The 47,819-nt window shown below is 56.2% G+C and carries 39 protein-coding genes; 19 read left to right on the top strand and 20 right to left on the bottom strand.

The window, feature by feature from the left end; genetic code table 11:
• On the bottom strand, window positions 1-1,139 hold a 1,139-nt coding region (locus AAC076_RS14980; RefSeq protein ID WP_339847195.1), incomplete at its 3' end, for an NAD(P)/FAD-dependent oxidoreductase.
• Window positions 1,140-1,221: 82 nt separating this feature from the next.
• On the opposite strand from AAC076_RS14980, the gene AAC076_RS14975 reads away from it, so the two are divergent.
• Complete coding sequence (locus AAC076_RS14975; protein ID WP_339847193.1) at window positions 1,222-1,866, top strand: TetR/AcrR family transcriptional regulator; 645 nt, start codon at window positions 1,222-1,224, stop codon at window positions 1,864-1,866.
• Between the two features lie 15 nt (window positions 1,867-1,881).
• On the opposite strand, the gene AAC076_RS14970 is transcribed toward AAC076_RS14975, so the two are convergent.
• The 5 genes from AAC076_RS14970 to acnB form a co-directional block, all read right to left on the bottom strand.
• Entirely contained in the window at window positions 1,882-2,562 is a 681-nt protein-coding gene (locus tag AAC076_RS14970) for a hypothetical protein (RefSeq protein WP_339847190.1), read from the bottom strand.
• A gap of 191 nt (window positions 2,563-2,753) precedes the next feature.
• The gene (rimO, locus tag AAC076_RS14965; RefSeq protein ID WP_339847188.1) at window positions 2,754-4,085 is read right to left on the bottom strand and encodes a 30S ribosomal protein S12 methylthiotransferase RimO; all 1,332 of its coding nucleotides are present in this window, start codon (window positions 4,083-4,085) and stop codon (window positions 2,754-2,756) included.
• A gap of 128 nt (window positions 4,086-4,213) precedes the next feature.
• Window positions 4,214-6,718 carry an EAL domain-containing protein gene (locus AAC076_RS14960; protein WP_339847204.1) on the bottom strand — a complete coding sequence of 835 codons (2,505 nt, stop codon included), beginning with the start codon at window positions 6,716-6,718 and terminating at the stop codon, window positions 4,214-4,216.
• Window positions 6,719-7,084: 366 nt separating this feature from the next.
• Window positions 7,085-7,303, bottom strand: coding sequence for a YgdI/YgdR family lipoprotein (locus AAC076_RS14955; protein WP_339847186.1), 219 nt, complete (start codon window positions 7,301-7,303; stop codon window positions 7,085-7,087).
• Between the two features lie 117 nt (window positions 7,304-7,420).
• Window positions 7,421-10,030, bottom strand: a complete 2,610-nt coding sequence (gene acnB, locus AAC076_RS14950) for a bifunctional aconitate hydratase 2/2-methylisocitrate dehydratase (protein WP_339847183.1) — start codon at window positions 10,028-10,030, stop codon at window positions 7,421-7,423.
• A 325-nt stretch (window positions 10,031-10,355) separates the two neighbouring features.
• Between acnB and AAC076_RS14945 the strand changes: the two genes are divergently transcribed.
• Window positions 10,356-10,802 carry a DUF1289 domain-containing protein gene (locus AAC076_RS14945; protein ID WP_339847181.1) on the top strand — a complete coding sequence of 149 codons (447 nt, stop codon included), beginning with the start codon at window positions 10,356-10,358 and terminating at the stop codon, window positions 10,800-10,802.
• Window positions 10,803-10,885: 83 nt separating this feature from the next.
• On the opposite strand, the gene AAC076_RS14940 is transcribed toward AAC076_RS14945, so the two are convergent.
• Window positions 10,886-11,746 carry a universal stress protein gene (locus AAC076_RS14940; protein ID WP_339847180.1) on the bottom strand — a complete coding sequence of 287 codons (861 nt, stop codon included), beginning with the start codon at window positions 11,744-11,746 and terminating at the stop codon, window positions 10,886-10,888.
• Window positions 11,747-11,928: 182 nt separating this feature from the next.
• Between AAC076_RS14940 and AAC076_RS14935 the strand changes: the two genes are divergently transcribed.
• From AAC076_RS14935 to AAC076_RS14925, 3 genes are all read left to right on the top strand, one after another.
• Complete coding sequence (locus AAC076_RS14935) at window positions 11,929-12,537, top strand: tRNA-(ms[2]io[6]A)-hydroxylase (RefSeq protein ID WP_339847178.1); 609 nt, start codon at window positions 11,929-11,931, stop codon at window positions 12,535-12,537.
• Between the two features lie 83 nt (window positions 12,538-12,620).
• On the top strand, window positions 12,621-13,493 hold the full coding sequence (locus AAC076_RS14930; protein ID WP_339847175.1) for a transporter substrate-binding domain-containing protein: 873 nt from the start codon (window positions 12,621-12,623) through the stop codon (window positions 13,491-13,493).
• A gap of 140 nt (window positions 13,494-13,633) precedes the next feature.
• Window positions 13,634-15,091 (top strand): PLP-dependent aminotransferase family protein, encoded by a 1,458-nt coding sequence (locus AAC076_RS14925; RefSeq protein ID WP_339847173.1) that lies wholly within the window; start codon window positions 13,634-13,636, stop codon window positions 15,089-15,091.
• Between the two features lie 71 nt (window positions 15,092-15,162).
• Here the strand turns inward: AAC076_RS14925 and AAC076_RS14920 are convergent, their stop codons facing one another.
• The 7 genes from AAC076_RS14920 to AAC076_RS14890 all read right to left on the bottom strand — a co-directional run bounded on the left by AAC076_RS14920 (window position 15,163) and on the right by AAC076_RS14890 (window position 23,224).
• On the bottom strand, window positions 15,163-16,068 hold the full coding sequence (locus AAC076_RS14920) for a hydroxymethylglutaryl-CoA lyase (RefSeq protein ID WP_339847201.1): 906 nt from the start codon (window positions 16,066-16,068) through the stop codon (window positions 15,163-15,165).
• 2 nt (window positions 16,069-16,070) lie between these two features.
• Complete coding sequence (locus AAC076_RS14915) at window positions 16,071-18,050, bottom strand: acetyl/propionyl/methylcrotonyl-CoA carboxylase subunit alpha (protein WP_339847170.1); 1,980 nt, start codon at window positions 18,048-18,050, stop codon at window positions 16,071-16,073.
• A gap of 1 nt (window position 18,051) precedes the next feature.
• Window positions 18,052-18,846, bottom strand: coding sequence for a gamma-carboxygeranoyl-CoA hydratase (locus AAC076_RS14910; protein WP_339847167.1), 795 nt, complete (start codon window positions 18,844-18,846; stop codon window positions 18,052-18,054).
• A gap of 57 nt (window positions 18,847-18,903) precedes the next feature.
• Window positions 18,904-20,511: a carboxyl transferase domain-containing protein gene (locus AAC076_RS14905; protein ID WP_339847165.1), complete on the bottom strand. Its 1,608-nt coding sequence runs from the start codon at window positions 20,509-20,511 to the stop codon at window positions 18,904-18,906.
• Between the two features lie 39 nt (window positions 20,512-20,550).
• Window positions 20,551-21,714, bottom strand: coding sequence for an isovaleryl-CoA dehydrogenase (locus AAC076_RS14900; protein ID WP_339847163.1), 1,164 nt, complete (start codon window positions 21,712-21,714; stop codon window positions 20,551-20,553).
• 30 nt (window positions 21,715-21,744) lie between these two features.
• Complete coding sequence (locus tag AAC076_RS14895) at window positions 21,745-22,146, bottom strand: MerR family DNA-binding transcriptional regulator (RefSeq protein ID WP_339847160.1); 402 nt, start codon at window positions 22,144-22,146, stop codon at window positions 21,745-21,747.
• Between the two features lie 133 nt (window positions 22,147-22,279).
• Window positions 22,280-23,224, bottom strand: coding sequence for a LysR family transcriptional regulator (locus tag AAC076_RS14890; protein WP_339847157.1), 945 nt, complete (start codon window positions 23,222-23,224; stop codon window positions 22,280-22,282).
• 187 nt (window positions 23,225-23,411) lie between these two features.
• Here AAC076_RS14890 and AAC076_RS14885 point away from each other — a divergent pair, with 187 nt between their 5' ends.
• Window positions 23,412-24,620 (top strand): acyl-CoA dehydrogenase, encoded by a 1,209-nt coding sequence (locus AAC076_RS14885; RefSeq protein ID WP_339847155.1) that lies wholly within the window; start codon window positions 23,412-23,414, stop codon window positions 24,618-24,620.
• A gap of 183 nt (window positions 24,621-24,803) precedes the next feature.
• Here the strand turns inward: AAC076_RS14885 and infA are convergent, their stop codons facing one another.
• The 3 genes from infA to aat all read right to left on the bottom strand — a co-directional run bounded on the left by infA (window position 24,804) and on the right by aat (window position 26,663).
• On the bottom strand, window positions 24,804-25,022 hold the full coding sequence (gene infA, locus AAC076_RS14880) for a translation initiation factor IF-1 (RefSeq protein WP_036989719.1): 219 nt from the start codon (window positions 25,020-25,022) through the stop codon (window positions 24,804-24,806).
• 174 nt (window positions 25,023-25,196) lie between these two features.
• On the bottom strand, window positions 25,197-25,904 hold the full coding sequence (locus AAC076_RS14875; protein ID WP_339847125.1) for an arginyltransferase: 708 nt from the start codon (window positions 25,902-25,904) through the stop codon (window positions 25,197-25,199).
• Window positions 25,905-25,967: 63 nt separating this feature from the next.
• Entirely contained in the window at window positions 25,968-26,663 is a 696-nt protein-coding gene (aat, locus tag AAC076_RS14870) for a leucyl/phenylalanyl-tRNA--protein transferase (RefSeq protein ID WP_339847123.1), read from the bottom strand.
• A 245-nt stretch (window positions 26,664-26,908) separates the two neighbouring features.
• Here aat and AAC076_RS14865 point away from each other — a divergent pair, with 245 nt between their 5' ends.
• From AAC076_RS14865 to corA, 8 genes are all read left to right on the top strand, one after another.
• Window positions 26,909-29,320, top strand: coding sequence for a DNA translocase FtsK 4TM domain-containing protein (locus AAC076_RS14865; protein ID WP_339847121.1), 2,412 nt, complete (start codon window positions 26,909-26,911; stop codon window positions 29,318-29,320).
• A gap of 95 nt (window positions 29,321-29,415) precedes the next feature.
• A complete protein-coding gene (gene lolA, locus AAC076_RS14860) occupies window positions 29,416-29,997 on the top strand; it encodes an outer membrane lipoprotein chaperone LolA (protein WP_339847198.1) in 582 nt (193 codons plus the stop codon).
• The gene (locus AAC076_RS14855) at window positions 29,981-31,321 is read left to right on the top strand and encodes a replication-associated recombination protein A (protein ID WP_339847119.1); all 1,341 of its coding nucleotides are present in this window, start codon (window positions 29,981-29,983) and stop codon (window positions 31,319-31,321) included. The genes lolA and AAC076_RS14855 overlap by 17 nt, the downstream gene beginning before the upstream one ends.
• A 6-nt stretch (window positions 31,322-31,327) precedes the next feature.
• Window positions 31,328-31,699 carry a fluoride efflux transporter CrcB gene (gene crcB / locus AAC076_RS14850; RefSeq protein ID WP_339847116.1) on the top strand — a complete coding sequence of 124 codons (372 nt, stop codon included), beginning with the start codon at window positions 31,328-31,330 and terminating at the stop codon, window positions 31,697-31,699.
• Between the two features lie 39 nt (window positions 31,700-31,738).
• Window positions 31,739-33,022 (top strand): serine--tRNA ligase, encoded by a 1,284-nt coding sequence (gene serS / locus AAC076_RS14845; protein ID WP_339847114.1) that lies wholly within the window; start codon window positions 31,739-31,741, stop codon window positions 33,020-33,022.
• Window position 33,023: 1 nt separating this feature from the next.
• Complete coding sequence (gene cysG / locus AAC076_RS14840; RefSeq protein ID WP_339847111.1) at window positions 33,024-34,472, top strand: siroheme synthase CysG; 1,449 nt, start codon at window positions 33,024-33,026, stop codon at window positions 34,470-34,472.
• A gap of 156 nt (window positions 34,473-34,628) precedes the next feature.
• On the top strand, window positions 34,629-36,443 hold the full coding sequence (locus AAC076_RS14835) for a diguanylate cyclase (RefSeq protein WP_339847108.1): 1,815 nt from the start codon (window positions 34,629-34,631) through the stop codon (window positions 36,441-36,443).
• A 58-nt stretch (window positions 36,444-36,501) separates the two neighbouring features.
• Window positions 36,502-37,566 carry a magnesium/cobalt transporter CorA gene (gene corA, locus AAC076_RS14830; RefSeq protein ID WP_339847106.1) on the top strand — a complete coding sequence of 355 codons (1,065 nt, stop codon included), beginning with the start codon at window positions 36,502-36,504 and terminating at the stop codon, window positions 37,564-37,566.
• A gap of 5 nt (window positions 37,567-37,571) precedes the next feature.
• Here corA and AAC076_RS14825 read toward each other — a convergent pair whose 3' ends face one another.
• Both AAC076_RS14825 and AAC076_RS14820 read right to left on the bottom strand, forming a co-directional pair.
• Entirely contained in the window at window positions 37,572-38,366 is a 795-nt protein-coding gene (locus AAC076_RS14825) for an SDR family oxidoreductase (RefSeq protein ID WP_339847103.1), read from the bottom strand.
• A gap of 212 nt (window positions 38,367-38,578) precedes the next feature.
• On the bottom strand, window positions 38,579-39,607 hold the full coding sequence (locus AAC076_RS14820; protein ID WP_339847100.1) for an alpha/beta hydrolase: 1,029 nt from the start codon (window positions 39,605-39,607) through the stop codon (window positions 38,579-38,581).
• A gap of 74 nt (window positions 39,608-39,681) precedes the next feature.
• Here AAC076_RS14820 and AAC076_RS14815 point away from each other — a divergent pair, with 74 nt between their 5' ends.
• Window positions 39,682-40,215 (top strand): lipocalin family protein, encoded by a 534-nt coding sequence (locus tag AAC076_RS14815; RefSeq protein ID WP_339847098.1) that lies wholly within the window; start codon window positions 39,682-39,684, stop codon window positions 40,213-40,215.
• A gap of 3 nt (window positions 40,216-40,218) precedes the next feature.
• Here the strand turns inward: AAC076_RS14815 and AAC076_RS14810 are convergent, their stop codons facing one another.
• Complete coding sequence (locus AAC076_RS14810) at window positions 40,219-40,866, bottom strand: TetR/AcrR family transcriptional regulator (protein WP_339847096.1); 648 nt, start codon at window positions 40,864-40,866, stop codon at window positions 40,219-40,221.
• Between the two features lie 162 nt (window positions 40,867-41,028).
• On the opposite strand from AAC076_RS14810, the gene AAC076_RS14805 reads away from it, so the two are divergent.
• The 4 genes from AAC076_RS14805 to tssI all read left to right on the top strand — a co-directional run.
• Window positions 41,029-42,087 carry an efflux RND transporter periplasmic adaptor subunit gene (locus AAC076_RS14805; RefSeq protein ID WP_339847095.1) on the top strand — a complete coding sequence of 353 codons (1,059 nt, stop codon included), beginning with the start codon at window positions 41,029-41,031 and terminating at the stop codon, window positions 42,085-42,087.
• The gene (locus tag AAC076_RS14800; RefSeq protein ID WP_339847094.1) at window positions 42,084-45,140 is read left to right on the top strand and encodes an efflux RND transporter permease subunit; all 3,057 of its coding nucleotides are present in this window, start codon (window positions 42,084-42,086) and stop codon (window positions 45,138-45,140) included. Before AAC076_RS14805 ends, AAC076_RS14800 begins: the two co-directional genes overlap by 4 nt.
• A gap of 120 nt (window positions 45,141-45,260) precedes the next feature.
• The gene (locus AAC076_RS14795; RefSeq protein WP_339847092.1) at window positions 45,261-46,430 is read left to right on the top strand and encodes a GGDEF domain-containing protein; all 1,170 of its coding nucleotides are present in this window, start codon (window positions 45,261-45,263) and stop codon (window positions 46,428-46,430) included.
• 263 nt (window positions 46,431-46,693) lie between these two features.
• Window positions 46,694-47,819, top strand: a 1,126-nt coding sequence (gene tssI, locus AAC076_RS14790; RefSeq protein ID WP_339847090.1) for a type VI secretion system tip protein TssI/VgrG, incomplete at its 3' end; no start/stop codon positions are given.

Here is a 47,819-nt window from a genome sequence, read left to right as displayed (position 1 = left end):
GCGGTGTGCTCGCCAAAGGCCACTGCCTCACCATCGACACTCACCTGCACATCACCCAGCGCATTCAGCTTGAGGCCGGTAGCGGTAATGATGATGTCTGCCTGGAGTTCTTCACCGGAAGCAAGGCGGATACCATCCGCAGTAAAGGACTCAATAGTATCGGTCACGACGGAGGCACGACCGGCGCGAATATCGTGGAACAGGTCTCCGTCGGGTACGGCGCACACCCTCTGGTCCCACGGTTTGTAGGAGGGGGTGAAGTGTTTCATGTCGAGCTCGGGACCTACCTGAGTCTTGACCATGTGCAGCAGTCGCTGCTTGAACATCTCGGGCTTGTTGCGCGCGATCCGGTAGAAGAACGAGCCCAGTAACACGTTCTTCCAGCGGGTCAGGGCGTGTGCCGCAGGCATAGGCACCCATTTTTGCAGGCCGCGGGCGAAACCATCTTCCAGCGGACGGGATACCACATAGCTGGGCGAGCGCTGCAGCATGGTGACATGCGCGGCGGTTTGAGCCAGAGCGGGTACCAGGGTTACCGCGGTAGCACCGCTACCGATCACGACCACACGCTTGCCTGCGTAATCCAGGTTCTCGGGCCAGAACTGGGGATGAATAATCTGACCCTTGAAGTCGGCCTCATTGGGAAAATCCGGTCGATAACCTTCGTCGTAACTGTAATACCCGGCGCACACCGAGAGCATGCGCGCCTTCACAACCTCCTCATGCTCCGTACCCTGCTGATCAGTGGCAAGGGATTGAACAGTCCAGAGGGCTTCTTCGCTGGACCAGGACGCAGAAACGACCTTGCGCTGGAAGCGGATGTTGTTGGTTATGCCCGACTCTTCGGCGATCTCTTCAATGTAGCGCTTGATGTCCGAGCCGTCGGCAATGGCCTTGCGGTGAGTCCAGGGCTTGTAGCTGTAGCTCAGCGTGTACATGTCCGAGTCGGAGCGAATACCGGGGTAGCGGAACAGATCCCAGGTGCCGCCTATCGCGGCGCGGCGCTCGAGTATCTGATAGCGCTTGTCCGGGCACTGATCGGTCAGCGCACGGGCGGCGCCGATACCGGAAAGACCGGCACCGATGATCAGAACGTCCAGTGGCGAGGGTTGAAATTGTTGTTGTTGTGCTGTGCTCATGGGAATGTCCCGACAATGGGTGGTGGTGACAATCTAAATTGTCATATAAGATTTGGCAATCCCTATTGTCAGAATTCAATTCATGAATACAACAACCAACGCAGCTCCTACCGGAAACGCTCCAGAACCCAAAAGACGCTACCGCGGCTCAGCGGTGGAGGAGCGCAGGGCGCAGCGACGTCAACAGCTGATAGACGCCGCTGTGCGTGTGTACGGAGAAAACGGTTATCGTCATTCCGGGGTTAAACAGGTATGCGATGCCGCAGGACTGACCCAGCGCTATTTCTATGAGTCTTTTGCCCATAGCGATGAGTTGCTGATTGCTGCCTATGAACAGGCGGCGTGCTGGATGCGTGAAGACAATATGGCGGCGGCCCAGGCCGCGGGAAAAGATCAGGTATTGCGTAGCAGGGCGATGTTGAGAGCTTTTTTCCAGGCGCTTAAGGAAAACCCCACCATCGGCCGCCTGTTGCTGATCGAGATTCGCGGCATCAGCCCCGCGGTGGACAAAGCAATAGAGAAAGCACTCAAGGCTACCAGTGATGATATTGCCCGCGTGCTTGCGCGACCGGGCAAACCCTTTGACGAATTGCTTCAGGCCGGCATCCTCGGCGGCGTCATCCATATCGCCCTGCATTGGATGGCCAGCGAATACCGCACGCCGGTAGATGCGGTCACGGACACCGCACTCAAGCTCGGCGTCTCGCTGCTGGATGAGGACAGTTGAACGTCAGAGCTGCTTTTACAGCGACAGGGCAGGTGTTGCAGGTATGTTTTTTCTGCTTTGAATATCACTGGGCATTTCCTTGAGTACCCGTGCTCTCTGCTCGTCAATGTACCTGCGCATGGTCATCTCTCCCCATGCGCCAGCGGCTTCGTCAATTTCACGATCAATGTCTGGTTGTACCATGCTCAATGCAGTAAAAGCGTCGCTCTGGGCGAGTATCATGACCTGAGTGAGTTCGTCTGCATTCAGCTGACGCATCAAGGTCTGGTCGTCCGCTGGTTTCCCGGCAAATGCCGCCTGGTAAACCAGCTCGAAATAATGCTCAACTCCCTTGTTTGCAGAGAGCTTCTCAAGCTCTACCAGTTGCGAGTAGCTCAGATGACGAGCGTAGATCTCTGCAAGCATTAGTTCGAAATCTTCAGCATCCACATCGGCGAGGGCTCGATTGGCTAGCTCGGCTATTCCGGGCTCTTCAATTCCTCTGATAGCTATAGTCTTGATTACCCCCAAATTAAAGGCCTCACCGGCACCAATGTTGCGAAGAAAGCCCTTTGCCGCGTGGATGTGGTTTGGGCTTTGCACTTCGCCGTTGACCCTCATTGGGTTATCGACATGGGTAGGCTGGGGAGCGCTGCAGGCTGAAAGCAGAAGAGTCGCAAGAAGACACGCAATAACGCACGCAATGGAGTGCTGCATGGATGAATCCTTTCTCAGATGTAATGGGCAGACGGCTATCGGGCATCCATGCCGGGGGGGTGGGTGCGGAAAAGCGACCGAGCAATGAAAATAATGCCGCAGTTCTGGCTAACTGCCAAGAGTCGAGATGAGCAAAAACAGGAATATACGGTAAGCGGATCGAGGGGCTCCTCGATCCGTATGGACAGGTGTCAGGCCAGTTCCGCCCAAAGGTCGTATTCGTCGGCATCAAAGACCTTGACGTTTACGATATCTCCCGGCTGAAGGGTTTCTTCGGTGTTGATGTAGACGTTACCATCGATCTCCGGCGCGTCGGCCATAGAGCGGCCAATGGGGCCTTCTTCATCTACTTCGTCGATCAACACCTGGATGGTCTTGCCGACTTTCTGCTGCAAGCGTTCAGCGCTGATCACTTGCTGGTGCGCCATGAAGCGCTCCCAGCGTTCTTCTTTGACCTCTTCAGGCACGGCATCAGGTAGTTCATTGGCCGCCGCACCCTCAACGTCGGAATACTTGAAGCAACCCACACGGTCCAGCTGAGCTTCAGTCAGCCAGTCGAGCAGGTACTGGAAGTCCTCTTCGGTTTCGCCGGGGAAGCCGACGATGAAGGTGGAGCGGATGGTCAGCTCGGGGCAGATCTCGCGCCATTTCTTGATGCGCGCCAGAGTCTTGTCCTCAAACGCAGGGCGCTTCATTGCCTTGAGAATTTTCGGACTGGCGTGCTGGAAGGGAATATCCAGATACGGAAGGATCTTGCCTTCGGCCATCAGCGGAATCAGTTCATCCACGTGGGGGTAGGGATAGACGTAATGCAGTCGAACCCAGATACCCAGCTCACTGAGCGCTTCACACATCTCGGTCATGCGTGACTTGACCGGCCTGCCATTCCAGAAACCAGTGCGGTATTTGATATCCACGCCGTAGGCGCTGGTGTCCTGGGAGATAACCAGTAACTCACGCACACCGGCTTTAGCCAGGCCTTCAGCTTCGCTTAGCACTTCGCCCACAGGGCGGCTTACCAATTTTCCGCGCATGCCGGGAATGATGCAGAAGCTGCAGCTGTGGTTACAGCCCTCGGAGATCTTCAGATAGGCGTAGTGGCGTGGGGTGAGTTTGACGCCCTGGGGCGGCACCAGATCGATCAGCGGGTTGTGATCAGCGCGAGGCGGTATGACCTCATGCACGGCGTTGACTACCTGCTCGTATTGTTGCGGCCCGGTCACAGCCATGACGCTGGGGTGCACGTCACGGATAGCGCTTTCTTCGACGCCCATGCATCCGGTCACGATGACCCGACCATTGGCGGCAATGGCCTCGCCAATCGCATCCAGGGATTCGGCCTTGGCGCTATCGATAAAGCCGCAGGTGTTGACCACCACGACGTCTGCATCCTCGTAGGTGGGGACAACCTGATAACCCTCGGTACGCAGTTGGGTAAGAATGCGTTCGGAGTCCACCAGGGCCTTGGGGCATCCAAGACTGATGAAACCGACTTTGGGGCTGGTCGAGGGGACCTGGGACATGCTGAACCTCATGGCTGCGCGGCGGGGCCGGATACGTACGGAAGCGGAAAGCGGCGTATTCTAGCTGTCTGTGTGCCAGCATGCCATAGCTGGGACCTGCCGCTCGTCTCACAGCCGTTGCAGCTGGTTCACGTCGTTCTGATCAGTCGGACTGCTGGGCCCGGTCGGCCGAAGTGATAGCCTTGATAGAATTGACAGCCAAGCTCCAATAGGCGATCCCTCTGGGCCTGGGTTTCGACGCCCTCGGCAATGACCCGCAGGTCCAGACTGTTGCCCAACGCAACAATGGTGCTGATAATTGCGGCGTCGTTAGCATCGGTCAGCACATCACGTACGAAAGACTGGTCGATCTTCAGTTGGAACAGCGGCAAGCGTTTCAGGTAGCCGAGTGAGGCATAGCCGGTACCAAAGTCATCCAGGGAGAAGCGCACGCCGTGCTCACCCAGAACGCGCATACGCTCGGCTGTGGCTTCCACGTCCTCCACCAGCAGGCTCTCGGTAAGTTCGAGCTCGAGTCTCTCGGGACTAAAGCTGCTATTTTCCAGCCGCGAGAGGACTGTTTTCACAAAGCCGGGATGGCGGAATTGCTTGGGACTGATATTCACCGCCAGGGTCATATGGGCCATAGCGGGTTGTTGTGCCCACTCCTCCAGCAGATCGCAGGCTTCATGCAGGACCCACTCACCAAGGCTGATGATCAGCCCGCTGGATTCGGCAATGGGAATGAAGCTACCCGGAGGGATGGGGCCTTCCTGGGGATGTGTCCAACGCAAGAGCGCTTCCATACCAAGTACCTGTCCAGCCTGGTCTACCTGCGGCTGTACGTGCAGTTGTAATTGGTTCAGCTCGATGGCTCTGCGCAGATCGGCTTCTATAGTTGCCCGTCGGGTAGCCTCTGCCTGCATTATCGGATTGAAGAACTGCACATTGTTGCGCCCGGTTTGTTTTGCCTCATACATGGCCAGCTCGGATCTCTGGAGCAACTCATCGGGGTTGTTTTGCCCGTCACAGAACATCACGATACCGATACTGGCAGTGACAACATGGTATGCATGATTAATCTGCACGGAGTTACTGATCAGTTCGATGGAGTCCTGTGCCAGCAATTTAGCCTGATCTGCTGCGGTATCGAGATTCTGCGGCAGGCCCTCAAGCAAAAGTACGAACTCGTCACCGCCCAGGCGGGCCAGGGTGTCGGTGGGGCGTATTTGCTTGCGCAGTCTGTCGGCCACCACTTTAAGTAACTGGTCACCCTGCTCATGGCCAAGCGTGTCATTGAGATTCTTGAAGTTATCCAGATCGATGAATAGCAACGCACCCTCAAAGCCGGTCTTTTCCTGATTTGCCAAGGCATGTCGGACACGCTCAATCAGCAGGCCTCGATTCGGCAGTTCAGTGAGAGGGTCGTAGAAGGCCAACTGATGTATTGCCTTTTGAATGTTTCTATATTCGGTAATGTCAGTATCAATGCCGCACAGGGCGTAGGTATTGTTGTTTGCATCGTGCAGGGGGATCTTTACCGAAACCAAGGTGCGCTGGACGCCACCTGCCGTCAGTTCAGTTACTTCCTCGCTGGCGGTTTGAGCCCCGGGTTGGAGAACCTGTTTATCAGTGCGATTACGTTTTTCTGCTGTGGCGCTGTCGAACAACTCCTCGTCGCTGCGCCCCATGACCTCGGTTGGCGACATGCCTAAGAGTTCGCATAACGTATGGTTTGCGTACTGGTAACGAAGGCTGGTGTCCTTGATATAGATATGCGCCTGCACGCTGTTGAGAATCGTGTTCAAGCGCTTCTCGCTGGCCTGAAGTTCACGGGTACGAAGGTTTACTCGATGGCGGAGCAGGCGGTTGAATATCAGCGTGAGTACGAGCAGCAGAGCAAGTATCAGCGACAGACCAATCAGATAGGGCGGAATCGTTATACGCTCTGCTTGGCCACTCCAGCGTCGCAGGATGTCGTGATAGGGTGAGTTCGTGTCGTTTTGCCAGCGATCGAGATACCCGTCAATCGTACTCAGCACATCCAGGTGAGTGCCTCCGCCGCCAACAAAAAAGAGTTTGGCCGGTTGAAAGAGAATCGGAGTAGATACGATGTCTGTCGAGATCGTCATTTGATCGCCAAAATGATGATTACTGACAACGGCGTCAGCCTCTTTCCTGGAAACGAGTGAAAAACCCTCGGCGTAGCTGCTGACCTTTACCCACGCCACGCTGATGCCGAAACTGTCCGCAAGATCTTTCAGGTAGCGCTCTTGCACTGAGCCGGCAAGTACCGCTACCTGTTTGCCGTCCAGGTCTAACATGGCCTGAATCGCGCCACCGTTGCGCTGGTAAATTTGTGACCAGCTATGCAACGCGGCAATCTCATGAAAGTCCAGTTTACTGGCTCTGACATCAGTTCGAGCGACATCCGGCATGATATCTATTTGCCCGGCGCTCAACAGCTCCAGGCATTGGCTCCATTCGCACGGGACGGCTTTAATGTTCCAGTCTTCCCGGCTTGCTATTTCTGCTAGCAGATCTCCGAATATGCCGGAAGGTTTGCCCTGATAATCGAGAAAGAGTTTTGGTGGATTCTGGTAGACGCCTACAGTCAGTTCACTTTCCTGTGCCCAGAGGCTGTTTGCCAACACCAGCAGCAAGGCGCAAGTAGTTGCCCTGAAGCTCCATGTAAGGGATTTTCGTGCTTGTTTGTAATTTAGTGACCGTGTTCTATCCATTGATCCGTCACGTGTCCGTTTCTGCGAGTTCAATCCATACTTATTCATAGCAGAAAAAACCACTTTTCGGATGCTCGCGTGCATAACCGTTCGCAACAGGGAAAGCGAACTGCTGTTGCAAGACAAACGTATTGGTAAAGTTGACGATGCGTTTAGCGAGATATGATATTCAACCGAATGGGCGTATGTGAAGACCGGGATATTGATCGTGGAAGACGTAAAAAATAAAAGGCACGGGCATTTACCAAGCGCGTGCCTGTTCAGATTCCAGCTTTAGAATCAGCGTTCCTGGATCTGATCGATGTCAGATTGCGGAATCTGATGCATCCGGCCTTCGCTGTCTTCATAGCGGATCATCTGGGTATCTTCATCGATCTCTGGCTTGTCGGAAGCCTCGAGAATGGTTCCATCATTGGTGGTGATCAAATAATCACTGGCGCAACCGGCGAGGGTCAGAATGCCGAAACCACATGCCACTGCCATAATCCACTGCTTCATAGATGTTGCTTCCTTCAAACTTATAATCGGGTTCGCTGGTTTGGACTGCGCAATGACAAATATGTTCAAGGCATAAAAAAACCCCACCGAAGTGGGGTTTTTTATACTGCAAGGTGCTTACAGCTCAGTGACCGGAATGGACGCTGCAGCTTTCTGGTAGGACTCGATTTCGTTGAAGTTCATGTAGCGATAGATATCAGCGGACATGCTGTTGAGCTCAGCCGCGTAACCCATGTACTCCTCAACGCTCGGCAGACGACCCAGAATGGACGCGACCGAAGCCAACTCGGCAGAGGCCAGGTACACATCGGCGCCATCACCCAGGCGGTTCGGGAAGTTCCGCGTGGAGGTGGAAACCACAGTGGACTTGGCAGCTACACGTGCCTGGTTACCCATGCACAGGGAGCAGCCAGGCATTTCCAGGCGTGCACCAGCCTTGCCATAGATGCCGTAATAGCCTTCTTCGGTGAGCTGGAACTGATCCATCTTGGTCGGCGGAGCCAGCCACAGACGGGTCGGCAGGGCGCCCTTGTTCTTCTCGAGCAGCTTGCCGGCAGCGCGGAAGTGACCGATGTTGGTCATGCACGAACCGATGAATACTTCGTCGATCTTCTCGCCAGCAACCTGAGACAGCAGGCGAGCATCGTCCGGATCGTTTGGAGCGCAGAGAACAGGCTCTTTCACGTCGGCCAGATCGATTTCGATGATTGCAGCGTACTCGGCATCCGGATCGGCCTTCATCAGCTTGGGATCTGCCAGCCAGGCTTCCATGGCCTGGGCGCGACGCTCCAGGGTACGTGGATCCTGATAACCGTTGGCAATCATCCAGCGCAACAGCACGATGTTGGACTTCAGGTACTCAGCAACCGACTCTTCGCTCAGGTTGATGGTACAGCCGGCAGCAGAGCGCTCGGCGGATGCATCAGACAGTTCGAATGCCTGTTCGGCAGTCAGATGATCCAGACCTTCGATCTCGAGAATACGGCCAGAGAAGACGTTCTTCTTGCCTTTCTTCTCGACGGTCAGGTGACCTTCCTGAATCGCGTAGTAGGGAATTGCATGGACCAGGTCACGCAGGGTGATACCGGGCTGCATTTCACCTTTGAAGCGAACCAGAACCGATTCCGGCATGTCCAGCGGCATCACACCGGTGGCAGCGGCAAAGGCAACCAGACCGGAACCGGCCGGGAAGGAAATGCCCATAGGGAAACGGGTGTGCGAGTCACCGCCGGTGCCGACTGTGTCGGGCAGCAGCATACGGTTCAGCCAGCTGTGGATGATGCCGTCACCAGGACGCAGCGCAACGCCACCACGGTTGTGGATGAAGTCGGGCAGTGTGTGGTGCGTGGTCACGTCGATGGGCTTGGGGTAAGCCGCGGTGTGACAGAACGACTGCATGACCAGATCGGCGGAGAAGCCCAGGCAAGCCAGGTCTTTCAGCTCGTCGCGGGTCATAGGACCAGTGGTGTCCTGTGAGCCAACGGTGGTCATCTTCGGCTCGCAATAGGTGCCGGGGCGCACGCCTTCGACGTTGCAAGCCTTGCCGACCATCTTCTGCGCCAGGGTGAAGCCCTTGGTGCTGGCAGCCGGTACATCGGGGAGGCGGAACAGGTCGGCAGCGGGCAGACCCAATTCGGCGCGCGCCTTGTCGGTCAGACCGCGGCCAATGATCAGCGGAATACGGCCGCCGGCGCGTACTTCGTCGAGCAACACCTGCGTTTTCAGTTCGAAGGTAGTGATGACTTCGTCAGTACCGTGCTTGCAAACCTTGCCGTCATAGACGTAAATATCGATCACGTCGCCGGTGTCGATTTCGTTGACGTCGAATTCGATTGGCAGGGCGCCGGCATCTTCCATGGTGTTGTAGAAGATGGGAGCGATCTTGTTACCGAAGCAGAAACCACCGGCACGCTTGTTCGGTACATAGGGAACGTCGTCACCGAAGAACCAGAGTACGGAGTTGGTAGCTGACTTGCGCGAAGAACCGGTACCCACCACGTCGCCTACGTAGGCAACCGGGAAGCCCTTGGATTTGACTTCTTCGATCATTTTCAGCGGGCCGACAGCGCCTTGCTCGTCCGGGACGATGCCGTCACGGGCCATTTTCAACATGGCCAGTGCGTGCAGCGGGATGTCGGGACGTGACCAGGCATCAGGAGCAGGAGAGAGGTCGTCGGTGTTGGTCTCGCCTGGCACCTTGAAGACGCTCAGGCTGATTTTCTCGGGTACTGCAGGGCGGTTGGTAAACCATTCGCCATCAGCCCAGGATTGCATGACTTCCTTGGCATGGGCGTTGCCGTTCTTGGCGCGATCAGCGACGTCGTGGAAGGCATCAAACATGAGCAGCGTGTGCTTCAGCTCTTTAGCTGCAGCAGCGGCCAGCTCGTCGTTGTCCAGCAGATCGACCATAGTGACGATGTTGTAACCGCCCTGCATGGTGCCGAGCAGTTCTACGGCGCGCAGTTTGGTCAGCAATGGAGAGGTGACTTCGCCCTTGGCCACGGCAGCCAGGAAGCCGGCCTTGACGTAGGCCGCTTCATCAACGCCCGGGGGTACGCGGTTGGTCAGAAGGTCGAGCAGAAACTCTTCTTCGCCAGCCGGTGGGTTTTTCAGCAGGTCAACCAGACCAGCGGTTTGTTCGGCATTCAGCGGCTGGGGCACGATGCCCAAGGCTGCGCGCTCTTCTACATGTTTGCGATAGGCTTCAAGCACAGTTATTACCCTCATCAGTCTGTTCTGCCTGCGGCGGAACGGTCATCCTCACGGACCAGGGAAGCACTGAATAAGCATCTTGCGAAAAGGGAGTTATTCAGTGCTTCCCCTGCATGCCGGACTTAGGGCTGGAGAGCAGGCTCGGCCTGTTGCTGCTGGCGGGCAAGCTGGCAACGGATCACGCAGCCCTAACGGCGGGCTGATTCTACAGCAAGCGTGAGCCAAAGTTAAGCTCGAGGGCTCTGGGACCTTCGTATCAGATGCTTATAAAATCGCAGGTCAACAGGTTGGGGCGACGAGATAGGTTGGTTTACCATGAGCTTCCGCAGCGGAGCCGCACATGACAGAAATCTCTTACACCAGCAAAACGCCCTGCATAGGACTCTGTTCGACCGTTTATGGTGATCTGGTATGCCGGGGGTGCAAGCGATTCAGTCACGAAATCATCGACTGGAACCGTTACCAGAATGATCAGAAAAAAGCTGTCTGGAGCCGTCTTGAGCAGTTGCTGACGCAGTTAGTCATGGCCAGGATAGAAGTCGTGTCAGCTTTGGAGCTTCGTGGGGCAATGGAAGCCAGACAACTGGTTTTTACCGAAGAGCAACCCATCAGTCTGCAAATCTGGCGCCTGCTCAGCCGCGCGGATGCGCCTGCGCTAGAGGAGTGTGGAATGCGCGCCAGGGCGGGATACAACGGGGTGAATGTCAAGCAGCTCCGGGAGGAGATCGACAGGGATTACTTCAATCTTTCCGAGGCTTACTACCAGCGACATACAGTCAGGCTGTGATAAAGCTGCAAGCTGAAGGTCTAAAGCCGGACTTGTCGTCCGGCTCAGCGTTGCCGCCTGCAGCTCGCTACCTGTTGTCGAATTTACTTCTCCAGCAGGTTTTCCAGATGCGCCATGGTGTCCTCGGGCTTTAGCACCAGAATGTCGCTCTCTAGTTGGTCGAGAATGACTTCTGCCGTGTTGCCGATCAGTGCGCCGGCAATACCCTTGCGACCTACAGTGCCGATAACGGTAACGCTTGCGCCGATCTGCTTGGCAATTCGCGGGATCAGTGTGTCCGCCGGGCCTTCGTCGATATGCACATGACCATCATCTAACTGATGTCCAGCGATGTACCGCTCTGATTCCGCACGATAGCGTGCGGCAATATTTTCCCGCACTTGATATACCGGGTCTGACGCCGACATCATCGCCGCTGGATGCGCGCTGACCAGATGCAGACTGCCGTTGATCATGTCGACAATATCAGCTGCGTGGCTGACGATGGTGTCGTGCAGAACATGATGCTGATCATCGTGATTGCCTACATCGACAGCTGCAAGAACGCTACCTTTCATCCAGGAGTCGGTGGTCTTGACGAGCAGGATAGGGGCAGGGCAGTAACGCAGTAGTTTCCAGTCATCGGGAGTCAGCAGTGCCTTTTTCAACGGACTATCAGGCAGATGTTGTTTGATGACCAGGCCGCATCCCTGGGATGCCGCCACGAGGACAACGGTGTCAGTGAGGTTGCTGTGCCAGGCCTGGCTGCATTCGGCATGCATGCCTTCCGCTTTGAGGTCGGCGCAAAGCTTTTCGAGCATCGGCTTGTGGTCCTGCCGGTTCTCGCACACGAGTAGGTGTAGATCGGATTCGATCACACCCGCGATCAGTTTGGCACGGTTGAGTGCCAACTGTTCGGTCTGTGTCGGATCAATTACAACCAGTATTCGCTTGATTGCTTGCATGGCCTATCTCCCTGTTTTCGGTTAGTGCTGTTTTAGTTCTGCTGTTGTCTCTAGCTAGTATCAATGTAGTCTGTTTTTGCCCAAATGCTGTTGATTTGGATCAAATCCCCTGAGTGCGCTTGCATCGGGAGTCGTGGATAATGCGCTGATTCCGAAACATTTACTTGAAATCGTGATGCCCAATGACTCTGCCCCAAGAACTTATCGATTTTCTTCCATCGCGCACCCCGCAAGCTTGGGTGTCTCAGGCGCTGGCTCACCCTGCCGAGCTGCTTATCGATCATGCCAATTGTGAAAAAAAAGCCGCATCAACAGCATTGAATCTGATGTTTCGCTACGTGGACAAACCGGACCTGCTGCAAAAAATGTCCAGGTTGGCCCGAGAGGAACTTCGGCACTTCGAGCAGGTGACGGCCATCATGCAGCGACGCGGGGTTGTATATAGAGGGCTCTCTGCCAGTCAGTATGCCCAGCGTCTACGTCAACATGTGCGTACTACAGAGCCTGGTCGGCTGATCGATACACTGATCATCGGCGCTTTTATCGAAGCCCGGTCCTGTGAGCGTTTTGCCTGTCTGGCTCCGCACCTGGATGAGGAACTGGGAGACTTTTATCGCTCCCTGCTCAAATCCGAAGCGCGTCATTATCGAGACTACCTGGCGCTGGCGCGGCAGTTTGCGGACGGCCCGATCGATGCGCGCATCGCTGAGTTTGCGATTTTGGAAGCTCAGGCCATGGCTGAAGATGATGTGGAGTTCCGATTTCACAGTGGCGTTGCCAAAACTGCTTAAGAAGGCTGAAAAAAACAGTCGCTATACGTCTATACTGCAACGAACGAATCGCTTTTTGATCTGGTCATTCCGAGGAGTCCGCAATGAGACTGGCAACGGCAGGTACCCGTTATGTGCGCAGGGCTGCAAAGCTGGCCGGTTTTGGCGCACTCACGTTGTTTTCGCTGACAACGCCGTTAGCGGTGAACGCCGCGCCCTTGTGCGAGCGAATCGTGGCGACGGGTAATCCGCAATATCCGCCGCTTCTCTGGGTTGATCCCACAGATGAGAAGCGGCTGATAGGTGCAGGAGCGGAGCTTCTTGAAAAAGCCCTGGCCCAGAGCAATATCAAACTCGACATGCTCAACGTAGGACCCTGGTCACGGGCGCAGGAAGAAGTGCGCAGTGGCCGCGTCGATATGCTTGCGGGTGCATTCCTGACCCGGCAGCGGCTGGGCTATATGGATTACATCCATCCTGCCTACGCAGAAGTACCCAGTGTGATCTTTGTACGTTCCGAGGGGATTTTCCCCTACAGCGGCTGGGACGACCTGCGGGGCAAGACCGGTAGCACGGTGCTCAATAACAGCTTTGGTAATCGCTTTGACCGTTTCGCAGCGGACAATTTGCAGATCGAGCCGGTGCCCTCAATCGAACAGTCTTTTCAGAAGCTGCTGCGAGGTCGCGCCGATTACGTGGTTTATGAGCGCTATCAAGGTATATCCATTGCCCAGCAGATGGGCATTGCCGATAAGCTGGAAACCCTCGATGGCTCGCTCATGACCGAGCAGCTTTTTCTGACCCTGTCGCACAATTCGGCATGCAACTCTCCCGATTTGCGCGCCGCCCTGGCGCAGGCCATGTTCGATCTTTCGCGCACGGGTGTGCCTCAGCAGCTACTGGAGAAGTATCGAGAGGTCTGGGCGCTGCAAATGGTGACGTCAGGTGCCGTACCTGGCCCAGTAATCAACGAATAACGGAACAGTTTGTTTCTGCCTGTACTGAGCCCGCACAGTTGCTGCCACTGTTATGCTGTTGTGCTATTTTTTCCCGCAACTGTATGGCGCTGACCAATTTACCGCTGAATTAAGGTAGAAAGGCATGCAGGAGAACAGCAATGAGCAGCCTTTTATACCAACAGATTGCCCGGCAACTGGCCGAAGATATCCGCAACGGGTTTTACCAACCCGGTGAGCGCGTCCCCTCGGTACGCAAACTGAGCACCCAGAAGGGTGTCAGTCATGCCACCGTATTGCATGCCTATGCGACGCTGGAGGATCAGGGTCTGATCAGGGCCAGGCCGCAGTCTGGCTATTTCGTTCACAATGCGCCCGTCCTGACTGCACCGACACCGCCCATCGCGCGTGTCGAACAACCCTATGCAGTCACGCGCAGCGGCATCATCAGCGAAATTCTCCACCAGTCACGCCGCGAAGGCGTAATGCCGCTGGGCGCCGCTGTGCCATCGAGTCAATATCTCCCCCTGCGTGCACTGCATCAGCAGATGAGCAAGGTGACGCGGTTTCACAGCCAGAAGGCCTACAGCTATATCTTCAGCCCCGGCTATGAGCCATTGCGGCGGCAGATAGCAATCCGCATGCGTGACGCAGGTGCAGTTGTTGATCCCTCCCGGATCGTGATTACCAATGGGTGCGTTGAGGCGATTCAACTATGCCTGCGCTCGGTCACCAGCCCCGGTGATCTGATTGCCACCGAGGCCCCCAGCTATTACGGTCTGGTCCAGTTGTGTGATCTATTGGGCTTGAAAGTAATAGAAATTCCGACTGATCCTGATAGCGGGCTCAGCCTGGAGTCGCTGGAAAAAGCCGCAAATGAATGGCCGATCAAGGCATTGGTTCTTACCGCACGCGCGGGCAATCCGATGGGGGCAACCATGCCCGAGGACCGGCAGCGCAAACTGGTGGCTATGATGGCCAAGCGGGGATTGCCGATTATCGAAGATGATATCTACGGTGAGCTGATGTTCGAGCCCGGCCGTTCCAAGGCGCTGAAGGCCTTTGATTGTTCGGATACCGTGATGTATTGCTCGAGTTTTTCCAAGACCATTTCACCCGGAGTACGCACGGGTTGGGTCATTGCCGGAAAGCATCAGAATGCCATCGAGAAATTGCAGACCTTCACCACGCTGTCAGCCTGTAGCGTCAGTCAGATGTCAGTAGCGGCGTATCTTGAGAACGGCGGTTACGACCGTCACCTGCGTTATCTGCGTCAGGAATACCGCAAGAACCTGAGCAGCTTTCAGTTGGCGGTGCAGCAATATTTTCCTGAGGGCACTCAGATCACCCGACCTGCAGGTGGCTTTATCTTATGGATCAGCCTACCCGGGGGAATTGATGCGCAACGCTTGTTCGAGCAGGCTCTGGAGCACGATATCAGTATCGCCCCTGGTGCTGTGTTCAGTCATTCGGAGCAGTTTAACCACTGCATGAGGCTCAATTGTGGTGTGCCATGGAACCGGGAAACCGAATCGGCGGTGATGACTCTGGGTTTGCTGGCCAAGGGGTTGTTGATTAAAAACAAGGCTGTAAAAGAGGTTGATGAAGCAGTTGCTTAGGTGTTGGCTGTGATTCTGATCATTCCCGGTGGTCGGGCCGCAGCCCGGCACCGGGATGAGGCCAGCCCAGACTATCGCGCGGCCAGAGTGGCCCTGGCGACCCGCGAACCATTTTTCCTGCCCAGGACCTGACTGATCCGCGCACCGGCGTCTATCAACAGATCGAGATCGATCCCGGTTTCGATTCCCAGTCCGTTCAACATATACAGCACATCTTCGGTTGCCACGTTACCAGTGGCGCCCTTTGCATAGGGGCAGCCGCCCAGGCCGGCGACGGAACTGTCAAACACACGAACACCCTCGAGCAAACTGGCGTAGATATTTGCCAGGGCCTGTCCATAGGTGTCATGAAAATGCCCGGCCAATTGTTCCCGGGGCACATGCTGGGCAACACGCTCGATCAATGCCCGTGTAGCTCCGGGTGTCCCGGTGCCTATGGTGTCACCGAGTGAAACCTCGTAACAGCCCATAGCGTGGAGTTCGCGGGCAACCTGGGCGACCTGCTCCGAGGATACGTCTCCCTGGTAGGGACAACCCAGCACGCAAGAGATATAGCCACGCACTCTGACGCCGGCCTCTTGTGCAGCCGCTAATACCGGGGCAAAACGCTCAATACTCTCGGCGATAGAGCAATTGATATTACGCTGGGAGAACGCCTCGGAGGCGGCAGCAAATACCGCGACCTCACGGACACCAGCTGCCAGGGCCGCCTCCAGACCTTTCATATTGGGAGTCAATGCTGAATAGTGCACGCCAGATTGCTGGTTGATAGCCGCGAAAACATCTGCCGAGCCGGCCATTTGCGGCACCCACTTGGGCGATACGAAACTGCCGACTTCGATATGCTGCAAACCCGCTGCCGTAAGATCGTCGACCAGACGTACCTTGTCTGCCACAGCAATAGGTTGAGATTCGTTCTGCAGGCCATCACGCGGGCCTACATCGACCAGGCTCACCGATGATGGCATATTCTGCATGTTCATGGTGTTTCCTCCAGTTCGACCAGCAGGGTGCCTTCGCCGACCAGTTCCCCTTCGCTACAAAAAATGGCGACCACCGTCCCGGCATGGGGCGCGCGGATGCTGTGCTCCATCTTCATCGCTTCGACCACCAGCAGCGCGGCTCCCGCATCAACCTGATCGCCTACCTTGATGAGCAACCGCACAATGCTGCCATTCATGGGTGCCTGCAATCCACCCGTTTGCTGCTGTTCGCGGGCGACGCGGCTGATCGGGTCGACTTTTTCTATGCGCAACCACTGATCCTGCCACAAGAGGTATAGCACCTGACCGCGGATAATCACCGGGTACCGATGCAGCAAGCGGTCACGAATAACAACGACCTGTTGCTCGGCTGGGTTGTAGCTGCAGCCAGCCGTGTTGAGTCGTTCTAGTTGGCGATCTTCGCTGCCGCACTGCAGATGCAAACGGTTGCTCAAGGGTGATCCGCTTCGCCAACCCGGTTGCAGGGTGCTCCAGGGTGACGCTTGATCATCAGCGCGATGGTGTGGCTGTAAACAGAGCAGCCACGCCATTCCTGCCAGCTGCCAGAATTCGTCGCTCAGCGGAGTCTTGGCTGGTAGCAGATCTGCAGCGTGACGCGGTATGAATCCGGTATCCAGCTCCCCGTTGGCAAAAGCTTGGTGGTTAATGATTCGGCCCAGAAAGGCCAGGTTGGTCTGGACACCGGCAATCGCTGTTTCGCGGAGCATGGCTTGAAGATTCAGCCGAGCCGCTTCTCGTGTATCGCCCCAGGCTATGACCTTGGCCAGCATAGGATCGTAGAAGGGTGATACGTCATCGCCTTCACTGATTCCGCTATCCAGACGTCTACCCGCGCCCGGAATCGGTTCACGATAAAGTTGCAGCGTGCCACTGGCCGGAAGAAAGTCATTAAGGGGGTCTTCGGCATATAGTCGGGCCTCCATGGCGTGGCCGCGCAGCGGAACCTCATGCTGTTGCAACGGCAGCGCCTGGCCCTGTGCGACCTGTAACTGCCAGGCCACCAGATCCTGACCAGTGATGGCCTCGGTAACGGGGTGCTCGACTTGCAGCCGAGTATTCATTTCCATGAAATAGAAGCGTTCCTGCTCGTCGAGCAGAAATTCTACGGTACCTGCCCCTACATAGTTGATTGCCCGGGCAGCCTGCACCGCAGCTTCGCCCATGGCCTCACGCAATTTCGCAGAAAGACCGGGGGCAGGGGCCTCTTCAATCACTTTCTGATGGCGCCGCTGAATGGAGCAGTCGCGCTCGTTGAGGTGAATACAATTGCCCTGTTGATCGGCAAACACCTGGATCTCGATATGCCGCGGGCGAGCGAGATAGCGCTCAACCAGCATGGAGTCGTTGCCAAATGCTGCCTTGGCCTCACGCTGAGCAGAGGCCAGTGCGTCGGTCAGGTCTGCTTCACGCTCGACTACCTTCATGCCCTTGCCACCACCACCGGCAACGGCCTTGAGCAGGACCGGGTAACCAATACGCTGGATTTCAGCACGGAAGGTTTCCAGGTCTTGCTCGGCGCCGTGGTATCCCGGCACCAGGGGTACCCCAGCAGTTTCCATCAGTGCTTTGGCAGCGGATTTGCTGCCCATGGCATCGATTGCGCTTGCTGGCGGTCCGATAAAGATCACACCCTGGTTTTCACAGGCGCGGGCAAATTCGGCGTTTTCTGACAGAAAGCCATAACCTGGATGTATCGCCTGGGCGCCGCTTTGCCTGGCTGCGGCCAGGACCAGATCGCCCCGCAGGTAGCTATCGGCAGGTTTGGCTCCGCCCAGATTGACCGCCATGTCAGCCTCCAGGACGTGACGCGCGTTGCGGTCTATTTCACTGTGGACTGCCACGGTACGAATCCCCATGGCTTTTGCGGTGCGCATGATGCGACAGGCTATCTCGCCACGATTGGCCACCAGCAAGCAGGTGATGGGGGTATTGGGCGCCTTGCGCACATGGCTCATGTCATTTCTCCTGCCAGGCCGGCTTGCGCTTGTCGAGAAACGCACAGAGCCCCTCCTGACCTTCAGGACTAACGCGTACACGGGCGATGGCCGCTTCGGTATAACGACGCAGCGCCGGGGTCAGCTCACCCTGTTTGACCTCTTGCAAAAGCGCCTTGGTGGCGCGCATGGCGGCGGGACCGTTCTGCAGCAGGTTATTAGTCCAGTCGCTAACGGCCTGGTCCAGATCCTGTGCGTTATAACAGGCTGCGAGCAGACCCAGATGTTGGGCCTGCTCACCATTGAAACGTTCGGCGGTCAGGGCATAACGTCGGGTCGCGCGCTCACCAATGGCCTTGACTACATAAGGGCTGATCACCGCCGGCAAAATGCCAATCCGTACCTCGGAAAGACAGAACAGGCTGTCCTCGGCACCGATGGCCATGTCGCAGCAACTAATCAGACCCAGGGCGCCGCCAAAGGCCGCGCCTTGCACGACCGCGAGGGTGGGCAACTTGAGTTGGTACAGACTGGCCATGACCTGGGCCAGCTCACGGGAGTCGTTAAGATTGGCGTTGTAGTCCAGCTTTGCACTCTCCTGCATCCAGGTCAGGTCGGCGCCAGCGGAAAAATGCTTGCCACGGCCACGGAGCAACAGAAAGCGCAGTTCAGGCCGCGCCTCTATCTCGTCGAAAGCCAGCAGAAATTCGCGGATCATCTCGGCGTTGAAGGCGTTATTCTTCTCTGGCCTGTTGAGCCACAGCGTAGCGATGTTGGTGTCGGTGAATTCGAGCTGTAATGTTTTGAAGTCGGACATGACGTTCTCTGTGAAATGTATTTTTCTCTTATTCAGGCTTCACGCTTGCTGCGCTGTCTACATCCTGAAAACACCGAATTTGGTCGGTTCGATGGGTGCATTCAACGAAGCCGATATTGCCAGGCCGAGGATGTCGCGGGTCTGGCCTGGGTCGATCACGCCGTCGTCCCAGAGTCGTGCGCTGGAATAGTAGGGGTGACCCTGGTGTTCGTACTGGTCGAGGATGGGCTGGCGTAATGCCTTTTCCTGTTCAGGGCTGAAGGTGTCTCCACTGCGTTCGGCTTGCTCATGCTTGACCTGCACCAGCACCCCAGCTGCCTGCTCGCCGCCCATCACCGAGATGCGTGCGTTGGGCCACATCCACAGCAAGCGTGGCTCGTAGGCGCGGCCACACATGCCGTAATTTCCGGCACCGAAACTGCCCCCAATGATGACGGTGAATTTGGGTACTCGTGCACAGGCAACTGCGGTGACCAGTTTCGCTCCGTGTTTGGCGATACCGCCGGCTTCGTATTTCTGACCGACCATAAAACCGGTGATGTTCTGCAGAAAGATCAGAGGAATACCGCGCTGGCAGGCCAATTCGATAAAGTGCGCGCCTTTTTGCGCAGATTCGCTAAAGAGCACGCCGTTATTGGCAACGATCGCGACTGGATAGCCGTGTAGATGAGCGAAGCCACATACCAGGGAACTGCCATACAGTGCCTTGAATTCATCGAAAACCGAGTCATCCACCAGCCGGGCAATCACTTCACGCACGTCGTAGGGCTGTTTCGCGTCAGCAGGGACGATGCCGTACAGATCACTTGCCGGGAAGCGTGGAGGTAACACTGGCTTGCACTGCAACTCGCCCGCCTTGCGCCAGTTCAGATTGGCTACACAGCGCCGGGCGATGGCCAGGGCATGTTCGTCATCCTCGGCGTAGTGGTCCGCAACGCCTGACGTCTTGCAGTGCACATCTGCACCGCCCAGTTCCTCGGCGCTGACCACTTCACCGGTTGCGGCCTTGACCAGAGGCGGGCCGGCAAGAAAGATGGTGGCCTGCTCGCGCACCATGATGGCTTCATCGGCCATCGCCGGCACATAGGCCCCACCTGCGGTGCATGAGCCCATCACTACTGCGATCTGCGGGATGCCCTTGGCACTCATGTTCGCCTGATTGTAGAAAATTCGGCCGAAATGTTCGCGGTCCGGAAAAACTTCGTCCTGCCGGGGAAGGTTGGCGCCGCCGGAATCGACCAGGTAGATACAGGGCAAGCGGTTCTGTTCTGCGACGGTCTGGGCACGCAGGTGTTTTTTGACAGTGAGCGGATAGTAGGAGCCGCCTTTGACCGTCGCATCGTTAGCCACGATCATGCATTCGATGCCCTCGACCCGGCCGATACCCGCGATCAAGCCGGCAGCGGGCACATCTTCGCCGTAGACCTCATGGGCCGTAAGCTGACCAATCTCGAGAAAAGCCGATCCCGGATCCAGCAAGGCGTCAATCCGCTGCCGAGGGAGTAGTTTGCCCCGCGACAGGTGCCGCTCTTGCGCTTTCTGCCCGCCACCCTGGCTGATCTGCGCCAGGAGTTTTTGCAGGTCCTTGACGAGCTGGCACATGGCATCGCTGTTTGCCAGGAAGTCGGGGGAGGCGGGATGGATCTGTGAATTCAGAATACTCATTGCATGCCTCGTAGACCTGTAGCGAACAGCTCCGCTTCTTTAACGCGTTTCATTGAACAGCTCCCGCCCGATCAGCATCCGCCGGATCTCACTGGTACCCGCGCCGATCTCATAAAGTTTGGCGTCGCGTAGTAGGCGGCCAGTTGGGTAGTCGTTGATGTAGCCGTTACCACCCAGGATCTGAATCGCGTCCAGCGCCATCTGGGTCGCACGCTCGGCGGTATAGAGGATTACGCCGGCGGCGTCCTTGCGGGTGGCTTCCCCGCGGTCGCAGGCCTGGGCTACGGCATACAGATAGGCCCGGCTGGCATTGAGCTGGGTATACATATCGGCCACCTTGCCCTGGATCAGCTGAAATTCACCAATACTCTGGCCGAACTGTTTGCGATCGTGAATGTAGGGCACTACTTCATCCAGGCAGGCCTGCATGATGCCTACCGGACCGCCGGCCAATACCACGCGCTCATAATCCAGGCCGCTCATGAGTACGCGCACACCGGCATTCAGACCGCCGAGTATGTTCTCTGCAGGCACTTCCACGTTGTCGAATATCAGCTCGCAGGTATTCGAGCCGCGCATACCCAGTTTGTCGAGCTTGGGGCCTCGGGAAAATCCTTTCCAATCCCGCTCTACGAGAAATGCCGTGATCCCGTGTGGACCCTTTTCCGGTTCGGTCTTGGCGTAGATCACGTACACATGGGCGTCCGGGCCGTTGGTAATCCACATCTTGGTGCCGTTGAGAACGTAGTGGTCGCCGTGCTTGTCCGCACGCAGTTTCATACTGACTACGTCAGAGCCGGCATTGGGTTCGCTCATTGCCAACGCGCCGATATGTTCGCCGCTGATCAATCTGGGCAGATACCGGGCCTTTTGCTCGGCACTGCCGTTACGATTGATCTGATTCACACACAGGTTCGAATGTGCGCCGTAGGACAGGCCAACCGAGGCAGAGGCGCGGCTGATCTCTTCAATGGCGACCACATGTGCGAGGTACCCAAGACCTGCGCCGCCGTGTTCTTCGGGCACGGTAACACCGAGCAGGCCTAGATCACCAAAACGGCGCCAGAGTTCATTGGGGAACTGGTTGTCACTGTCGATACTGGCCGCACGCGGTGCCAGCTCGGACCTGCAGAAGCTGCTTACCTGCTCACGCAGCATGTCGATGGTCTCGCCCAGGGCGAAGTTCAGAGAGGTGTAATGCATGAAATCACCTTTTATTCTTGTAGTAGATGATCAGGCGCCGACTGGGCGACCGGACAATGTTCGAGTCAGAGCTGCGTGGCAACGCTCTTCAGCTGTATCCAGCTCAATCTGCATTTGTTGAATATCCAGCATCTGCTGTTCGAGCTGCGCCCGACGCTCGGCAATTTTGCCCAGCATGGTGTTGAGCTGTTTCTGATTGCCGCCCATGGGGTCGTAGAGACTGATCAGTTCGCGGCATTCGGCCAGGGAAAAACCAATACGTTTGCCGCGTAATATCAGTTTTAGGCTGACCTTGTCGCGAGCCGAGTAGACCCGTTCCTGGCCGCGGCGCTCGGGGCTGAGCAACCCCTGTTCCTCGTAAAAGCGAATCGCGCGGGTGGTGATGTCCAGTTCGCGGGCCAGATCGGAGATGGAATAAGTAGGGGAGTGCATAGCGAACCTTTGCTTTAACCTTTACGTTAACGTAAAGCTGAAGGCGTTCGCTGTCAATGGCAGGTTGAAACAGGGAAGGGAAAGCCCCGACAACGCATTGGCGGGGCTATTTTCAAGGCAGAACAGTCAGAACTCAGGATGCTGCGAGGGCGGCATCGCGCTCCTTGTTCATCTTGCGCTCAAGCTGTTGTGACAGTTCGATTATCTGCTCGCGCATCCAGCGGTTGGCTGGATCCTGGTCAGTGCTCTCGTGCCAGAAAAGATGAGTTTCGATTGGTGGTACGTCGTCAATCGGCAACTCGAAGTAGTGCAGGTTGTGACGTCGAGCGAAACGCTCGGGTACGGTCATGACCATGTCGGTCGAATCCAGTACCAGTGGCGCCATCTGATAATGCTGTGAGCGCAGTACTACGCGGCGCTGGATGCCGATCTTGCCCAGGGCCAGGTCAACGTGTCCCAGACCGTTACGGCGGCTGGAGATATGTATGTGTGACTGGGAAAGATAATCGTCCAGGGTGATCTTGCTTTTGCTGGCCAGCGGGTGATCCTTGCGCATCACACAGACGTAGCGATCTTCGAAGAGCTTGACGTGTCGAACCTGGGTATCGGTGTTCAGCGGCGCATCAATTGCGAAATCCAGCCGGCCAGCGGCCAGTTCCTTGGTAGTTTCACGGCGCTTGGTCAGAAAACTGTCGATATTGATATTCACGGCCAGGCGACGGATGCGCGAGGCCAGATTGGGCAGGATTACTGCCTCGGACAGGTCTGTCATGCTGATACGGTAGGTCTTGGTCGCCTCGTCGGGGTTGAAGCTGCGGCTTTCCTGTACGGAAACGCGCAACAACTGAAGCGCATGCCGCACTGGCGTGATGATGTTCTGCGCCATCGGCGTGGGCACCATACCCTGTGCCGTGCGGACGAACAACGGATCATTGAAGGTTTCACGCAGGCGGGCGAGGGCGTTACTTACAGCGGGCTGAGTGATTCCTACGATCTGCCCTGCGCGGGTCAGATTGGCTTCGGTATATATGGCGTCGAACACAATGAACAGGTTCAAGTCAACTTTGCTGAGGTTCATCGCAACATCATCCTTCGTATAGCGTGGAACGGGATGTCCCGAGGCGAGATATCACCAAGGCATCATAAGCGAAGTATATATTGCTTATGAATGTTAATACACGCGGAAAATAGGTTAGATAAATCGATTCGTGTCATCTAGCATCGTGTTGTCGTTAACACATCGTTACCAGAAAAGGCATGCAACTATGGATTTCGGATACTCCCCCAAGGTTAAAGATCTGCGCGAGCGCGTAGACGCATTCATGCAGGAACACGTATTTCCTGCTGAACACATCTTTCATGAGCAGGTCAACGAAGGTGATCGTTGGCAGCCCACTGCCATCGTCGAGGAGCTCAAGGTCAAGGCTCGCAAGGCTGGCCTGTGGAACCTGTTCCTGCCTGAGTCCGAGCTGGGTGCAGGCCTGACCAACCTCGAATATGCTCCGCTGGCCGAGTTGATGGGCCGTTCCGGTCTGGCTTCCGAAGCATTCAACTGCAGCGCGCCAGATACCGGCAACATGGAAACTATCGTGCGCTACGGTAATGAAGAGCAGAAGGAGCGTTGGGTCAAGCCGCTGCTGGCTGGCGAGATCCGTTCCTGCTTCGGTATGACCGAGCCGGGTGTTGCATCCTCTGACGCAACCAACATGCAGGCCAACGCCCGTCGCGAAGGTGACGAGTGGGTTATCAATGGTCGCAAATGGTGGACCTCCGGTGCTTGTGACCCACGCTGCAAAATCATGATTTTCATGGGTCTGACCAATCCCGATGCGCCGCGTCACCAGCAGCACTCGATGATTCTGGTACCCATGGACTCTCCCGGTCTGGAAGTCATCCGTCCGTTGCCAGTATTCGGTTATGACGATGCGCCGCATGGCCATGCTGAAGTGGTACTGGATAACGTTCGCGTTCCCTACGAGAACGTTCTGCTGGGTGAAGGTCGCGGTTTCGAGATCGCCCAGGGTCGTCTCGGGCCAGGCCGTATTCACCACTGCATGCGTTCAATCGGTGCTGCCGAACGTGCGCTGGAGTTGATGTGCAAGCGTTCAGTCGAGCGTGAAGCCTTCGGCAAGCGTCTGGCTCAGCTGGGTGGCAACATCGATCTGATTGCCGAATCACGTATCGAGATCAACCAGGCTCGCCTGTTGACCCTGAACGCGGCTTACATGATGGATACCGTTGGCAACAAGGTCGCCAAGAGCGATATCGCCCAGATCAAGGTCGTGGCCCCCAACGTTGCCCTGCGCGTTATTGATCGTGCGATCCAGATGCACGGTGGTGCGGGCGTGTCGGAAGATACACCGCTGGCTCACATGTATGCCATGCAGCGTACGCTGCGTCTGGCTGACGGCCCGGATGAAGTACACCGTGCTGCTATCGGCAAGATCGAAGTCGGTAAGTACATGCAGCGCTAAGCTCTGATTGAGCCTTGGCTCAAATAAAAACCGCTCCTTGTGAGCGGTTTTTTTGTATCCGGCGTTCATTGCAGGGTCTTTCTGTAAGCACGACAACGCCCACCCGCGTTAGCGGGTGTGCATATCAGGTTAAGCGTAGGCGTTGGCCGGGACGGCCGGAACTGCCGGGAAAAGTTTCCCGGATTAACGAGCGCGGTAGGTAATGCGACCCTTGGTCAGGTCGTAGGGCGTCAATTCAACGCGTACCTTGTCACCGGTCAGGATGCGGATGTAGTTCTTGCGCATCTTGCCTGAAATGTGGGCAGTAACAACGTGACCGTTTTCCAGTTCAACGCGGAACATGGTGTTCGGCAGTGTGTCTACAATGGTGCCTTCCATTTCAATACTGTCTTCTTTCGCCATTAAGCAAAGGCCTCTCAAATTACGGAATATCAACGAGACACGAATACTGTGCTCGCAAAAAAGGTGAGCAATTGTGCCTGAAAACCGCCCAACAACCAAGTTTGATCGGCTTTATTTAGTATTTCCGTTCGTTCGGCGCTACTTTTTTCGGCGATTTGTGGCATGTGTACGTGACTAAGTCAGCCGTATCCAGCGCTGATTGACGAGCATTTCCAGAGGCCTATATTCAGTTTTGTAACTCATCTTCCGACAGTTCTTGATCCAGTAGCCCAGGTATACGGCTTCCAGATGGGTCCGACGGGCTTCTTCGATCTGCCAGAGGATGGCAAAACGCCCTAGACTGCGTCGCTCATGGTCCGGGTGAAAAAAGGTGTAAACCGCTGACAGGCCGTTCTGCATATGATCAGTGACGGCCACCGCCAGCAGTTCACCATCAAGGCGGAACTCGTAGAAGAGGCTGAATGTCCAGTCCCGAACGAGAAAGGATTCGAACTGTTCACGACTCGGTGGGTACATGTCTCCGTCGGCATGGCGTGATTCGATATAACGGGCGTACAGGTGGTAGATCTCATCCGTCACCCCGGGCGACCGCGCTACAACCTGCAGGTCAGCATTACGTTTGATGATGCGCTTTTGCTGGCGACTAGGTGTGAAGTCCACCACCGGAATACGTGAAGCGATGCATGCGCTGCATGCCTGACAGTGGGGCCGATACAAGTGGTCTCCACTGCGCCTGAAGCCCAATTCTGACAAATGGCTGTAGGTTTGCACGTCGATGGGCGTCTGCGGGTCGAGAAACAGGGTGGTAGCTCGCTGATCCTCAAGATAGCTGCAGGCATGGGGATGCGTGGCATAGAATTTAAGGTGCGCGAGGTTGGTCATGGACGGTTGCTCGACGGAATGTGCGAAACGACGTTCGAATCAGTATAAGCCCTGGCCCGCCAGCTACAAATCAATGCCGCGCCATTGATCGATAGCTGATTCGGGGCAGAGCACCTGCAGTTGTGCAACAAATGCATCGCGGGAGACTGATTCGGCACCCAGGCTGAATAAATGCTCGGTTGGCATCTGACAATCAATCAGCTCATAGCCCCATTCCGTCAGCTTTCCTACCAGGAAAATGAATGCTGCCTTGGACGCGTTGCTTCTGCGACTGAACATGGATTCACCGAAAAAAACCCTGCCCAGGGCCACGCCGTAAAGGCCGCCCACCAGCTCGCCGTTCTCCCATACTTCAACCGAATGGGCAATACCAAGGCGGTGCAGGCGGCAGTAGGCCTGTTGCATCTCGTGGGTAATCCAGGTGCTGTCGGTATAATCCCGGGGCTGTGAACAGGCCTTGATGACGTCAGCAAAACTGCGGTCCAACGTGATCTCCAGCTCGGTCTTGCGCATGAACTTCTGCATGCTGCGTGACACGTGAAGCCGCTTGGGATAGAGAACCGTTCGAGGGTCTGGTGACCACCAGAGAAGGGGTTGGCCATCCTGGTACCACGGGAAGATGCCCAGGCTGTAAGCCTTCAATAAACGCTCGGATGACAGGTCGCCGCCTGCAGCGAGCAGACCCTCCGGCTCGGAAAGCGCCTTGTTGTGGGCTGGAAAGGTGAGGCTATCGGAACGTAGCCAGGTCAGCTGCGGCATGGGACGGCACCTTGGTGTCAACGCGAATGACTTGTACTTGAATGTTTAAAGAGTTTATCAAGATAGTCATATAAGTTATTGTGATTAATAGATATAGTTTTATTGTGTGATCCAGTGCCGATCACCTTTGAGGTTCCAAGTTTATACTCGTTCCCGAAACTTGACTGCCGCGCGTCCAGGCAGTTGTGAATTCCCCGGCCGGACATCGTACAATGCCCGGCTAGACAACGATGGAAGCCAGTGTTTTGAAGGATACCAAAGCCCGCAAAGCCCCGCCTGTATGGCGTGAACAGCTGACACTGCGCCTTCGTGAGGGCGCGTTGTTGGCGATGATCGCCCTGTGCCTTTACCTGTGTATGGCATTGCTTAGCTATGACACCTCCGATCCTGGCTGGACCCGCAGCGGCGGTGCGGGTGAGGTAGGCAACGCGGGCGGCAGCATGGGAGCCTGGATCGCTGATGTATTGTTGCTCTCGCTGGGGTATCTGGCTTATCTGTTTCCGGTCATTGTGGCTGTAAAGGTCTGGCAGATGTTCCGTCGACGTCACCTGCCGTTTATCTGGAACGGTTGGCTGTTTTCCTGGCGTCTGATTGGTTTTGTTTTGACCTTGCTGGCTGGCACTGCGCTAGCGGCATTGCATGGCAGTGCGCCAGATAACTTCCCAAATATTGATGGTGGCGGCGGCGGCGGTGTTCTCGGGGAGCTTCTGTCGCAAATGGCCAAGCCGGTTCTGAACATGCAGGGCAGCACGCTGGTCTTTCTGACCCTTTTCCTGTTTGGCCTTACGGTATTTACCAACCTTTCCTGGTTCAGGGTCATGGAGCTGACTGGCAAGATCACTCTGGATCTGCTCGATTTGCTCAAGCGAGCCTGGCATAGCTGGCGGGCGCGCCGCGCCTCTGCTGAAGTAGAGCGTGATCTGCGTGCCGGTGCCGCTCCGCAGCCTGCAGCGCGCAGCGAACCGGTCTTCAGTCCGGCCGAGCAGCGTGAAGCGGAGGCCTCCCGAGCTCGCCGTCAGGAATCTCTGGCCAAGCATCAGGCCTCTCGCGACGGGCGTCAGCCGCCGGAGATTGTACCTCCGGATATCAAACCGGTGCAGTCCAGTGTGCGGCTCCAGAAGGAAAAGCAATCAACACTGTTCAACGATTCCATTGAGCCCGGGTCACTACCACCGATTTCGCTGCTCGATCCAGCCCTGAAAAAAACCAAAGGGTTTTCCGCCGAATCGCTGGAGGGCATGTCTCGGCTGCTCGAGCTGAAGCTCAAGGATTTCGGCGTGGAAGCCGAGGTAGAGAAAGTCCAACCCGGCCCGGTGATTACCCGGTTCGAGATCCAGCCGGCGGCAGGCGTCAAGGTCAGCAAGATCTCCAATCTGGCCAAGGATCTGGCGCGATCCCTTGCGGTTATAAGCGTGCGTGTAGTGGAGGTTATTCCCGGCAAGACCACAGTCGGTATTGAAATTCCTAACGAAGATCGCGAGATCGTGCGTTTGTCAGAGGTATTGCAGACCCGTGAGTTCGACGAGGCTACCTCGCCAGTGACCCTGGCCCTGGGCCACGATATTGGCGGTCACCCGGTGATGGCCGACCTCGCCAAGATGCCGCACCTGCTGGTAGCCGGCACCACCGGCTCAGGTAAGTCGGTGGGCGTTAACGCGATGCTGCTGAGTATCCTGTTCAAGGCGCCGCCAGAAGAAGTGCGGCTGATCATGATCGACCCGAAAATGCTCGAACTGTCGATCTACGAAGGTATTCCTCATCTGTTGGCTCCTGTGGTTACCGACATGAAGGAAGCCGCCAATGCTCTGCGCTGGTGTGTTGCCGAGATGGAGCGTCGCTACAAGCTGATGGCTGCCATGGGCGTGCGCAACCTGGCGGGTTACAACCGCAAGATCAAGGATGCACAGAAGGCCGGCACGCCGCTGACCGATCCATTGTTCCGCCGTGAGTCGATGGAAGATATCCCACCGGAACTCGAGACGCTGCCAGTGATAGTCGTGGTGATCGACGAGTTTGCTGACATGATGATGATCGTCGGTAAAAAGGTAGAGGAGCTGATCGCGCGTATAGCCCAGAAGGCTCGTGCCGCAGGTATTCACCTTATTCTCGCCACCCAGCGCCCCTCGGTCGATGTTATTACCGGCCTGATCAAGGCGAATATTCCGACCCGTATGGCGTTCCAGGTATCGAGTAAAATCGATTCGCGAACCATTCTGGATCAGGGTGGTGCGGAACAGTTGCTCGGTCACGGGGATATGCTCTATATGCCGCCGGGTACCAGCTTGCCGGTGCGTGTTCACGGTGCTTTTGTTTCAGACGAGGAGGTACACCGTCTGGTAGACGCCTGGAAGCAGCGGGGTGAACCCGATTATATTCAGGACATTCTTGACGGTGCTGATGACGGCGCTGGTGGTAGTTTTGATACTTCGGGCGGCATGGGCGGCGGTGACAGCGAGGAAGATGCGCTGTACGACGAAGCTGTCCGCTTTGTCACAGAAAGTCGTCGCGCCTCGATTTCTGCGGTACAGCGCAAGCTCAAGATTGGCTATAACCGCGCCGCACGCATGATTGAATCCATGGAAATGGCCGGAGTGGTAACATCGATGAACACCAATGGATCGCGCGAGGTGATTGCACCACCTCCGGTAAGAGATTGACGCGACCCTACATTACTCAGCGGAGAATACGCCTGACCATGATTAAAACCCTTTTTCGCTCAAGCCTGGCTGCCCTTTGTCTGATTGCTTTGCCAATGGCAGCGCATGCAGATGCAGAGGCTGTGGCCGCAGAGCGCCTGAATACTCTGCTGTCACGTGCCAATACCATGAGCGCCGACTTCTCGCAGATGACCTTGAGTTCCAACGGTGCCAATCTGCAGGAGGCCAGTGGCAGCCTCGTGCTGAAGCGCCCCGGCATGTTTCGGTGGCACACCGCTCCGCCGGCTGAGCAGTTGCTGGTCTCCGATGGAGAGCAGATATGGCTCTATGATCCGGACCTGGAGCAGGTAACCATCCAGAAAATGGACAAGCGCCTGACCCATACTCCGGCTTTATTGTTGTCTGGTGACGTCAGCAAGTTGCAGGAGAACTTCCTCATTACTGTGGTTGAAAGCGGCAATGTGTCTGAATTCCTGCTTACGCCCAAGGTAAACGACACCCTGTTCGACAACCTGCGCCTGTCGTTCCTGGACGGTAAGATCAACGATATGCAGTTGAGCGATGCGGTAGGCCAGCGCACCAACATTCTGTTCCATGACGTAAAGGTCAACGAATCCGTCCAGCAAAGCGATTTTTCCTTCGAAGTTCCACCGGGAGTCGATGTCATCAGTGAGTGAGGCAGGCCTCTTCCCTAATCGGGGAACGCACCAGCCGCTGGCAGCGCGTATGCGGCCAGCGACACTCGATGAATATACCGGCCAGGCTCATCTGCTCGGACCGGGTCGCCCGCTGCGCGTTGCATTGGAGCAGGGCGCATTGCACTCAATGATTTTCTGGGGTCCGCCGGGTGTGGGTAAAACCACCCTCGCGCGCTTGCTTGCGACACTGGCTGATACACATTTTGTCAGCATCTCGGCTGTGCTGGCGGGGGTCAAGGATATCCGCCAGGCAGTGGAGATGGCCCGCCAACAGGCATCTCAGAACGGCCGGCAGACCATTCTGTTTGTCGATGAGGTACACCGTTTCAACAAGTCTCAGCAGGACGCCTTTTTGCCCTACGTGGAAGACGGCACCCTGTTGTTTATCGGTGCGACAACTGAAAACCCTTCATTCGAACTGAATAACGCGCTGTTGTCACGTGCGCGGGTGTACGTACTCAAGTCCCTGGATGAACAGTCGCTGTCGATGCTGCTTGACCGGGCATTGGGCGATGGGGAACGAGGGCTTGGCCGTCATGCGTTGACAGTTGGTGACGAAGCGCGAGGCATACTGATCGGCGCGGCTGACGGTGACGCGCGCCGCTTGCTGAATCTCGTCGAGATAGCCGCTGACCTGGTAGAGGACGGAGGCACCATCGATACCGAACTGGTCGGGGATCTGCTTAACGATAACCGGCGCCGCTTTGACAAGGGCGGTGAGGCTTTTTATGACCAGATTTCGGCCCTTCACAAGTCAGTACGGGGCTCCGATCCTGACGCTTCCCTGTACTGGTTCGCGCGCATGATCGATGGCGGTGCTGACCCTCTGTTTGTGGCGCGCCGTGTGGTACGTATGGCTAGCGAAGATATCGGCAACGCGGATCCTCGGGCGCTGACCTTGGCGCTGAATGCCTGGGATGTGCAGGAGCGACTGGGCAGCCCTGAGGGTGAGTTGGCTGTGGCTCAGGCCGTGGTATACCTTGCGTGCGCACCCAAAAGCAACGCCGTATACAAGGCGTTCAATGCAGTGATGAAGGATGTTGCCAGTCAGCCGTCCTACGAACCGCCACTGCATCTGCGCAACGCGCCAACCAAACTGATGAAGGAGCTGGGCTATAGCGAAGGTTACCGCTACGCTCATAACGAACCGCAGGCCTATGCTGCAGGGGAAGATTATTTTCCTGAGGAGCTGGAGCCACGCCGCTACTATGAACCGGTTGATCGCGGTCTGGAGCTGAAGATCGGTCAGAAACTGGAGCATCTGCGTAGCCTGGATGCGGCCAGTGGGACCAAAAGGAGATAAGTGTCCATGGGTGGTAGTTTGCTTGCAATCGCTCTAGGCGGATCGCTCGGCGCATTGAGCCGTTATGGCATCGCACAGTGGATCATGCTGACCTGGCCCAAGGCATTCCCATTGGCAACCTTCGCCGTGAACCTGATTGGCTGTCTGATCATAGGTATACTCTACGGCTTGTGGACAAGTCGGCCGGAATTTTCGCCTTTATTGCGCCAGGGCCTGTTTATCGGTTTTCTGGGCGCCTTTACCACATTTTCCACGTTCTCCCTCGACGCCTTGCGGTTGATGGAGAGCGGAGAGAGCCTGATGGCTCTCGGATATATTCTGCTCAGCGTGTGCGTTTGTTTGATCGCCACCTGGGCCGGCCTGTCGCTGGTTCGTTAGCCAGCCGGGCTGCCACCCGCAACCATAAGATGATGACTCATGCTTGATCCGAAACTGGTCCGTAGCCAACCCCAACTGATCGCCGAACGTCTTGCCACTCGCGGCTTTGTTCTTGATGTTGCACAACTGGAAAGTCTGGAAGCGCGCCGCAAGACCGTTCAGACCCGCACCGAGACTCTCCAGGCCGAGCGTAACAGCCGTTCCAAGTCGATCGGACAGGCCAAGGCTCGGGGCGAAGATATTCAGCCGCTGCTGGCGGATGTCGAGCGCATGGGTACCGAGCTGAACGACGCCAAACAGGAACTCGACGAAATTCAGGTTGAATTGGACGCGCTGATGCTCAGCATGCCCAATTTGCCGGAAGAGTCTGTGCCGGTCGGCAAGGACGAGGATGACAACATCGAAATTCGCCAGTGGGGCACGCCCCGCGAGTTTGAGTTCGATCCACGCGACCACGTCTCCCTGGGCGAGCAGTACGGCTACCTGGACTTCGAAACTGCCGCCAAGCTCTCCGGCGCCCGTTTTGCGTTGATGCGTGGGCCAATAGCACGTCTGCACAGGGCCCTGGCCCAGTTCATGCTCGATGTGCACGTAAACGAACACGGCTATGAAGAGCTGTATACGCCCTATCTTGTTCAGGCGGATGCACTGCAGGGCACAGGCCAGCTGCCAAAGTTCGAGGCTGATCTGTTCCGTGTTCCCCGTGGTGATGACCAGCGAGACCTGTACCTGATACCCACCGCGGAGGTCACACTGACCAATACGGTCAGTCAGAGCATTATCGACGCTGACAAGCTACCTCTGCGCATGACTGCCCATACGCCTTGCTTTCGCAGTGAAGCCGGTTCTGCCGGCCGCGATACACGCGGCATGATTCGCCAGCACCAGTTCGATAAAGTCGAGATGGTCCAGATAGTGCGCCCGGCGGATTCTGCTGCCGCACTGGAAGAGCTCACTGGCCACGCTGAGAATATTCTCAAGTTGCTGGATCTGCCTTACCGCGTGCTGGCCCTGTGTACTGGCGACATGGGCTTTGGCGCGACCCGTACCTACGACCTCGAAGTCTGGATCCCCAGCCAGGGTAAGTACCGGGAAATTTCTTCCTGTTCCAGTTGCGGTGACTTCCAGGCGCGGCGTATGCAAGCGCGCTGGAGGAATCCTGAGACTGGTAAACCTGAGCTAGTGCATACACTCAACGGTTCCGGACTGGCGGTGGGTCGTACCCTGGTTGCGATTATCGAGAACTACCAGCAGGCCGATGGCAGCATTCTGATTCCTGAGGTGCTCCAGCCCTATATGCCCGGCATTGGACAGATCGGCTGATATGGAATATCTGCCACTCTTTCACAACCTGCAGGGCCGTCTGGTACTTGTAGTTGGCGGCGGCGAAATTGCGCTGCGTAAATCGCGACTGCTGACCGAATCGGGTGCCGTGCTGCGTGTTGTCGCTCCCGAGATCGAACAACAGCTCGCGGAGCTGGTGCTCGGCGGAGGCGGCGAATGTATCGAGCGTGGCTATCAGCCGACTGACATGGACGGCACGCAACTGGTTATTGCTGCGACGGATGACGAACCGCTCAATGCCCAGGTATCGGCGGACGCCCAGGCCCGATTTCTCCCGGTCAACGCGGTGGATGCGCCCGATCTATGCACCGTGATTTTTCCAGCCATTGTTGATCGCTCGCCACTGATCATTGCCATTTCCAGCGGCAGTCATGCTCCGGTACTGGCGCGCCTGACGCGGGCCCGTATTGAAACACTGTTTCCCCATACCTACGGCAAGCTGGCCCAATTGGCCAAACGTTTTCGTAGCCAGGTAAAGGCAGCGTTTCCGCAGATCAACCAGCGCCGCGTTTTCTGGGAGGACGTCTTCCAGGGAGATGTGGCCGAGCGTATTTTTGCCGGACAGGATGAGGCCGCGGAAAATCTGCTCGCCAGCCGTCTGGCGGATCAGGCAGGGCAGAGCTACCGCGGTGAAGTCTATCTGGTTGGCGCTGGCCCGGGCGATCCGGACTTGCTGACCTTCCGCGCTTTGCGCTTGATGCAACAGGCTGACGTGGTCCTGCATGACCGTCTGGTGCCAACCGCGATCATTGATCTTTGCCGACGTGACGCCGAGCGTATTTACGTGGGTAAGGCACGCTCCGAACATGCCGTTCCCCAGGAGCAAATCAATCAGTTGCTTGTGCGCCTGGCCCGTGAGGGAAAACGTGTTCTGCGGCTCAAAGGTGGGGATCCGTTCATTTTCGGACGCGGTGGGGAAGAGATCGAAGAGCTCGCTGCCCACGGCATACCCTTTCAGGTCGTGCCAGGCGTCACCGCCGCCAACGGGTGCTCGGCCTATGCCGGTATCCCGCTGACTCACCGTGATTACGCCCAGTCAGTACGCTTTGTGACCGGCCACCTGAAGGATGGCACCAGTAATCTTGCCTGGCAGGGGCTTGTGGCGCCAGGTCAGACGCTGGTGTTCTACATGGGTCTGGTCGGCTTGCCGGAAATATGCGCGCAGCTGATCAAGCATGGCCGGGGCGCAGATACCCCGATGGCTTTGGTGCAGCAGGGCACCACCGCTAATCAGAAGGTGTTGATCGGTACGTTGAGCACCATGCCTGGCCTGGTTGAGAACACAAAAATTACCCCACCAACGCTGCTTATTGTTGGCGAGGTGGTAAACCTTCATGACAAGCTGAAATGGTTCGCTCCTGATGCGGTGGAAACCGATACCAAGGGTGTATTGCGTTCTGGTCAGGATTCGGAGGGCAGCGTTTTATAGACTAAAGTATTAGGGAGACGCGAATAGCAAATTGCTATCATTCGCGTCGTCAATCGGGACCGCTGACTGAAAGCATGAAACGGAGTTCGCGTGCAGAGGAATGAGGTAGCTTGGTGCAGATTGATCCAGAATTTCCGACTGTTTTTTTTAATCGGAATGCTTTGCCTTGTATCCTTGTTTGCTCGAAATGCAATTGCCAACTCAGAACTGATTGTTGGTAATGAGCCTCGTTACTCCCTTTCCCGGCATTTTTCTGTCTTCAGGCATGCGGGCGAGGAAATGTCGCTGGAGGAGATGCACAGCAAGCAATTGCAGGGTGCCTTCAGTGAAGTTAAAGCTGATTCTACCTCGTCTACCAATTTTGGCCTGACTCGCGATCAGGTATGGTTATTTCAGAGCTTCACTACCGCTGAAGATATACCCGAACGCTGGTTCCTCGAAGTCGCCCACGCCTCGCTGGATAACGTCGACGTCTATGTTGCGGCGCAGGGCGCGTTATATAGTCGCCAGCATGCAGGTGACCAGATACCCTTTGCCCGCAAGCCTTTTGAGCATCGGCAACATCTGTTCGAACTAAGGCTCAATCCTGATACTCGCTACAATCTCTACATCCGAGTTGACTCATCCGGCACCTTGTCGGTCCCAGTCAATCTCTGGCAACCCGATGCGCTATGGGCAGATGACCAACACACCTACGCCTTTTTGAGTGCCTATTACGGATTGCTCGGCGGGTTGATGTTCTACAATCTTTTTCTTTTCTTTTCACTGCGCGACCGGCTTTATCTGATCTATGTGGCTTTTGTCGCTTTTCTTGCCGTGGGGCAGGCTAGCCTGGCCGGTCTGACGGGACAGTTCCTTTGGCCGAATAATGCGGTGCTCACGCATTTTTCGCCCACTGGAAGCGTAGCCTTGGCGGGCGTATTTGGGGCGATTTTCGTTCAGAGATTCCTCGCGCCCACACCGCGTACCCTGCGAATGCAATGGGTAATGCCGTTGCTCGGTATAGTGTTTGCGACCTGCTTTGTGATCACGCTGTTCTTCTCGTACTTCGCCGGCGCGGTGATCGTCAATATTACCTCTTTGCTTTTTGCCCTGAGCGCACTGGTCATGGGCGGGGTGAGTCTCTACCACGGTCAACCAGGCGCGCGTTTTTTCGTTCTGGCATGGGTATCTCTGCTGCTGAGCATCGTGGTCATTGCTCTGCATAATCTGGGCGTATTGCCCTCCAACGGCTTCACTTCAAACGCTCTGATGTTCGGCTCGGCGGCTGAAATGATTCTGCTATCGCTGGCCCTGGCCGACAGGATCAACAGCATGCAGAAAGCCCAGGACAGTGCTCAGCAAGATGCTTTGGCGGTCAATCGCAAAATGGTCGATGCCTTGCGGGAAAGTGAGCGGCAGCTCGAAAGTCGCGTGGCTGAGCGGACCGTTGAGCTCGAACAGGCCAACGAAGAGCTGACTCGCAACAAGGTATTGCTTGAAGAACAGGCCAACCATGATTCGTTGACGGGCCTGGCAAACCGCAAGTTACTTGGCGATCGCCTCAAGCAGGCACAGTTGCGTTCCCAACGAACCGGCCAGCAGTTTGCGTTGATGGTCGCTGATCTGGATAGGTTCAAACAGATCAACGATCGTTTTGGTCATATGGCTGGCGATCAGGTTCTGATCGAGGTTGCCCGGCGGCTGAAGACGCATTTGCGCGAGATCGACACTGTTGCCCGTGTCGGTGGTGACGAGTTCGTACTGCTGTTGGAGTCGGTGGGCAGCCGGGGAGCGATGCAGACGTTACAGCACAAATTGCTCAGTGAGGTGATCAAGCCAGTGCTGATAGACGGGCATGATGTTTCGGTAGGCATGAGTATCGGCATGGCGGTGTACCCTGATGATGCCACGAACGCGGAAAGTCTTTTTCAGCTCGCCGATAAGCAGATGTATTCTCTCAAGCCGGACGCCGCGTTGAACGCGGACTGATCCCCGCCCCGTGAGGCCAGCAAGGCTGCTCACATCAACCGACACAAAGGCGTATCCAATGGCGCGAAGGCTGGTAGTCAAACGCGGGAAAAAGCTCGGCGCAGCGCCAGGTACTCTGGTACATATCGGGAAGCACTCACAGTTCGAGCCCTCTATCTCCGTGGTTGTGTATGACGAGGATAATCTCCAGTCCATGGAGAAGGTCACACCGGTAGCATGTCGCGAATTTATTGGTCTTCCGGGCGTTAAATGGTTCGATATGAGCGGCGTGCACCAGGCTGTAACGGTGAAGGCCATGGGAGAGCTGCTGGATCTTCATCCGTTGGTACTTGAAGACATTCTCAATACTGACCAGCGGCCCAAGGTAGAAACCTACGACGGCTATCTCTACATCGTCCTGCGCATGCTCCGTTTCGATGAAACCAAACACGAGATCTATTCCGAGCAGATAAGCCTGATATTGGGCAAGGATTACGTGTTCTCGCTGCAGGAACTGCCCGATGACGTGTTTGACGGTGTGCGCGCACGGCTGCGCGAGGCACGGCGTATTCGCTTCATGCAGGCAGACTATCTGGCGTATGCCATTCTCGACTCAGTGGTCGACCACTACTTTGTTCTGCTGGAAAAACTGGGTGATGAAATCGAGGCCCTGGAAGACCAGTTGATCCTCGAGCCGCAACCTCAAACCTTGCAGCGCATTCATCATTTCAAACGAGAGATGTTGATGCTGCGCAAGGCCGTCTGGCCACTGAGAGAGGTGCTCAGCCAGCTATCACGGGACGCTCATCCATTGATCAGTGAGGAAACCCGGCTATTCATGCGCGACGTATATGATCACAGCGTGCACGTGCTCGATACCACCGACACTATTCGAGAACTGCTGGTCAGCATGCTTGATCTGTACATGTCGAGCATCAATAACCGGATGAACGAGGTGATGAAGGTGCTTACCATCATCGCCACCCTGTTCATGCCGTTGACCTTTATCGCTGGGGTCTACGGCATGAACTTCGATTACATGCCGGAACTCACATGGCGATGGGCGTATCCGGCAGTTTGGGTGGTGATGATCGGGGTTTCCGCGGGATTGCTAATGCTGTTCCGACGCAAGGGCTGGCTCTGAATCAATCAGGTCAGGGTGTCGACTATCCCGCCTTCAACGCGCATGGCGGCGCCTGTGGTAGCTGATGCCTGCTGCGAGCAGACATAGACCACCATATTGGCTACTTCCTCAGTAGTGGCCGCTCGCTGGATGATGGAGGAGGGGCGCTTGGCCTTGACGAACTGGCTTGCGGCTTCTTCGATGCTAATGCCCTGTTTTTTGGCAGACGGCTCGATCATCGCCATGACGCCTTCCGACAGAGTCGGCCCCGGCAATACTGCATTAACGGTTACGCCGGTGCCTGCCAGTCGCTTGGCCAGGCCACGTGAGACCGAGAGGTTGGCCGATTTGGTAAAGCCGTAATGGATCATTTCAGTCGGAATGTTGATACCGGATTCCGAGGACAGGAAAACAATCCGGCCCCATCCGTTGTCGACCATGCCTGGTGCGTAGGCTCTCGAGACTCGGACGCCGGAGAGTACATTCACGTTGAAAAATCGCTGCCAATCATCATCCGGGATATCGAAAAAATCCACCGCCTCGAAGATGCCCAGGTTGTTCACCAGAATATCTGCATGGGGCTCAGCATTGAGCAGTTTCTCAGTGCCGGATGCAGTGGCCAGATCTGCCGCCACGCCGCGGACATTGGCATCGGGGCAGGCTGCGCGTATCTCTTCTACTGCAGTATGTACGCGGCCCTCGGTGCGACCATTGACCACGACGCTGGCACCGGCTCGGGCCAGCCCATGGGCGATTGCCAGGCCTATGCCTGCGGTTGAGCCGGTTACGATGGCGGTTTTGCCTGTCAGATCAATCAGCATTGCTTGTGCTCCTTTAATGTTAACTATTGCTTTCGTTGATTAGCGTAGACCGCCATTCACGCAGAAAGCGCTCGGTGATGCACGTTAACCATTGACACAGCAGGTTACTGAGCCTGTTCCGAACCGCTGGGTGTTGAATAATGCATGGTCGTCGCTCCTGAGCTGATCTGACAGGGACAGGCCAGCTCACAGGTACTATTCGAGCCGGTTTGCTACAGGGCCTCAAGCCCCTTGAGCAATGCCTCATGAAAACGCTCCGGCTCCTGGATCTGTGGCGAGTGCCCCAGATCCGGAAACTCTACCAGCGTGGCATTCGGGATTGCCTGGGCAGCCTGCTCGCCGAGCAGGTCATAACGGCCCAGCGTTTTTTGCACAACCTTTGACGCCCGACCCTTGCCAATGGCTGTGTTGTCCTGCTCGCCAATGAGTAGCAGGGCAGGCACCTGTAGCTGCCCGAATTCGTGGACTACCGGTTGGGTAAACACCATGTCTGATGTCAGCGCCTGATTCCAGGCGACCAGCTCAGCGTCCTCACCGGCGTACATGCCGGCCAGCATGTGCACCCACCGGTCATATGCAGGCTCCCATGTATTCACGTAGTAGGTAGACTTCTGGTAGGCCTTGATACCTTCGGCGTTCTTGCGCAGCTCACCCTGATAGTTCTCATCGACTGTCTGATAGGGCACGCCAAGGGCTTTCCAGTCTTCAAGCCCAATCGGATTGACCATGACCAACTGTTCTGTCTGCTGTGGATACATCAGCGCATAACGGGTTGCCAGCATGCCTCCCATGGAATGGCCCATGACGGTTACGCTTTGGATATCGAGGTGGTCAAGCAGTGCATGCGTGTTGCTGGCCAATTGGTGAAAACTGAACTGGTAGAGCTCAGGTTTCGATGACTTGCAGAACCCTATCTGATCAGGGGCAATCACCCGGTAACCGGCACCTAGCAGCTCGGCAATAGTGGCTTCCCAGGTGCCTGCGCAGAAGTTCTTGCCATGCATCAGTACCAGGGTCCTGCCGTTGGCCATTTCTGCAACAGGTTGCACGTCCAGATAGGCCATTTCCAGGTCCTGCTGCTGCGAGCTGAATAAGAAGCGGTCAACCGGATAGGCGTATTCGAATCCAGACAGTTGGGCGTCATAAGTCTGTATATCTGTTGCCGCCTGCGCGGTTGCAGCATTCAGGGCGATCAATACGCCGACACTACAAATACATCGAGCTAGAAAACCATTCAACATTGCTACACTCCTTACAGGCCAGCCCGCATCGGCCAGGTCTTTTGCAGGTACAAAACTAACGACAGCATAGGTGAATGATGAATTTGCGACAGTCTCTGACTCTTTTTTTTACCGTATTACTGGTTGGCTGCGTCAAGTTGCCAGAACGTGTCGAGCCGGTCACCGGCTTCGAACCTGAGCGCTATCTGGGTACCTGGTACGAAATTGCGAGACTCGATCATTCGTTCGAGGAAGGCCTGAGCCAGGTAACAGCTGAGTACAGCATGCGCGACGATGGTGGCATTCGCGTTCTCAATCGTGGTTACTCGGCGGAAGAGGGCGAGTGGCAGGAGGCGGAGGGCAAGGCCTATTTTGTCGAGGATGAGAACACGGGTTACCTCAAGGTATCCTTTTTTGGGCCTTTCTATGGCGCTTACGGAATCTTCGAGCTGGACAAGGAGGACTACAGCTACTCATGGGTGTCCGGTCCAGACACGGGCTATTTATGGTTGCTCGCGCGCACACCGCAGGTAAGTGATGAGATCAAGCAACGATTCGTCCAGCGTACCAGTGAGCTGGGTTTCAATACCGATGAGTTGATCTGGGTCGAGCAGCCAGCTGACGACTGAAACTCAACCCTGTTGCATATCTGCCTTGAGGGCGGTCAGCAGCAAATTCACGGCCGACTCGACTCGAAAGCGCAACTCATCTGCATCAGGGGTGGGACAGCCGTTCATCAGCAGGCCGTGTACCAGACTACCTTTCCACATGCCGCACAGTTGCTCGGCGGTGTGCATGGGATCATCAACACGGATTTGCCCGCGCTCTGCCGCGCTTTGCAGACACATTGCAGCGCGCGCGACAAAAGCACGCGGGCCATCCCGATAGATGAGCTCGCCATGCTCCCGGTGGCGAGCGCCATGGGTAATGATTGTGCGCATAATGCGTACGCCCTGGTCGCTGGTAATAAAAGCCAGTAACTGGATACCCAATGCAATAAGTTGCTCACGTAGATCATCAATGGTGTTGACGGGTGCTGGCCCCAGCCCTGCCATTTCCTGATGCTGACGTTCGAGTACTGCGCTCAACAACGCTTCTGCGTTGTCGAAACGTCGATAAATGGTGCCCTTCGATACGCCGGCCCGCCTGGCTATACCCTCAATGGTGAAGTGCATGTCGCCGTCAGCAAAACAGTCGAGCACCGCATCAAGAATGCGATTCAGCTTTTCAGCGTCCACCGGCCGTCCGGGACTGGCGGACTGCAGATCTTTATCACGCATTTACTTTTTTCTCTCCGTGGGGCTCGTCGATGATAGCGCTATACATTCTGTCGTAATCGTCTGCGACACTCGTCACAAGATTAACGCAATACAAGCATTTACGGAACGATGGCGTTCTGTAATTATACGCTTACATAAATTGACTTCTAAGGTCACAAGGCTATGCGTGCGCTTCTGCTTTCATTTCTGACAATAATACTGCTCACAGGTTGCGGGGCTGAGCAGGAAAGCGAGACAGCAGCATCAGTAGTAAAGGTTCGCACGGCCGAGATTCAAAGCGCAGAGGAGCAACATTGGACGCTTAGCGGTACAGTTCAGTCGCGACGAGATGCCACACTGGCCTTTCAGGTTTCCGGACAGATAAGCGAGCGCCTGGCCCAGGCTGGTGAACAGGTGAAGGCGGGCGATGTGCTGATGCGTCTTGACCCCCGCGACATCCGTCAGCAGTTGGCTGCAGCTCAGGCCAACGTGGCCGCGGCCCGCGCACAGGCGGAAAACGCCGAAGCCAATCGTGACCGTCTTGCATCGTTGAATCAGCAGGGCCTGGTGCCCGCTCAGTCATTTGAAGATGCCCGGGCTCAGGCTCGTGCCGCACGCCAGAGCGCCAAAGCCGCTGAGGCTGCCTTGGCTCAGGCCAGCAGCGCAAACGAGTACGGCGAGTTGAAAGCACCTGCTGACGGCGTATTACTGGAAGTCAGCGGTGAGGTAGGGCAGGTGGTGACGTCCGGGATGGCGGTGGCAACACTGGCTTATGACGGCCCCCGGGATATTGAGGTATTCGTACCCGAGCGCCGCCGTGCGGAACTGCCGCAACAGGCTCGGGTGCAGTTGTATGGCAGCAACCTGGAAGCTGAGACAAAGCTTCGCGAGGTTGCTGGCTCGGCCGATCCACAATCGCGCAGCTGGCGTACCCGCTACAGCATTGAGGACACACCCGCCAAATGGCCGTTGGGCAGCAGCGCCACGCTGATACTGCCAACCACTCCCAACGGTGAGACCTCAGCTCTGCAACGCGTTCCTGTTGGTGCTCTGATTGACCACGGTGCAGGAATGGGCGTCTGGGTTCTGGAAAACGAAACAGTGTTATGGCGGGCGATTGAGCTGGTGCGCATGGATACAGAGCACGCATATATTCACAGTGATTTGCCGGCTGGAACCCGGATTATTGCTTTGGGTGCCCACTTGTTGGAGCCAAACCAGAAGGTCGAGGCTCTGCCATGAGTCCGGATCCACTGCGTTTCAATCTTTCCGCGATCGCTGTGCGTGAACGTTCAGTAACGCTGTTCTTTCTGCTGCTTATTGCCATCGCCGGGGTTTATGCATTCCTTGCCCTGGGACGGGCTGAAGACCCAGCGTTTTCTGTTCGCGCCATGGTTGTATCTGCCACCTGGCCTGGCGCAACCGCTGAGCAGATACGCGACCAGGTAGCTGACCCCCTGGAAAAGCGTATACAGGAAGTCGAGTGGTTCGAAAAAATCCAGACCACAGCCCGGCCCGGACGGGTCGACATGCTGGTTACTTTTCAGGACTTCACTCCATCAGAGGAGCTGCCTGAAGTTTTTTATCAGGTACGCAAGCGCATGCAGGATGAGGCGCGCGTGCTGCCCCCCGGTGTCCAGGGCCCGTTCGTCAACGATGATTTTTCCGATGTGTATTTTTCACTTTATGCCTTGACTGCCCCGGGACTACCGCAGCGGCAACTGGTGCAGGAGGCCGAACGGCTTCGCGATATATTCAATCGGATCGAGGGTGTACAGAAAGTACGCTTGATCGGTGAGCAACAGCAACGGGTTTATGTCGACCTTGATGCCTACCGCATGGCGCAACTGGGTATCAATGCGCAGCAGATAGGTCAGGCACTGGACGCTTACAACCGACTCATGCCCGCTGGCCTGATCGAGACCGAAGGTACCCGTCTTTACTGGCGGATCGATGCTGACCTGGCCGATCTGAGTGCCATAGAGGATGTTCCACTAAGACTGGGTGACCGTTTGATTCGACTGGGCGATGTAGCCACCGTCACCCGTGGCTATGAAGACCCACCCAGCTATCTGGTGCGGGTTTTTGGCGAAGATGCGCTGATGCTCGGTGTTGTGCTTAACAAGGGCGAAGACGGCCTGGAGATTGGGAACCGGTTGGCAACAAAATTCACAGACCTTTCAGCCCAGATGCCCCTGGGCATGGAACTGCGTCAGGTGACCAACCAGAGTGATGCTATCAGTCGAGCGGTGGAGCTTTTCCAGATCAAGTTCCTGATAGCCGTACTGGTAGTCATGGTGGTCAGCTTCCTCAGCCTCGGACTGCGGCCTGGACTGGTAGTCGGCATCGCCGTCCCGCTTACCCTGGGGCTTACCTTCCTGTTAATGCTGATTCGCGGTATGAACCTGGATCGAATTACCCTGGGTGCGCTGATCATCGCGCTGGGGTTGTTGGTGGATGACGCCATTATCGCGATCGAAATGATGCTGGTGAAGATGGAGGAGGGCTGGGAAAAGACACGTGCAGCAGCCCATGCATGGACAGCCACGGCTGCACCTATGTTGTCGGGCACACTGGTCACTGCAATCGGTTTTGTTCCGATTGGCTTCGCCCGCTCGGGCGTAGGTGAATATACCGGAAACATCTTCTGGGTACTGGCCTTCGCCTTGCTTGCCTCCTGGCTGGTAGCGGTAGTATTCACGCCCTTTCTGGGCGTCATGTTGCTCAAGCCAAGCAGCAAACCAACACAGAGTCACACCGCGCATTACCAGACCCGAGGCTATCAGCGCTTTCGTAATCTGATAGCGAGTTGTGTGCGCTATCGCAAGACTATTGTGGCCAGCACGGTAGCCCTCTTCGTACTCTCCCTGGTGGGGATGAGTACCTTGGTACAAAAACAGTTTTTCCCGTCTTCCGATCGCCCTGAAGTGCTGATCGAAGTCTTCATGCCCGAGGGCACCAGCATTACCGCCACCGACGAGGTCGTCCAGCGTCTTGAGGGCATACTCGCCGGCCACGATGATGTGCGTTCGCTTGCAGCTTATGTGGGGGCGGGGGCACCACGCTTCTTTATTTCGCTTAATCCGGAATTACCCAGCCCGGCCTTTGCCAAGGTAATTGCCATTGCCGAAGACGATGAGGGTCGCAACCGCATAATCGAAGACATGCAGGCGCGAGTCGCCGCGGGAGAGTTCCCCGAGGCGCGGGTGCGCGTGCATCAACTGGTATTTGGTCCGCCGGTTGCCTGGCCGGTCAGTTTCCGGATCATGGGCCCTGATCCAGATGTGTTACGTGCAACGGCTAATGATGTGCGCGAGCTGATGGCCGCCCACCCCAAAATTATCAATGCGAATCTGGACTGGGGCGACCGAGTTGCGGCAGCCCGACTACGTCTGGACAACGAACGCTTGCTGGCGATCGGGTTGACGCCGCTGGAACTGGCTCAGCAACTGCAGGTGCAGTGGGGTGGTCAGCCGGTTACCGTTCTGCGCGAGAACACGCGCAGCGTACAATTGGTGGTAAGGGGTGCGCCGGAAGGTCTGGACAATTTTGCCGACTTACCGCTGCGTACCGCCGATGGCCGCACCATTACCTTGCAGCAGGCAGGCCTGATCGAATTTGTCAGTGAAGAGCCGGTGCTCAAGTACTACAACCGCGAGCCCTACATCATGGTGCAGGCCGATGTTCATGACGCTCAGCCACCTGATGTGACCATGGATCTATGGGGCCAGCTCGAAACCTTGCGCGGCGACTTGCCGCCGGATTACCACATGGAAATAAGTGGCGCTGTTGAGCAGTCAGCCAAGGGTCAGGACTCGATCCGCAAGGTACAGCCGATCATGCTGGGATTGATGATGATCGTCATCATGCTACAGATGCGCAGCTTCTCCGGCACCTTCATGGTGCTGGCAACCGCGCCACTGGGCGTTATCGGGGCCACACTTGCTCTGTTGATAGGTAACCAACCCTTTGGCTTTGTCGCTTTGCTGGGGTTGATCGGGCTGGCGGGTATTCTGATGCGCAACACCCTGATTCTGACCAAGCAGATAGACGATAACCTGGTTGCGGGCATGGACCAGTTCAGCTCAGTGGTAGAGGCTACGGTACAGCGCACACGCCCCGTACTTCTGACAGCGCTGGCGGCAGTATTCGCTTTCGTGCCGCTGACCTTCGATGCTTTCTGGGGACCGCTGGCCTACGTGCTGATTGGTGGAACTCTGGTGGGTACTCTGATTACCTTGATGTTCCTGCCTGCGTTGTATGCACTCTGGTTCAGGATAAGACTTCCAGCTTGATACGACAGCGCCATGCCTCTCATTTCAGGCATGGCGCATCGATGCTGGTCAATCCACCTGGTTCACATTACCCTGTCTGCTATAAGAATATTAAAAGCATAGCTTTCAGGAAGTAGTCATATGCTTGATATCAACACGCTTATGGTAGTTCTGGCAGTGACTACCATCGTATCGGTCATGGGATTACTGGCCGCAAGTATACTCAATCGCCAGGTTCGCGCCATCCGTTACTGGACCGCCGGCCTCGCTGTTTTTATTTTTGGCCTCGTATGTCAGGTCGCCAGCCCACCTGTACCTCTCTGGATCAGCGCAGTTGTCATTACCCAGGCCTATTTTGTGATCCTCTGGGGCACCCTCTGTTATCGCAAACCGGAGCAAAAGGGATTTATCCCGATTATGCTCGGGCTCCTGGCGGTACAGATGAGTGTTTTTGTTCTGCTTCAGGATTCACTGCGCTTCAGTATCATGTTCCACAGCGCAATCGTCGTTATCGTCTGTGTGATAAATATTCTGGAACTATGGCTGATTGGTTCCCTTCGCCGTGCTGTGGTTGCGGTCTGGGCGCTGATATGGGGTATGCATTCTCTTATTTATGCCCGCCGTTTTTTCCTTTATCTCACGGAGGAGGCTTATATCAATGCTACGGACTTCCAGATGGCTGTCAGCGTAGAGGCGATCAACTATCTTGAAGGCGTCGCCTTTATTTATGGCTTCTCCTTGATGTGCGTAGTTCTGACCACCGTGAGCCTGCAGGATGAATTGAGGCACCTGGCCAGCCGGGATCCTCTGACCAATCTCTTCAACAGGCGAGCTTTTGAAGAAACAGCCTTGAAAGCGATGGGGCTCTCGCGCCTGACCAGTCAGCCCGTTTCACTTATGCTGATGGATCTCGACCGATTCAAGGCGATCAACGATGACCACGGTCATAAAGCCGGAGACCAAGTGCTGCTGGCTTTTGCAGGGCACCTCGATGACCACTCCAGACTGGCAGACCTGACCTGTCGGTTCGGTGGAGAAGAGTTCCTGATTTTGTTACCGGACACAAGCTTGGCTGAAGCGCAGACCATCGCTGAACGGCTACGCAGTTCCTGGCAGGAAAAGACCATTTCCATAGAGAAAGTTGGCGTTCAAGTTACCGTATCTATCGGAGTGGCTGAGCTTGAGCAGGATCAGGATGAAAGCCTCTTTGACCTGATAGATCGTGCCGATCAGGCTTTGTATCAGGCAAAGACGCAGGGCCGGAACCGGGTCGTGGGCTGGGAAACAGGCCCTCGACTTTCGCAATCATAGGGACTGTCTTTGCTCCGCATGATTTTACGTAATTCTTGATCAACGCCTGATCTATACACTGGCATTTCAGCGCCCTTGTTTCCCGCTCAATGCAATCATTTGCGCAACTTGTTGCGCACTCCCTGGTGCTCTAAATCAGACATTCCAACTCGATCGGTCATTAACCCAAACTCCTTTTGGGTTTTGCCGACCACCTCACATTTTCCCCATATCCAATCTGTAATAATGCGCCCGCTCTACATACCAAGTACAAGGAACATCGGATGTTCGCCCCCGCCAATACGGCTGTCTTTATGCTGGATATTCCCGGCATGGACATACCCGGCATTGCCCATGACTTCAAGGTGCTGTCCTTCACCGGCTCCGAAGCCATCAGTCGGCCCTATCGCTTCCAGCTGGAACTGGTCAGCGAATGTCCTGATCTGGATATCGAAGCCCTATTGCAGCAACCTGCCTTCTTCACTTTCGCTGGTCAGGGCAAGGGAATTCATGGATTGATTCACCGCGTCGCCCAGGGTGATGCGGGCAAGCGGCTGACGCGTTACCACATCGACCTGGTGCCGCACCTGTTTTATCTGGGCCACCGCACCAACCAGCGCATCTTTCAGCACCTGACCGTACCCGAAATCATCATCCGGATTCTGAATGACCACGGAATTCAGGCTGACGCGTTCCGCTTTCAACTCAACAGCGAGTATCCGCAGCGGATCTATTGCACCCAATACAATGAAACGGATCTGCACTTCATCCAGCGCCTGTGTGAAGAAGAAGGCATTCACTACCACTTCGAACATCGCACTGATAATCATCTACTGGTGTTGGGCGACGACCAGACCGGTTTCCCGAAGCTCGACAGACCCACGGCTTACGTCCAGGACAGCGGTCTGGTAGCAGATGAGCCAGTGATCAAGCGCTTCGCCATGCGCATCGAAACTCGTCCCAGTCGTGTCACGCGCCGGGACTACGATTTCGAGAAGCCGCATCTGTTGATGGAAGCTGCGCACAAAACCGAGCAACCCGCGGAAGGTCACGAGCAACCCATACCGCTGCCCGACCTGGAAGACTACGACTACCCTGGCCGCTTTACTGAGCGCACCCGGGGCAAGCAACTGGCCAAGCGCAGCCTGGAACGCCACCGCAGCGACTACCGGCTAGCCGAGGGCAAGAGCGACGTACCCAATCTGATTAGCGGCCACTTTCTGACCCTGTCAGAGCATCCGCGAATTGAATGGAACGACTTGTGGTTGGTAGTCAGCATTCAGCACGAAGGCAAACAGCCCCAGGTACTGGAAGAGTCAGTCACTAGCGACGTGAAAGAAAGTGACGGCTTCACACAGGGCTACCGAAACCAATTCACCGTTGCACCCTGGGAGGTTCACTACCGTCCGC

It is taken from the genome of uncultured Halopseudomonas sp. (genome assembly GCF_963977355.1).
Classification (GTDB): Bacteria; Pseudomonadota; Gammaproteobacteria; order Pseudomonadales; family Pseudomonadaceae; genus Halopseudomonas.
Note: the sequence above shows the minus strand (reverse complement) of the source record. Positions and strands in the feature narration are given on the sequence as shown.

Excerpts from the sequence above, each read along its gene's own strand:
- AAC076_RS14975 (WP_339847193.1), top strand. The coding sequence starts at position 1,222 with ATGAATACAACAACCAACGCAGCTCCTACCGGAAACGCTCCAGAACCC.
- AAC076_RS14970 (WP_339847190.1), bottom strand. The coding sequence starts at position 2,562 with ATGCAGCACTCCATTGCGTGCGTTATTGCGTGTCTTCTTGCGACTCTT.
- rimO (WP_339847188.1), bottom strand. The coding sequence starts at position 4,085 with ATGTCCCAGGTCCCCTCGACCAGCCCCAAAGTCGGTTTCATCAGTCTT.
- AAC076_RS14955 (WP_339847186.1), bottom strand. The coding sequence starts at position 7,303 with ATGAAGCAGTGGATTATGGCAGTGGCATGTGGTTTCGGCATTCTGACC.
- acnB (WP_339847183.1), bottom strand. The coding sequence starts at position 10,030 with ATGAGGGTAATAACTGTGCTTGAAGCCTATCGCAAACATGTAGAAGAG.
- AAC076_RS14945 (WP_339847181.1), top strand. The coding sequence starts at position 10,356 with ATGACAGAAATCTCTTACACCAGCAAAACGCCCTGCATAGGACTCTGT.
- AAC076_RS14940 (WP_339847180.1), bottom strand. The coding sequence starts at position 11,746 with ATGCAAGCAATCAAGCGAATACTGGTTGTAATTGATCCGACACAGACC.
- AAC076_RS14935 (WP_339847178.1), top strand. The coding sequence starts at position 11,929 with ATGACTCTGCCCCAAGAACTTATCGATTTTCTTCCATCGCGCACCCCG.
- AAC076_RS14930 (WP_339847175.1), top strand. The coding sequence starts at position 12,621 with ATGAGACTGGCAACGGCAGGTACCCGTTATGTGCGCAGGGCTGCAAAG.
- AAC076_RS14925 (WP_339847173.1), top strand. The coding sequence starts at position 13,634 with ATGAGCAGCCTTTTATACCAACAGATTGCCCGGCAACTGGCCGAAGAT.
- AAC076_RS14920 (WP_339847201.1), bottom strand. The coding sequence starts at position 16,068 with ATGCAGAATATGCCATCATCGGTGAGCCTGGTCGATGTAGGCCCGCGT.
- AAC076_RS14915 (WP_339847170.1), bottom strand. The coding sequence starts at position 18,050 with ATGAGCCATGTGCGCAAGGCGCCCAATACCCCCATCACCTGCTTGCTG.
- AAC076_RS14910 (WP_339847167.1), bottom strand. The coding sequence starts at position 18,846 with ATGTCCGACTTCAAAACATTACAGCTCGAATTCACCGACACCAACATC.
- AAC076_RS14905 (WP_339847165.1), bottom strand. The coding sequence starts at position 20,511 with ATGAGTATTCTGAATTCACAGATCCATCCCGCCTCCCCCGACTTCCTG.
- AAC076_RS14900 (WP_339847163.1), bottom strand. The coding sequence starts at position 21,714 with ATGCATTACACCTCTCTGAACTTCGCCCTGGGCGAGACCATCGACATG.
- AAC076_RS14895 (WP_339847160.1), bottom strand. The coding sequence starts at position 22,146 with ATGCACTCCCCTACTTATTCCATCTCCGATCTGGCCCGCGAACTGGAC.
- AAC076_RS14890 (WP_339847157.1), bottom strand. The coding sequence starts at position 23,224 with ATGAACCTCAGCAAAGTTGACTTGAACCTGTTCATTGTGTTCGACGCC.
- AAC076_RS14885 (WP_339847155.1), top strand. The coding sequence starts at position 23,412 with ATGGATTTCGGATACTCCCCCAAGGTTAAAGATCTGCGCGAGCGCGTA.
- infA (WP_036989719.1), bottom strand. The coding sequence starts at position 25,022 with ATGGCGAAAGAAGACAGTATTGAAATGGAAGGCACCATTGTAGACACA.
- AAC076_RS14875 (WP_339847125.1), bottom strand. The coding sequence starts at position 25,904 with ATGACCAACCTCGCGCACCTTAAATTCTATGCCACGCATCCCCATGCC.
- aat (WP_339847123.1), bottom strand. The coding sequence starts at position 26,663 with ATGCCGCAGCTGACCTGGCTACGTTCCGATAGCCTCACCTTTCCAGCC.
- lolA (WP_339847198.1), top strand. The coding sequence starts at position 29,416 with ATGGCAGCGCATGCAGATGCAGAGGCTGTGGCCGCAGAGCGCCTGAAT.
- AAC076_RS14855 (WP_339847119.1), top strand. The coding sequence starts at position 29,981 with ATGTCATCAGTGAGTGAGGCAGGCCTCTTCCCTAATCGGGGAACGCAC.
- crcB (WP_339847116.1), top strand. The coding sequence starts at position 31,328 with ATGGGTGGTAGTTTGCTTGCAATCGCTCTAGGCGGATCGCTCGGCGCA.
- serS (WP_339847114.1), top strand. The coding sequence starts at position 31,739 with ATGCTTGATCCGAAACTGGTCCGTAGCCAACCCCAACTGATCGCCGAA.
- cysG (WP_339847111.1), top strand. The coding sequence starts at position 33,024 with ATGGAATATCTGCCACTCTTTCACAACCTGCAGGGCCGTCTGGTACTT.
- AAC076_RS14835 (WP_339847108.1), top strand. The coding sequence starts at position 34,629 with ATGCTTTGCCTTGTATCCTTGTTTGCTCGAAATGCAATTGCCAACTCA.
- corA (WP_339847106.1), top strand. The coding sequence starts at position 36,502 with ATGGCGCGAAGGCTGGTAGTCAAACGCGGGAAAAAGCTCGGCGCAGCG.
- AAC076_RS14825 (WP_339847103.1), bottom strand. The coding sequence starts at position 38,366 with ATGCTGATTGATCTGACAGGCAAAACCGCCATCGTAACCGGCTCAACC.
- AAC076_RS14820 (WP_339847100.1), bottom strand. The coding sequence starts at position 39,607 with ATGTTGAATGGTTTTCTAGCTCGATGTATTTGTAGTGTCGGCGTATTG.
- AAC076_RS14815 (WP_339847098.1), top strand. The coding sequence starts at position 39,682 with ATGATGAATTTGCGACAGTCTCTGACTCTTTTTTTTACCGTATTACTG.
- AAC076_RS14810 (WP_339847096.1), bottom strand. The coding sequence starts at position 40,866 with ATGCGTGATAAAGATCTGCAGTCCGCCAGTCCCGGACGGCCGGTGGAC.
- AAC076_RS14805 (WP_339847095.1), top strand. The coding sequence starts at position 41,029 with ATGCGTGCGCTTCTGCTTTCATTTCTGACAATAATACTGCTCACAGGT.
- AAC076_RS14800 (WP_339847094.1), top strand. The coding sequence starts at position 42,084 with ATGAGTCCGGATCCACTGCGTTTCAATCTTTCCGCGATCGCTGTGCGT.
- AAC076_RS14795 (WP_339847092.1), top strand. The coding sequence starts at position 45,261 with ATGCTTGATATCAACACGCTTATGGTAGTTCTGGCAGTGACTACCATC.